At 48.6% G+C, this 57,671-nt stretch carries 47 protein-coding genes, 2 tRNA genes and 1 pseudogene (1 of these 50 only partly in view); 48 read left to right on the top strand and 2 right to left on the bottom strand.

Features of this window, described 5'->3' with window-relative positions:
• The 7 genes in view from DWX26_RS00590 to DWX26_RS00560 are tightly spaced (at most 30 nt apart) and all read left to right on the top strand, a layout consistent with a single transcriptional unit that may run on beyond the window.
• Positions 1-116 carry the 3' portion of an ABC transporter ATP-binding protein gene (locus DWX26_RS00590; protein ID WP_117801715.1) on the top strand. It extends 1,216 nt beyond the left edge of the window, so the window shows 116 of its 1,332 coding nt (coding positions 1,217-1,332); its start codon lies beyond the left edge, outside the window; its stop codon occupies positions 114-116.
• Between the two features lie 28 nt (positions 117-144).
• Complete coding sequence (locus DWX26_RS00585; protein ID WP_055227563.1) at positions 145-1,068, top strand: class I SAM-dependent methyltransferase; 924 nt, start codon at positions 145-147, stop codon at positions 1,066-1,068.
• Between the two features lie 4 nt (positions 1,069-1,072).
• Positions 1,073-2,449, top strand: a complete 1,377-nt coding sequence (locus DWX26_RS00580) for a hypothetical protein (protein ID WP_118600532.1) — start codon at positions 1,073-1,075, stop codon at positions 2,447-2,449.
• 2 nt (positions 2,450-2,451) lie between these two features.
• Complete coding sequence (locus DWX26_RS00575) at positions 2,452-3,423, top strand: glycosyltransferase family 2 protein (protein WP_022462975.1); 972 nt, start codon at positions 2,452-2,454, stop codon at positions 3,421-3,423.
• Positions 3,424-3,441: 18 nt separating this feature from the next.
• Positions 3,442-4,683 (top strand): rhamnosyltransferase WsaF family glycosyltransferase, encoded by a 1,242-nt coding sequence (locus DWX26_RS00570; protein WP_022462974.1) that lies wholly within the window; start codon positions 3,442-3,444, stop codon positions 4,681-4,683.
• Entirely contained in the window at positions 4,664-6,097 is a 1,434-nt protein-coding gene (locus tag DWX26_RS00565) for an ArnT family glycosyltransferase (protein ID WP_118600530.1), read from the top strand. Before DWX26_RS00570 ends, DWX26_RS00565 begins: the two co-directional genes overlap by 20 nt.
• Positions 6,098-6,127: 30 nt before the next feature.
• Positions 6,128-8,332, top strand: coding sequence for a glycosyltransferase (locus DWX26_RS00560; RefSeq protein ID WP_118600528.1), 2,205 nt, complete (start codon positions 6,128-6,130; stop codon positions 8,330-8,332).
• A 194-nt stretch (positions 8,333-8,526) separates the two neighbouring features.
• On the opposite strand, the gene DWX26_RS00555 is transcribed toward DWX26_RS00560, so the two are convergent.
• On the bottom strand, positions 8,527-9,834 hold the full coding sequence (locus DWX26_RS00555; RefSeq protein WP_118600526.1) for a D-alanyl-D-alanine carboxypeptidase family protein: 1,308 nt from the start codon (positions 9,832-9,834) through the stop codon (positions 8,527-8,529).
• 453 nt (positions 9,835-10,287) lie between these two features.
• Between DWX26_RS00555 and DWX26_RS00550 the strand changes: the two genes are divergently transcribed.
• From DWX26_RS00550 to DWX26_RS00435, 24 genes and pseudogenes are all read left to right on the top strand, one after another.
• Positions 10,288-10,725 (top strand): IS630 transposase-related protein, encoded by a 438-nt coding sequence (locus DWX26_RS00550; RefSeq protein WP_179973064.1) that lies wholly within the window; start codon positions 10,288-10,290, stop codon positions 10,723-10,725.
• Positions 10,652-11,218 (top strand): IS630 family transposase, encoded by a 567-nt coding sequence (locus tag DWX26_RS00545; protein ID WP_158580574.1) that lies wholly within the window; start codon positions 10,652-10,654, stop codon positions 11,216-11,218. The genes DWX26_RS00550 and DWX26_RS00545 overlap by 74 nt, the downstream gene beginning before the upstream one ends.
• A gap of 195 nt (positions 11,219-11,413) precedes the next feature.
• Positions 11,414-13,249 carry a glycosyltransferase family 2 protein gene (locus tag DWX26_RS00540; protein WP_118600522.1) on the top strand — a complete coding sequence of 612 codons (1,836 nt, stop codon included), beginning with the start codon at positions 11,414-11,416 and terminating at the stop codon, positions 13,247-13,249.
• Positions 13,237-14,211, top strand: coding sequence for a glycosyltransferase family 2 protein (locus DWX26_RS00535; RefSeq protein ID WP_118600520.1), 975 nt, complete (start codon positions 13,237-13,239; stop codon positions 14,209-14,211). Before DWX26_RS00540 ends, DWX26_RS00535 begins: the two co-directional genes overlap by 13 nt.
• Positions 14,212-14,361: 150 nt before the next feature.
• A complete protein-coding gene (locus DWX26_RS00530) occupies positions 14,362-15,771 on the top strand; it encodes an undecaprenyl-phosphate glucose phosphotransferase (protein ID WP_055219401.1) in 1,410 nt (469 codons plus the stop codon).
• An 18-nt stretch (positions 15,772-15,789) separates the two neighbouring features.
• Positions 15,790-16,986 (top strand): LCP family protein, encoded by a 1,197-nt coding sequence (locus DWX26_RS00525; protein ID WP_118600518.1) that lies wholly within the window; start codon positions 15,790-15,792, stop codon positions 16,984-16,986.
• Positions 16,987-17,007: 21 nt separating this feature from the next.
• Positions 17,008-17,961 carry a glycosyltransferase family 2 protein gene (locus DWX26_RS00520; protein WP_055219399.1) on the top strand — a complete coding sequence of 318 codons (954 nt, stop codon included), beginning with the start codon at positions 17,008-17,010 and terminating at the stop codon, positions 17,959-17,961.
• 173 nt (positions 17,962-18,134) lie between these two features.
• Positions 18,135-19,961 (top strand): glutamine--fructose-6-phosphate transaminase (isomerizing), encoded by a 1,827-nt coding sequence (gene glmS / locus DWX26_RS00515; RefSeq protein WP_022462964.1) that lies wholly within the window; start codon positions 18,135-18,137, stop codon positions 19,959-19,961.
• Between the two features lie 145 nt (positions 19,962-20,106).
• Complete coding sequence (locus DWX26_RS00510; RefSeq protein ID WP_118600516.1) at positions 20,107-21,828, top strand: S1C family serine protease; 1,722 nt, start codon at positions 20,107-20,109, stop codon at positions 21,826-21,828.
• Between the two features lie 225 nt (positions 21,829-22,053).
• The gene (clpX, locus tag DWX26_RS00505; protein ID WP_118600514.1) at positions 22,054-23,490 is read left to right on the top strand and encodes an ATP-dependent Clp protease ATP-binding subunit ClpX; all 1,437 of its coding nucleotides are present in this window, start codon (positions 22,054-22,056) and stop codon (positions 23,488-23,490) included.
• An 80-nt stretch (positions 23,491-23,570) separates the two neighbouring features.
• Positions 23,571-24,074 (top strand): zinc-ribbon domain-containing protein, encoded by a 504-nt coding sequence (locus tag DWX26_RS00500; protein ID WP_055265359.1) that lies wholly within the window; start codon positions 23,571-23,573, stop codon positions 24,072-24,074.
• Positions 24,071-24,529, top strand: coding sequence for a signal peptidase II (locus DWX26_RS00495; RefSeq protein WP_055265361.1), 459 nt, complete (start codon positions 24,071-24,073; stop codon positions 24,527-24,529). Before DWX26_RS00500 ends, DWX26_RS00495 begins: the two co-directional genes overlap by 4 nt.
• 162 nt (positions 24,530-24,691) lie before the next feature.
• Positions 24,692-24,775 (top strand) — tRNA-Leu (locus tag DWX26_RS00490).
• A 260-nt stretch (positions 24,776-25,035) separates the two neighbouring features.
• Positions 25,036-25,119: transfer RNA gene (locus DWX26_RS00485), tRNA-Leu, on the top strand.
• 301 nt (positions 25,120-25,420) lie between these two features.
• Complete coding sequence (locus tag DWX26_RS00480; protein WP_055219571.1) at positions 25,421-26,494, top strand: carbamoyl phosphate synthase small subunit; 1,074 nt, start codon at positions 25,421-25,423, stop codon at positions 26,492-26,494.
• Positions 26,494-29,700, top strand: coding sequence for a carbamoyl-phosphate synthase large subunit (gene carB, locus DWX26_RS00475; RefSeq protein WP_022462958.1), 3,207 nt, complete (start codon positions 26,494-26,496; stop codon positions 29,698-29,700). Before DWX26_RS00480 ends, carB begins: the two co-directional genes overlap by 1 nt.
• Before the next feature lie 202 nt (positions 29,701-29,902).
• On the top strand, positions 29,903-30,814 hold the full coding sequence (locus DWX26_RS00470; RefSeq protein ID WP_118595187.1) for an undecaprenyl-diphosphate phosphatase: 912 nt from the start codon (positions 29,903-29,905) through the stop codon (positions 30,812-30,814).
• 354 nt (positions 30,815-31,168) lie between these two features.
• Positions 31,169-33,799 (top strand): pyruvate, phosphate dikinase, encoded by a 2,631-nt coding sequence (gene ppdK / locus DWX26_RS00465; protein ID WP_055219388.1) that lies wholly within the window; start codon positions 31,169-31,171, stop codon positions 33,797-33,799.
• 145 nt (positions 33,800-33,944) lie between these two features.
• On the top strand, positions 33,945-34,538 hold the full coding sequence (locus DWX26_RS00460; protein WP_055219386.1) for an NUDIX hydrolase: 594 nt from the start codon (positions 33,945-33,947) through the stop codon (positions 34,536-34,538).
• 102 nt (positions 34,539-34,640) lie between these two features.
• Positions 34,641-34,784 (top strand): annotated as a pseudogene (locus DWX26_RS00455) (MATE family efflux transporter); the annotation flags it as partial.
• On the top strand, positions 34,780-34,965 hold the full coding sequence (locus DWX26_RS16670; RefSeq protein WP_117760876.1) for a hypothetical protein: 186 nt from the start codon (positions 34,780-34,782) through the stop codon (positions 34,963-34,965). The pseudogene DWX26_RS00455 and the gene DWX26_RS16670, both read left to right, overlap by 5 nt.
• A 1-nt stretch (position 34,966) precedes the next feature.
• The gene (locus DWX26_RS00445; protein WP_334295232.1) at positions 34,967-36,706 is read left to right on the top strand and encodes an ABC transporter ATP-binding protein; all 1,740 of its coding nucleotides are present in this window, start codon (positions 34,967-34,969) and stop codon (positions 36,704-36,706) included.
• The gene (locus DWX26_RS00440; protein WP_055219380.1) at positions 36,687-38,531 is read left to right on the top strand and encodes an ABC transporter ATP-binding protein; all 1,845 of its coding nucleotides are present in this window, start codon (positions 36,687-36,689) and stop codon (positions 38,529-38,531) included. Before DWX26_RS00445 ends, DWX26_RS00440 begins: the two co-directional genes overlap by 20 nt.
• A 19-nt stretch (positions 38,532-38,550) precedes the next feature.
• The gene (locus tag DWX26_RS00435; RefSeq protein ID WP_118600510.1) at positions 38,551-39,729 is read left to right on the top strand and encodes a phosphopentomutase; all 1,179 of its coding nucleotides are present in this window, start codon (positions 38,551-38,553) and stop codon (positions 39,727-39,729) included.
• Between the two features lie 16 nt (positions 39,730-39,745).
• Here DWX26_RS00435 and DWX26_RS00430 read toward each other — a convergent pair whose 3' ends face one another.
• Complete coding sequence (locus DWX26_RS00430; RefSeq protein ID WP_055219376.1) at positions 39,746-40,363, bottom strand: hypothetical protein; 618 nt, start codon at positions 40,361-40,363, stop codon at positions 39,746-39,748.
• 167 nt (positions 40,364-40,530) lie between these two features.
• Between DWX26_RS00430 and DWX26_RS00425 the strand changes: the two genes are divergently transcribed.
• The 17 genes from DWX26_RS00425 (at position 40,531) to DWX26_RS00350 (ending at position 57,617) form a co-directional block, all read left to right on the top strand.
• Complete coding sequence (locus DWX26_RS00425) at positions 40,531-41,862, top strand: MATE family efflux transporter (RefSeq protein ID WP_118600508.1); 1,332 nt, start codon at positions 40,531-40,533, stop codon at positions 41,860-41,862.
• Positions 41,835-42,137: a hypothetical protein gene (locus DWX26_RS16640; RefSeq protein ID WP_147326094.1), complete on the top strand. Its 303-nt coding sequence runs from the start codon at positions 41,835-41,837 to the stop codon at positions 42,135-42,137. The genes DWX26_RS00425 and DWX26_RS16640 overlap by 28 nt, the downstream gene beginning before the upstream one ends.
• Positions 42,113-43,480 (top strand): MATE family efflux transporter, encoded by a 1,368-nt coding sequence (locus tag DWX26_RS00420; protein WP_055219374.1) that lies wholly within the window; start codon positions 42,113-42,115, stop codon positions 43,478-43,480. Before DWX26_RS16640 ends, DWX26_RS00420 begins: the two co-directional genes overlap by 25 nt.
• Positions 43,481-43,581: 101 nt before the next feature.
• Positions 43,582-45,132, top strand: coding sequence for a Mur ligase family protein (locus DWX26_RS00415; RefSeq protein ID WP_118594950.1), 1,551 nt, complete (start codon positions 43,582-43,584; stop codon positions 45,130-45,132).
• 503 nt (positions 45,133-45,635) lie between these two features.
• Positions 45,636-46,583: an L-lactate dehydrogenase gene (locus DWX26_RS00410; RefSeq protein WP_055219369.1), complete on the top strand. Its 948-nt coding sequence runs from the start codon at positions 45,636-45,638 to the stop codon at positions 46,581-46,583.
• Between the two features lie 206 nt (positions 46,584-46,789).
• Positions 46,790-47,587, top strand: a complete 798-nt coding sequence (locus DWX26_RS00405) for a CoB--CoM heterodisulfide reductase iron-sulfur subunit B family protein (RefSeq protein ID WP_022461168.1) — start codon at positions 46,790-46,792, stop codon at positions 47,585-47,587.
• Entirely contained in the window at positions 47,584-47,967 is a 384-nt protein-coding gene (locus tag DWX26_RS00400) for a 4Fe-4S dicluster domain-containing protein (protein WP_022461169.1), read from the top strand. Before DWX26_RS00405 ends, DWX26_RS00400 begins: the two co-directional genes overlap by 4 nt.
• 33 nt (positions 47,968-48,000) lie before the next feature.
• Complete coding sequence (locus DWX26_RS00395) at positions 48,001-49,989, top strand: CoB--CoM heterodisulfide reductase iron-sulfur subunit A family protein (protein ID WP_022461170.1); 1,989 nt, start codon at positions 48,001-48,003, stop codon at positions 49,987-49,989.
• Positions 49,980-50,432 (top strand): hydrogenase iron-sulfur subunit, encoded by a 453-nt coding sequence (locus DWX26_RS00390; RefSeq protein WP_022461171.1) that lies wholly within the window; start codon positions 49,980-49,982, stop codon positions 50,430-50,432. Before DWX26_RS00395 ends, DWX26_RS00390 begins: the two co-directional genes overlap by 10 nt.
• The gene (locus DWX26_RS00385; RefSeq protein WP_118600506.1) at positions 50,417-51,385 is read left to right on the top strand and encodes a 4Fe-4S dicluster domain-containing protein; all 969 of its coding nucleotides are present in this window, start codon (positions 50,417-50,419) and stop codon (positions 51,383-51,385) included. The genes DWX26_RS00390 and DWX26_RS00385 overlap by 16 nt, the downstream gene beginning before the upstream one ends.
• Positions 51,386-51,388: 3 nt before the next feature.
• A complete protein-coding gene (locus DWX26_RS00380) occupies positions 51,389-52,414 on the top strand; it encodes a 4Fe-4S dicluster domain-containing protein (protein ID WP_055227522.1) in 1,026 nt (341 codons plus the stop codon).
• Positions 52,415-53,269 carry an FAD/NAD(P)-binding protein gene (locus DWX26_RS00375; RefSeq protein WP_022461174.1) on the top strand — a complete coding sequence of 285 codons (855 nt, stop codon included), beginning with the start codon at positions 52,415-52,417 and terminating at the stop codon, positions 53,267-53,269.
• Positions 53,270-53,285: 16 nt separating this feature from the next.
• Positions 53,286-53,960, top strand: a complete 675-nt coding sequence (locus DWX26_RS00370; protein WP_022461175.1) for a 2Fe-2S iron-sulfur cluster binding domain-containing protein — start codon at positions 53,286-53,288, stop codon at positions 53,958-53,960.
• A 14-nt stretch (positions 53,961-53,974) separates the two neighbouring features.
• Positions 53,975-55,585: an FAD-binding protein gene (locus tag DWX26_RS00365; RefSeq protein WP_118600504.1), complete on the top strand. Its 1,611-nt coding sequence runs from the start codon at positions 53,975-53,977 to the stop codon at positions 55,583-55,585.
• Positions 55,586-55,721: 136 nt separating this feature from the next.
• Positions 55,722-56,564, top strand: coding sequence for a fumarate hydratase (locus DWX26_RS00360; RefSeq protein ID WP_022461177.1), 843 nt, complete (start codon positions 55,722-55,724; stop codon positions 56,562-56,564).
• Between the two features lie 2 nt (positions 56,565-56,566).
• Complete coding sequence (locus DWX26_RS00355; RefSeq protein WP_055227520.1) at positions 56,567-57,130, top strand: Fe-S-containing hydro-lyase; 564 nt, start codon at positions 56,567-56,569, stop codon at positions 57,128-57,130.
• 166 nt (positions 57,131-57,296) lie between these two features.
• Positions 57,297-57,617: a hypothetical protein gene (locus tag DWX26_RS00350; protein ID WP_242856418.1), complete on the top strand. Its 321-nt coding sequence runs from the start codon at positions 57,297-57,299 to the stop codon at positions 57,615-57,617.
• Positions 57,618-57,671 lie beyond the last annotated feature (54 nt).

The following is a 57,671-nucleotide window of genomic DNA, read 5'->3' as shown; positions in this document are numbered from 1 at the left end:
ATCTGGAAGAGCTGGTGATCCACCACAGACTGTACGATGCTTGCTTCCTGGAAGTCTTCTCCATGAAAGACACCGTAGGATTTTTTGATATGAACTCTACCGTGACCTACGAGTAGGATGCGGAGGATAAACGACGGGGGTTATATGAAAGAAACAATAGGAAATGTTCTTTTGAACCTGGATTATTATGACGGCGAAGATGCTTACAGCGACGGCAGCATTGAGGACCGGCTGCTGGAGATCGTCAAGACGACGCCGAAAGAGGATTACCAGAAGGTAATCCTCACAGAAAAAAGCTGGCCGATTTTTTATCATCTCTCTCCGGAACGGGAAAATATTCTGGACTGGTATGAGTGGAAAGACGATGCTTCCGTATTTGAAGTCGGAGCCGGCTGCGGAGCCATTTCCGGCGTGCTCTGCAGAAATGCAAAGCGGGTAGTGGCAAACGATCTGTCGAAGCGGCGCAGTACGATCAATGCCTACAAAAATCAGGATGCGTCCAACCTGGAGATTATGGTTGGAAACTTTAATGTTGTTGCAGAAAAAATGGAAGAACGCTTCGATTACGTGACACTGATCGGTGTTCTGGAGTATGCAAAAAGCTATATTGGAAAGGATAATCCGTATCCGGAATATCTGGAAAAGATCAATCGTCTCTTAAAACCGGGCGGAAAAATCCTGATTGCGATTGAGAACCGTCTGGGACTGAAGTATTTTGCCGGCTGCAGGGAAGACCATGTGGGCCGGGAATTTGTCGGAATTGAAGGATATCCGGGGATCGATTTTGTCGAGACATTCAGCAAACCGGAGCTGGAGCAGATGCTGCAGGAAAACGGTTTTTCGAAGTTCAAGTTTTATTATCCCTATCCGGATTACAAATTTCCGGCGGTCATTTATTCGGATGAATATCTGCCGAAGCCGGGTGAATTGAGAAAAAATCAGCGGAATTTTGATGCTGACAGGATCACACTTTTTGACGAAGGCAAAGCATTTGACGGAATCCTGAAGTCCGGTCTGTTTCCGGTTTTTTCCAATTCCTTTCTGATTGAAGTGGAGAAAAAGGAGTAAACGTATGAGGAAAGTTCTGTATACGAAATTTTCGAGAGAACGTCGGAACGAATTTCAGATTATGACCCGGATTACAGAAGAGGATGGGATCCGACGTGTGTGGAAGCTTCCGCTGCAGAAAGAGGGAGAACTCCACATCCGGCATATGTATGAAAACTATAGAAAGCTGGAGCATCTGTACGCCTATGCGGGCGTACAGATCTGCCCATGCGAACTGGATGAAGAAAAATGCGCGCTTGCATTTCCTTTTGTAGAAGGGGAAAGTCTGGAAACGCGCATTTCCCGTCATGGAAAAGAAAAAGATTTTGCATCGCTGAAAAAGGATTATGAACTGCTGTATCAGATCATTGCATCGGCAAAAGGGCAGAAATCCTTTGTGGAAACCGATGCGTTCTGTGAGGTGTTCGGCCATCCGGCATTGAAAGAAGGACTTGCCGCAGCGGAGATTTCCAATATTGACATGATTCCGGGCAACCTTCTTCTGGATGGAGAAAAGGTCTGGGTGGCAGACTACGAGTGGGTATTCCCGTTTGCCGTACCGATTGCATTTATCTATGCGCGGAGCGTCTTTTTACAGGAGGCGGCGAGTGCACTGACGAAGGAAGAGCAGGAAGAACTGTACGCCATTGGCGGTATTTCCATGGAAGAGATTCCGGTATACTACCATATGGAAGAGTGCTTCCAGGAATTCGCGGCCGGAAAGGGTGAGCCAAATGCGCTCGCCACGTTCTATGGAAAACTGCACCGGCACAATTATCCGCTTTCTATCTGGGAAAAAGAAAAAATGATGTACCCGGTTGTGCTCACCGAAACAGCACCGGAGGAGAGAGAACTCTATTATGAGGACTGCTTCGGCTTGGATGAGCAGAAGGTGATGATGCTTGAAAAGGCAGACGCGGACGGAGAGCTTTCCCTTCAGCTGATGCAGGAGGGGGCTGTCATTAAAATCCGTTCTCTCGCGGGCGTATGCAGCGATGGAAAGACGGAACGTATCGCTTTTTCGCACAACGCCGAGCTTGAGATTATCGACGACTATTATTTCCTTGGAACGCCGGTTCTGAAATTCCGGAATGCCGGTTATGAACAGATCCGGATTGATTACCGGATTTACTACAAAGGCGATGGCGTTACGTCCCAGTTTATTCAATATATCCGTCAGAATAAAGATCTGAGGGATGAACTGAACGGGGAGATTTATCGGAAAGGCCAGCTGCAGGCAGAAATCGAAGCAGAAAAAGCGGCACTTGCACACAGGGAAGAAGAACTCCAGGAAACGAGAAAACAGAAGCAGTTTCTGGAGGAAGAGCTGGAGCGGATGCGCCAGCGTAAGGTTGTGCGTATGGCAGATAAAGTGCAGCATGTGATAAAAAGGAGTAAATAACTATGGATGTATCCATTGTCATTCCTACCAAAAATGGTGGGCATCTGTTTGAAAAAGTGCTGGATGCCGTTTTCAAACAGAAGACAGAGTATGAATATGAAGTAATTTGCGTGGATTCCGGGTCAAAGGACGGAACTCTCGATGTGATCCGCAAATATCCATGCCGTTTGTTTCAGATTGAGCCGTCCGAATTTGGACATGGAAAAACGAGAAACTATGGTGCTTCCAAAGGAAACGGAACGTATATCATCTTTATTACGCAGGATGCGCTTCCAGCGACCGATACCTGGCTGCAGAATTTCATTGATGCCATGAAGATGGACCCGGAAATCGTGGGAGGATTCGGGATTCATTATCCGTATCCGGACTGCAATCTGCTTGACAAGCGTGATCTGGACGGCCATTTTAAAGGATTTGGAGAAACTAATACGATTTTCCACCTTGATGATCCGGAACGCTACGAAAGAGAAGAAGGATATCGTCATTATCTGGCGTTTTTCTCCGACAATAACTCCTGTATCCGAAGAGATATTTTTGAAAAATATCCGTATGAGGATGTCAACTTTGCCGAGGATCAGATCTGGGCGAGAAAGATGATTGAACTCGGATTCAAAAAAGTATACTGCCCGTATGCGCCAGTATATCATTCCCACAATTTCAAACTCAGAACGTATTTCAAACGGTATTATGATGAGCAGAAGGGATTATATGAAGTTCATCAGTATATGATTGCACAGAAATGGACGCAGCTTCCGGGCATGCTGTACCGGCAGGTGAGAGGGGACTGTGTGTATATCCGTCAGCAGCCGCTCAGTAAAAAAGAGAAAATCCACTGGGCATTTTATTCCCTGTTTCGCAATTTTGACCGCTTTGTGGGCGGCTATCTCGGCGGAAAATACCATCTGTATTCCAAACGGAAACAACAGTTCCTGGATCGTCACATTTCGCAGCAGTACGATCAGAGACATGCATAGAAGAAAGGAAAAAGAAACGTGAAAAAACCAAATGTAGCATACCGTGCGTTACGGTATCTGAAGAATCATGGATTAAAAGAAACGATTGAGCGCGCAAAACAGGGCAATGAGCCGGCTGTACCGCCGAAGAACAACGTCATCGGATTTTACAGATTTGTCGTAGACAACGATCCGATCCCGTTCAATCAAAAAGAGTATGAGAAACATAAAAACGACAAGAAAAAGATCCTGAATTGGGTTGTACCGGAAATGGGACCTGGTTCCGGCGGTCATACCACCATTTTCCGTTTTATTTCCAACCTGGAGCGCCTCGGTTTCCACAGTAGAGTTTATCTCTACATGTCCCCGAATTTTCAGGATAATGCGTCCATCCGCAAATTCCTAAAAGAGTACTTCCCGCTTCTTGTGCCGGAAGTAGAAGTTTACTGCGATGTATCCCAGATGAAATTTGCACATGCAACCGTAGCAACCTCCTGGACCACCGCTTACTACGTAAGAAAATTCCAGAATACGATTTCGAAGTTTTACTTCGTACAGGATTTCGAGCCGCATTTCTATGCACACGGTTCCGAGTATGAATTTGCTGAGAACACCTATAAGATGGGATTCCGCGGAATCACTGCAGGTGATTGGTTAAGAGACATCATGAGAAATGAGTACGGCATGCAGGCAGACAGCTTCCATTTCTCCTACGATGACAAAGTATATCAGCCGAAAGAAAAACCGGACAACGAAAAGAGAGTCTTTTTCTATGCGCGCCCGGTTACCCCGAGACGTGATTTCGAGCTCGGTATGCTGGCACTCAATGAGCTGTGCCGCAGAATGCCAGAGATCGAGGTTGTTTTCGCGGGATGGGATGTCAGCGGCTATGAGATTCCGTTCAAACACAGAAATTTAGGTATCGTAACACCGCAGGTGCTGGCAGATTCCTATGCGATCTGTGATATGTGCCTTGTTATTTCGAATACCAACCTTTCCCTCGTACCGTTCGAGGTTATGGCCTGCAACTCGGTCGCTGTCTGCTCCAAGGGTGCAAACAGCAGCTGGATGGTAAATGAGGAAAACTCCATTCTGGTTGACTATGATCCGATCCAGATCGCAGACAGAATGGAATATTACTTCAACCACCCGGATGAGCTGGCTACAATCCGCAAAAAGGGAATGGATTTCGTAAAGGGAACCTCCTGGTACAAAGAAGCAGAAAAAGTTTATGCAAGCATGTTAAAGGGAATTGAAGAAGATGAGAAAAAACTGCAGTAAGGATGTGAGCAGAGAACACAGAATAGAAATTCTGTTTGTGTTCGGTGTATTCCTGTTTTACTTTTTATGGTCCTGTACGCAGCGATACAATTTTTCGGCGGATGAATCAATGCGCTATCAGATTGCACAGTTTATCTATGAACACGGAAGTCTTCCGCGCGGAGATGATCCACTGATCCGGAATGAGGACTGGGGAACCTCCTATGCGTTTAATCCCATCCTTTCTTACATGGCATCAGCCGTTCTGATGAAAGGCATGAGTCTTTTTACAACAAATGAATGGATGCTGCTGCTTTCCGCCCGGTTTGTTAATGTACTGCTTGGAGCGTTGATGGCATGGGTTGTGTTGAAGGCAGCAAAATTGTTGTTTCCGAGGCGGTATGCATGGATGTTTACTGCACTGGTTGTCTTTCTGCCGGGAAATGTGATTCTGTATTCTTACGTCAACTGCGATGCGCTCGCCATGTGTTCAACGGCTATTATTTTTTATTCCTGGGTCAAGGCGTATAAGGAAGGATGGAACTGGACAACTTGTGCAGTGTCTGCCATTGGAATGGGCCTTTGTTTCCTGTCGTATTACAATGCGTATGGATTTATCCTGACGACATTTTTCTTCTTTGTGGGAACGATGCTGACCGATCAGGAAAAGGCACCAAAAGAGCGTTGGAAAGAGATGATCCAGAAAGGTCTTTTTATTCTTGTGATCGTCTGTGTCATTGCTTTGTGGTGGTTTATTCGAAATGCAATTCTCTATCACGGGGATTTTCTGGGAAGAGAGACATCGAGTGCGTGTGCGGAACTGTATGCGAGAGCTAAGTACAAGCCATCGAACAGCAAAACATTCCAGAAAAAAGGCGACTCCATGCTATGTATGATCTTCTACAGACCAGTTTATCTGGAGCATGACTGGCTTGTGACAGTGCTGTACAGCTTTGTCGGTGCTTTTGGCTATAATAGGATTTATCTTTCCAAAATGATTATTGTTCCATACCTCTGCTGTCTTGGCGTCGGCCTCATTCTGATGCGGAACTGTTGCCAGAGAGACTTTTTCTTCTGGAATGCCGATGGCACACAGACGGCGATTGCTGGTAAAACAAAGAGAAAATGGAGTAAAACAGGATGGTTTACCTGGGCAAATGTGTTTGCACTGTTGATTCCAAACTATCTGAATGCATATTATTCCTACAGCTCTGATTTTCAGCCGCAGGGACGATACAGCATGCCGATGCTGATTCCGCTGATGTATTTCGTGACGAAGGGTGTGCAGGCGTTCCTGAAACGGGAGAAAAAACTACAGAAGTATGAAAAATTGTTCTGTATTCTGGTCTGTGTGGCGGCAGCGGCATTAGCGGCATTCACTTGGGCGAGAATCATCTATCCGATGTACTTGCAGAACTACTACGGATTGCGGTAAGCGGAACAGAGAAAGAAAGCGGTGAAACGTTTGGAAAAAATTTCAGTGCTGACAGCAAAATTAAAAAAAGCTGTTGCAGAAGAAGGAATCGGCGGTCTGGCTGGGCGTACGAAAGGGTACCTTGCGCGGGCAAAAAAAGAAAAAGAGTTTCAGAGAGAAAAATCCCGGGTCTACCGGGATATTCTCTTTATCAGTGGCTGCAATGAACAGCTGCCGCATCCACACCGGTACCGCGTGGTGCATCAGATGGAGCAGCTGGAGGCAGGCGGATATACGTGTGATACGGTTTATTTTCAGGAGCTGAAGCCCTGGATGGTACGCTGCTACGGCGCGTTCGTGATTTTCCGCTGCCCGATGACGGACACCCTGCGGGAATTTGCCACAATGGCAAAGCAGATGAACAAGCCTCTGTGGTACGATGTGGATGATCTTGTGATCGATACGAAATACACCGATCAGATTCCGTTTCTCGACCGGATGCAGCCGGAAGAACGGCAGGCATACGATCAGAATGTCCGAAACATGGGCGAGCTGCTTTCCCTCTGTGATGCGGCGGTTACGACGACAGCGGCGCTGGCAGAAGAACTGAAGCAGTACGTACCGGAGGTGCTGATCAACCGCAACTGTGCGTCAGATGAGATGCTGCTACTGTCCGAGGCGGTGTTAAAAGAAAAACAGAAAAAGAACGAAGCAGATGGAACGGCGAAAAAAGTACGCCTTGGCTATTTCAGCGGCAGTGCGACGCATCTGGACGACATCGAGATGATCGTTCCGGTGCTGAAACAGCTGCTTGGCAAAAATCCGAACCTGGAACTCCTCATCGTGGGAATTCTGGAACTCCCGGTGGAGCTGAAACTGTTTGCTTCCCAGATCCAGATGGAGGGATTTGTCGATTACCAAAAACTGCCGGAGCGGATTGCGTCGGTGGATATCAACTTGGCTCCGCTTACCGATACGATTTTTAACCGTGCGAAATCGGAAAATAAATGGGTGGAAGCGGCTCTGGTGCAGACCGTGACAGCAGCCAGCAATCTCGGCGCTTTTGCTGAGATGGTACAGGATGGAGAAGACGGCGTACTCTGCCGAGACGAAGCGGAGTGGTTGGAAAAACTGCAGTGGCTGATCGACGACGAACCGGCACGAAAAGCCATTGCCGGACGGGCATATGGCCGGTGCAGCCGCGAGTGTGTCACAATCTTTCATGCCACCGGGATTTGCGAGTGGGTGGAGCGCCACTGGAATCTACGCTGTGCCTTTGTGCTTCCAGCGATGGAGATCAGCGGAGGCATCCGCGTTGCACTTCTTCATGCGGAAATGCTGGTAAAAGCAGGAGCGCAGGTCAGCCTCTTTACTCTGGAAGGGGAGGCGGAGTGGTATCATGAGGGTGATTTCCATTTTCCGGTGCTGTCGGCCGAGCGAGAGAAACTGCAGGGAACGCTGGATCTTGCGGTAGCGACGATGTGGAATACCGCAGAGTTCGTCGAACAGTCCAGTAAGATCCGAAAGAAAAAATATCTGGTGCAGAATTTTGAAGTTGGATTTTATCCGCCGGGAAGCCCGTACCGGATCGCAACTTCGGCGACTTACCGGATGAGGAGCCCGATGGAGTACGTAACCATTTCCAAATGGTGTCAGAACTGGCTGCGGGAGGAATACCATACCGAAGCAGTCTATCTTCCGAACGGCATCGATCCGTCCTTCTATCCGAAACGGGGGCGGGATCTGCAGGGAAAAATTCGGATTCTGATCGAGGGAGACTGCAGCGCGGAGCATAAAAACGTGGACGAGAGCTTCCGTATCGTGGAACGGCTGGATCTGGAAAAATTCGAGATCTGGTACATGTCCTACAATGGAAATCCGAAATCCTGGTACCGCGTGGACCGCTTTTTACACCGGGTTCCGTATGAAAAAACACCGGAAGTCTATGCGGCGTGTGATATTCTGCTGAAAACAAGCCTGCTGGAGAGCTTTTCCTATCCGCCGCTTGAGATGATGGCGTCCGGCGGCTACGTCGTTGCTGTGCCGAACGGTGGCAATCTGGAATACCTAAAAGATGGGGAAAACTGTATTCTCTATCCGCAGGGAAATCTCGCGGAGGCAAAAGCGGCGATTGAGCGTATTCTGACAGATGCGGAACTGAGGAAAAAACTGGATACGGGAGCAGAAGAGACGGTAAAGGAAAGAAACTGGAAAAGAATCGAACCACAGATTTTAGAACAGTATCTTGGAAAATAAATAAGCAACAAAAAGGGCTGTCGCACTAGCAAATATTTCTGGCGGTAGCTCTGCTTTATACCCAAATGGCATCGAAATCGGTTGCGTTTTCGATGCCATTCTTTACTTCTTATAGGAAAGTTCGACTTCCGTCGAACTCTTGAATCAGGATCACCCGTTGGACGGGAGGTCCTGATTGCTTATAAATTAGAAGATCAGTGCCGTTTGTTTCGGTTATTGCGGCGTCTGTTTCTGCGTTTCCGTCTCTTTCTCGCGTTGTTGATCACGACAATGATCAGAATCAGAAAAGCGACACCGTTCAGGCCAAGCAGAATATAGAGCAGTGTGGAGAGAAAAGAAATTTTCTTGGTTTCTTCCGGTGTTGGAATATCTGTGCTGTCGGTTTCTTCTGATGAATCGGAGGAAACCGAAGAACTGTCGGAAACAGTACCTGGAGCGGAAACCTCGGCTGTTCCGATGAAGTGATCATCGAAAAAATACTGGCGGGTGTACGGTTCCTCAACGGAAGCGCCGTCCGGATCGGTGTAGGTTGCAGTTTCAATTTTCGCATTCTTTGGAAGCGTTACCACACCGGAAAGACTTTCCTTTTTTGCGTTCTTCAGGGTATAATGTGTAAAATTATCATAACCGAAATCAAGTACGGTACGGGTATCGTTGATATAATCGAGGTTATCACAGGTTAAAACAACGCAGACCAGCGTCATATTGCCTCGCTTGGCAGCGGTAACGAGTGTGTTGTGTGCCTCATCGGTATAACCGGTCTTTCCGGCGAAAGCACCCTTGTATCCCCACTGACCGTCCTGGAACAGCAATGCGTGGTGGTTCTGAAGATCACGCGGTGTCGAGGTCATATTGGTCGGCTGAATTGTGTAGGTCAGATCGGACTCGATGCGGCAGAAGGTCTCGTTTTTGATGCACTCCTGCATAATGAGTGCCATATCGTGTGCACTGGTGTAGTGGTTCGGATCTGGCAGACCGTTTGCATTGACAAAATGGGTATTCGTGCAACCAAGTGCAGCGGCGCGTTCGTTCATCATGGCGGCGAAACCTTCCTCGCTTCCGGCAATGTCGATGGCAAGCTGTGTGCAGACCTCATTTGCCGAGGCAAGAAGAATCGCGTGAAGAGCATCCTCCACTGTGATCGTTTCGCCAAGCTGAACGTTGATGCGGGCATTTCCCGGAATGGATTCGCTGACAGCATGTTCGCCGAAGGTAACGGTGTCGGTCATCTGCTTGTTTTCAATGATCAGCAGAGCCGTCAGAATCTTGGTGATGCTGGCAGGATAGCGCTGCTCGTCCATGTTTTTATCGTATAAAACAGCCCCAGTATCGGCATCGAGTAAACAGACAGCGCCGGAATTGTTTTCCGGTCCTTCGGGCCAGGTGGTGACTGTTTTTTTATCGGTTGTGGCAAAAATCGTCTGCGGGAGGCAGGACGCGGCAAAAACAAAAGCAAGCAACAGGCATAAAAATGTGCGGGTTGCAGAATTCTTTCTAATCATAACTCACTCCTTCTGATCCAGCGGGTACAGCTGCATAAGACTGTCCGGGCAGCGGATCTCTCTAAAATGTATTAGACACACTTTTATTATTATAACATAAAGCGAGCAGGGAAGAAACACATAAATTCTTAATATTTTCAGTCGGTATTTGCAAATTGCATTAAAATAGGGTATAATGCGGTCAAATTCACGGGAGTTTGCACTAGTCAACATATTTTGGACACGAATTTCAAAAATTTAATCACATAAATCAGAAAGTTAATCTCACCGTACGCCACTCTTGACATCGCGCCAAGAATCGCTGGTCAGGTATTGCTGACAGGAAGAACTCATGAACAGATTTTCTTTAGTCTCCTGTCAGAAGCTTATTATAGCGATTCTTTCTATAGCAAACCTCTTAAATAATGCAGCTCCTTTACAGCGGTGATAAAATATAGTGTAGGAGACGATAGTATGCTACACAATGAAGCTAGAAAACTGGTATTGGAGGCCTGGGATAAAACTCATAATGCCAGGGAAATTGCAAAATATTTTTCAGTAAATGAAAGCACCGTATACCGCCTTATAGAAGAGCGTGCACGCACTGGCAGTTATGAGACCAGAACGCAGCTGAGAGACCGGAAAACAATTCTTACAGAAAAACAGCACCACGATATTCTGGAACTTGTGCAAGAACAACCGGATATCACAATGAAGGAGATTGTCGAAACGCTTCATTTACCTGTAGGCGATGAAGCCGTCAGGCGTTTTCTGATAAAGCAAGGTTATATTTATAAGAAAAAATCTTTGCACGCAAAAGAACAGGAGCGTTCCCGATGTGCAGAGAAAACGCAGTCAATGGATAGAAACTATATCTGGTGCAAATGCAGAACATCAAATATATCTCGATGAAAGCGGTATTAATACAAACCTCACAAGACACTATGCACATGCAGTACATGGAAAACGTGCCATGGATGCTACCTCGATCAACACGCCTGCCGGAACAATTGTTTTGTCATTCATCCGGCTTAACGGCAGTCTGGTATATACTACGTACCAAGGTGGAACAACTGCACAGCGATTTCGTGAATATATGGGAAAACAATTGATACCGAGCCTTGAGAAAGGCGATGTTGTAATCATGGATAACATGCGTTCTCATCATGTCAAAATAGTGACGGAACTTTTAGACAAGGCGGGGATCTCCTATCTATATTTGCCACCATACAGTCCAGATTTGAATCTTATTGAAAAAATGTGGTCAAAAATGAAATCCTTTCTCAGAAAGAGGAAAGTCCGTGTTGCTGCTGAACTACCTGAGGCTGTAAAAGCGGCCTTAGAAACAATAAGCACGAATGATTGCAAAGGGTGGTTCCACGCATCTGGAATTTGCGTTAATTAAGAGAATAGCTATAATCAACAGTCAAAGATGAGATTATAACATAAATCGAACAGGGAAGAAATACATAATTTCTTAATATTTTCAGTCGGGATTTGCAAAATGCAGTAAAATAGAGTATAATGCGAACGAGTTCATACGGAAAAAACAAAAAACCTGAAAAACAAAAACCCCAAGGAGTTAAAAAAAGTGTCAGATATGAAATGGCTCCGTTTTATACGGAAATTGAAACCTTACAACATACAGAAGGGACTGCGTTACCTGAAACATTATGGGCCAAAGGAATTCCTGATCCGTCTTTCGGAGCGGATGGAGCCGGAGGAGGTTCCGTACGGACCGTGGCGGGAGCAGTACTGCGCAAAAGAGGAGGACCTGGCGCGTCAGAAAAATCATAAATTTTCTTATTGTCCGAAGATCAGCGTTGTTGTTCCGGCTTACCGTACGCCGGAAATTTTTCTGCGTCAGATGATCGAATCCCTGGAAAAACAGAGTTATGAAAACTGGGAACTGGTGATCGGAAATGCCAGCCCGGAGGATGAGACGATGGCGCGCATCCTGAAAGAGTATACCGGAAAAGATCCGCGCGTAAAGAACGTTCCGATTCCGGAAAATATCGGCATTGCAGAGAATACAAATGCAGCGCTTGCCGCAGCAGCGGGAAATTTCGTCGGTTTTATGGATCACGACGATCTGCTTGCGCCGGATGCACTCTTTGAAATTGCCATCCGTCTGGAAAAAGATCCGTCCATCGATGCTTTTTATACCGATGAGGACAAGGTACGGACCGATCTGTCCGAGTATTTCCAGCCGCATTTCAAACCGGATTTCAATCTGGATCTGCTGCGGTCAAACAATTATATCTGCCATTTCTTCGTTGTACGGCGGGAGATTGCGGAGAAAACCGGCGGCCTTCGTCCGGAATACAATGGGGCGCAGGATTATGATTATATCTTCCGCTGCACGGAAATGGCGGGAAAAATTGTACACATTCCGAGAGTTTTATATCACTGGAGGGTCCACAGCGCTTCCACCGCAGACAATCCGGCAAGCAAGCTGTACGCGTATGAGGCCGGAAAAAAGGCAATTGAGGGAAACCTTGCGCGCTGCGGCGAAGAGGGAACCATCACACTGCGTTCGGATTATGGCTTCTACGATGTAGATTATAAACTGCGGGGAACGCCTCTGGTTTCGATTCTGATCCCGAACAAGGATCAGGCCGATACGTTACGCACTTGTCTGGAATCCATTAAGAAGAAGTGCATGTATCCATCCTATGAGATTCTGATTATTGAGAACAACAGCACTGAGGAAGCAACGTTTTCCTATTACAAAGAACTCGAAGCACAGGGCATCCGTGTCCTGAAGTATCCAAAACAGGGCTTTAACTATTCTGCGATCAATAATTTCGGCGTCAAAGAGGCAAAGGGAGAGTATCTCCTGTTTCTCAATAACGATATGGAAATCATCACACCCGATTTTATGGAAAAAATGGTGTCCAATCTGCAAAGACCGCAGATCGGGGCGGTCGGCGCGAAGCTGTATTACCCGGACAACACGGTGCAGCATGCGGGTATCATCATCGGTATCGGCGGCATTGCGGGCCACGCCTTTTTAGGACTGGCGCGCGGAAGAAGCGGCTACCTGCATAAGGCATCGCTCCAGATGAATGTGAGTGCGGTGACAGCAGCGTGCATGATGATGAGAAAAGAGGTCTTTGAGGAGGTCGGCGGCTTTGAAGAAGAACTGTCCGTCGCTTTCAATGATGTTGATCTGTGCCTGCGCATTGGAAAAGCAGGTTATAAAATCGTATACAATCCGCACGTGGAGTTGTACCATTATGAATCGAAATCCAGGGGAGCAGAGGATGACGAGAAGAAGGTGCGCCGCTTCCAGTCGGAAATCGAATTTATGCGCAGCCGCTGGATTGGGCTGTTAAAGGCAGGAGATCCCTGCTACAATCCAAATTTAACGCTGGCATCGTGGAACTATGGACTGCGTGCCGACGGCAGGGGAGTAAAACCATGGACAAAGTAGCAGTTGTAATACCAAATTATAATGGATACCGGTATCTGGAGACGTGCTTTGCAGCGCTTGCAAAGCAGACCTTTACGGAATTTACCACATATTTCGTGGACAATGGTTCACAGGATGAGAGCTGTGCGTTTCTGCGGGAACACTACCCGGAGACGAAAATCATCCAGCTCGATGATAACTATGGCTTCAGCCGTGCGGTCAACGAAGGCATCCGCCAGTCGAAGGAGCCGTATGTGATCCTTTTAAACAACGACACCGAAGTGTTCCCGGACTTTGTCGAGCGCCTTTATGAGGGAATCTGTAAAAGAAAGAATGCGTTTGCATGCAGCGCAAAGCTGATTTCCTATCAGGAGCGTGATAAAATCGACGATGCGGGAAATTACTATAATATGCTGGGATGGGCATTCGCAAGAGGAAAAGGAAAACCGGTCAGTGAATTTGAAACGTCCGACCGGATTTTTGCGGCCTGCGCCGGAGCAGCAATCTACCGCCGGGAATTTCTGGAAAAGACCGGACTTTTTGACGAAGAACATTTCGCTTATCTGGAAGATACCGACATCGGCTATCGTGCGCGGCTTTTGGGCTACGAGAACTGGTATGAGCCGTCCGCGAAGGTTTACCACGTCGGAAGCGGAACGAGCGGCTCCCGGTATAACCTCTTTAAAATCCGTTATTCTTCCAGGAACAATATTTATCTGATCTATAAAAATATGCCGGTTTTACAGATTTTACTTAACCTGCCGGCCTTTATCCTCGGTTTTTCGGCAAAACTGGTCTTTTTTGCATCGAAAGGATACGGAAAAGAATATCTGGCAGGAATCAAGAATGGTTTTTTCATCTGCCGGAAGCCGGAAAACAGAGCAAAAAAGATCCGTTTCGAGTGGAAGCGCCTCGGTACGTATTTTGTCATCGAATGGGAGCTTTTTATCAATGTGTTCCGGAGATTTCTGGAGAGGGCATAAGGATTCTTTCAAAAGATTACGAAAAAGTTAAAAAGTTTACGGAAATAAGAAGAATGTTAGAAAAATATGATTGCTCTTTTTTGGAACTTATTGTATAGTTAGGGGTAGGGAATTTTTAAATCCCGAAAAAAACAGATAAGGTGAACGAATTTGATCAACGATAATCAGAAATATTTTGACCGGATGCACGTTCTGATCGATGCCCTGGTGCTCGCACTTTCCTATGTACTGTCCTGGTACTGCTATGTGCGGCTGGGCGTTATGAATAATCATCCGGAGAGGGGAATTCTGCCGCCGGCGACGTATATGATGGCACTGCTCTATATCGTGCCCGGCTATCTGCTGCTTTACTATGCATTCAATCTCTATGCATCCAAGCGTTTTCAGGGAAGACGTCTGGAATTTGCCAATATCTTAAAAGCGAATACGGTTGGATTTCTGGTCTGGCTGGCCAGCCTTTACATGGTGCGCCAGGTTCACTTTTCCCGTGGTATGCTCTGCATCTTCTTTGTGCTGAATGTGACACTGGAAACGATCGTAAGAAATCTGATCCACTATATCTTAAGCAATATGTGGAAACACGGCCGCAACCAGAAGCAGATTCTGATGGTCGGCTACAGCCGTGCGACCGAGGAATACATTGACCGGATCATTGCAAACCCGGAGTGGGGCTATCTCGTCCGCGGAATCCTTGATGACCATGTCAAAGCGGGAACGATGTACCGCGGTATCAAGGTTCTTGGAAGAATCAACAATCTTTCAGTCATTCTGCCGGAAAACAAACTGGATGAAATTGCCATTACCCTTGGCCTGAACGAATACTTCCGCCTGGAGGAGATCGTTGCCATGTGTGAAAAATCCGGCGTACATACCCAGTTTGTGCCGGATTACCACAACATCATTCCGACAAAGCCGTACACAGAAGACCTGCAGGGACTTCCTGTCGTCAATATCCGCTATGTGCCGCTTTCCAACACGTTCAACGCGATGCTGAAACGGATTGTGGATATTTTCGGCGCGCTCGTGGCGATCATTCTGTTCTCACCGGTGATGCTGTTTTCCTGCATCATGATCAAGCTGACCTCACCGGGTCCGCTGATCTACCGTCAGACACGCGTCGGACTGCACAACAAACCGTTTGAAATGTACAAGTTCCGTTCGATGGAAGTTCAGACGGAGGAGAAAGAAAAGAAGGCATGGACCGTGAAGAATGACCCGCGTGTGACGGGATTTGGAAAATTCATGCGCCATACCAGCATTGATGAGCTTCCACAGCTCTTTAACATCTTAAAAGGAGATATGAGCCTGGTCGGACCGAGGCCGGAGCGACCTTTCTTTGTGGAAAAATTCCGGGAGGAGATCCCGCGTTATATGGTAAAACATCAGGTTCGTCCCGGTCTTACGGGATGGGCGCAGGTGAATGGATACCGGGGGGATACTTCTATCCGCAAGCGTATTGACTGTGATCTGTATTATATTGAAAACTGGACGCTGGGACTTGATTTTAAAATTCTGTTCCTGACCTTTTTCAAAGGATTTGTGAATAAAAACGCTTACTAAAAGATAAGGGGAAAAGAGATGTCGAAGAAGAATTACAAAAAGAGCAGAAAATACAAAAAAATGCGCCGCAGAAAAATAATTTTCGGAATTGAAATCACCGTTCTGCTGATTCTTTCCGGAATTCTGTTCGTCTACGCATGGATCAACCGTTCGATGGATAAGATGAATCAGGATACGCTGGACAGCTCCCAGATTCAGATCAACAGTGAAGTAAAGGCAAATACCGATCTCTCACAGATGTCCGGTACACAGGTCATCGCGCTGGTCGGCGTGGATGCCAGAGGTGTGGAAGGCTCCGAGCTGGCAGAAAGCATGAACAGTGACACGATTATTCTCTGTTGTATTGATCATGACAAGCAGGAAATCCGTATGGTGTCGATTATGCGTGACACCTGGATGAATATGGCGAAATATACCGATGAATATTATGAGTTTGACAAAGCCAATTCCGCATACAACCGCGGCGGCCCGGAGAGTATGCTCTCCATGCTGAATACAAACCTTGACTTTGCACTGACCGATTACGTTACCGTAAACTTCAAGGCACTCGCCGATGCGATTGATGTCCTGGGCGGTCTCGACATCGAGATGACAAATGCAGAGTGTGTTCATGCAAACAACTACAACAGAGAGGTATCGGAAGCACAGGGCGTAGAGTATGAAGCTATTCCGTATGATGAGGACCTTGGGGATGATTACAGCGAAGTACGTCATGTCAGCGGTGCGCTTGCTACCTCCTATGCGCGGATCCGTTATGGCGGCGGTGATGATGCAAAACGTACCAGCCGTCAGCGAATTGTTATCAATCTTATGGTACAGAAGCTGAAACAGAATCCGACCAAGATTCCGGAAATTCTGGACAAGGTGATGGGAAATGTCAGCACCAGTCTTACCAAGAATGAAATCCTGGAACTTGGTATGCATGCGGTAACGTATACGATGGGAACCTCCTATGCCTATCCGTTCCAGCTCTGCTATGGTGAAAATGTAGTGAATGCCATTGGTGAGGATGTTGTAATTCCGGTTACGCTGGAGTTCAATGTAAGAGAGCTGCATGAATATCTGTATCCGGGTCTTTCGTATGAACCGTCTGCGGCTGTTACAGAGTACAGCGACTACATTGCAAGAAAGAGCGGTTACGATGAAGATATGATCGGCTATGTGCTGAACCAGGGGCCTGGTGCAGAGGCAGATTCGGTGATCGCAGGCGACTAAATACGAGGGAGAAAACCAGACATGAAATTCTATACCGTTGATGTTATGATACCAACGTATAAACCAGGGCAGGAGTTCGCAGAGCTTCTGCCCCGCCTTTTGGAACAGACTTACCCGATCCGGTCGATCCGGGTTGTAAACACAGGGAAAAAGTTCTGGAACCCGGCGTGGGAGCAGTTATCGGATAAAATTATGGTAGAGCATATCCGGCCAAGCGAATTTGACCACGGCGGAACGAGAAGGGCGATGGCAGAAAGTTCGGATGCGGATCTTTTGCTTTTTATGACCCAGGATGCCATGCCGTACGACAATGCGTGCGTGGAACATCTGGTGGAAAAATTTTCACTGCCGCATGTGAAGGCGGCCTATGCGCGGCAGCTTCCGCGGGATGACTGCCGTACACTGGAACGGTTTACGAGAGGCTTTAACTATCCGGAGGAGAGTGATATCAAGGATGCCGGTGATCTGCCAAAACTTGGTGTTAAGACTTTTTTCTGCTCCAATGTCTGTGCAATGTATGACCGCAGGACATATGAAGAGCTGGGTGGATTTGTAGAAAGCACCTTGTTTAACGAAGATATGATCTATGCCGGGCATCTTGTGCAGGCGGGCTATGCGATTGCCTATGCGGCAGATGCGAAGGTGGTACATTCCCACAATTACGGTTGTCTGGCACAGCTTCACCGCAATTTCGACCTCGGTGTATCCCAGGCACAGCATCCGGAGATCTTTGATGCGTATCCGTCTGAGGGTGAGGGAATCCGTATGGTGAAAAAATCGGCATCCTACGTCTGCAAAATTCATAAGCCGTGGCTGCTCGTCACGTTATTTTTTCAAAGCGGATTCAAATATGTGGGATACTTCCTCGGAAAACGATACAAAAGCCTTCCGGACGGTGTGATCCGCTGGTGTACCTCAAACAAAACGTGGTGGGAATATCACGGAAAGATAAGAAAAAAACGAAATAGAAGATAAGTGAAAGTAAAAAACAAAAATAAAAAGATTTTGTAAGTAAATACGAAATGCTCCATAAGGTTGACAGAGAACGGAGCAGCGTGGTAAAAAAGTAAAGAACAAGAAATTAGAAGGCGGCATAACCTGAAAACAGAACAAGGGTGCCGCCTTTTGCTGTTAGGAGGAAAAAATCTATGTGTGGAATTGTTGGATATATTGGAACCTGCCAGGCTGCCCCGGTGCTGCTGGACGGATTGTCAAAGCTGGAGTACCGCGGATACGATTCGGCCGGAATTGCTGTATACGATGGAAACAAAATTCAGATGCAGAAAGCAATGGGCCGTCTGAAGGTGCTTGAGGAAATGACACAAAATGGAGCGACACTTCCGGGTACCGTAGGAATCGGACATACGAGATGGGCAACGCATGGGGCACCTTCCGATCTGAATGCACATCCGCATTTCAATAAAGACCACTCGATTGTCGTTGTACACAATGGAATTATTGAGAATTATCTGAAATTAAAGAAAAAACTGATGTCCAAAGGATATGAGTTCCTTTCGGAGACAGATACCGAGGTGATTGCCCATATGCTGGATTACTATTATAACGGCGATCCGCTTGCAACGATCACAAAGGTTATGCACCGCATGGAGGGATCGTATGCACTGGGTATCCTGTTCCGCGACTATCCGGATGAGGTGTATGCGGTCCGTAAAGACAGTCCGCTGATCGTTGGTACAAGTAAGAGCGGAAACCTGATTGCATCCGACGTTCCGGCTGTCCTGAAATATACAAGAGATGTCTATTTTCTGGAAAATGAGGAGATCGTGAAACTGACCCGCGATGGCCTTCACTTCTACAATATTGACGAGGAGGAGCTGGAGAAAGAGGCAACCCACATCGACTGGGATATGAATGCGGCAGAAAAAGGCGGCTATGAGCATTTCATGCTGAAAGAGATGCATGAGCAGCCAAAAGCCGTAAAAGATACCCTGACGCCGCGTATTAAGAACGGTGATGTTGTGATCGAAGAACTCGGCATGACTGATGAGGAGATCCGCGCGATCCGCAAAATCTTTATCGTTGCCTGCGGTTCCGCATACCACACCGGTGTAACCTCAAAATACATCTTCGAAAAGCTGGCAAGAATCCCGGTTGAGGTAGATCTGGCAAGCGAATTCCGCTACCGTGATCCGATTCTGCCGGAAAATACGCTCGTGGTCATCGTCAGCCAGTCGGGTGAGACGGCCGATACCCTCGCGGCTCTCCGCCTTGCAAAAGAAAAGGGCGTGCGTACCCTTGGCATCGTAAACGTAGTTGGAAGTTCGATTGCAAGAGAGGCAGACAATGTCATGTACACCTGGGCCGGTCCGGAGATCGCTGTTGCGACAACGAAAGCGTACAGCACACAGCTTATCGCGCAGTACCTTCTGGCGATGAAGTTTGCCAAAGTACGCGGAACCGTTTCGCAGAATGACTTCGATGCGATGATCCAGAGCCTTGAGCGCCTGCCGGAGCAGATTTCCCTGCTGCTGTCCCATAAGGAGAACGTACAGCGTTTTGCCAACCGTTATCTTGCGGCAGAACACGTCTTTTTCATCGGACGCGGCATCGACTATGCAATCTCGATGGAGGGCTCCCTGAAGCTGAAAGAGATTTCCTACATCCACTCCGAGGCGTATGCAGCCGGTGAGCTGAAACACGGAACCATTTCCCTGATTGAGGACGGACGCCTTGTCGTAGCCGTGCTGACCCAGCCGGAGCTCTACAAGAAAACGATCAGCAATATTCAGGAAGTGAAGACACGAGGCGCGTTTGTCATGGCGGTAACGACCGTTGGCAATACAGAAGTGGAAAAAGTAGCCGACTACGTAGTTTACCTGCCGGAGACAAATCCGATTTTTGCAAACTCCCTGGCGATCATTCCGCTGCAGCTCTTTGGCTACTACGTATCGATCGGCAGAGGCCTCGATGTGGATAAACCGAGAAACTTGGCGAAATCGGTTACGGTAGAATAAAAACCGCAGCATAAAATTCCTCTTTTTTCAAAATTATCACAGTTTCAACACAATTCTAACGTACAATAGGCAGTAGAAAATGAAGAAAGAAATAAGAGCACTGTGTATTGGTGCCTGAGATAGAAAAGAGAAAGAGGGATCAGCCATGAGTGAAGAATTCAAAAAAGAAGAAATAAATGGTGAGGCAGCAGAGAAAACCAAAGCTGCAGAGCATACAGAAGAAGTAAAAGCAGAAACGACAGCAGAGCAGAGTGCAGCAGAGACGGAAAAACCGCAGGAAACCGCAGAAGCGCCGAAGGCGGAAGAAAAGAAAACGACAACCTACAGCTGGGTGAATCCGAAAATCAGCGGAAAGACCGGCGAGGAGAATAACAGCGCTTCCTACACCGGAGAACCGGACCCGTCGGAGGCAAAGGCAGAGCGGACATCTTCTGCAAAGACAGAACATTATCAGTACCAGTCACAGACACAGAGTGCTCCGAAGCAGGAAAAACCACAGTTTTCTGCCGTTCCGCAGCCGCAGGATCACAAAAAGAAAGCGAAAAAACCAATGTCAGCCGCAAAAAAATGGGGCATGACACTTGCCATGGCAGCGTGCTTCGGACTCGTGGCAGGCGGTGTTTTCATTGGGACTGCAGCAGTCGGTACGAAAGTGATCGGTACAGCAACAGAGCAGAAGCAGGAAGTTACAATTCCGACGACCACCACAACAACGGCAGCAGACAGCAGTGATACCTCCGATACCGTAAAAGCAACCGGCGAGATGTCCGTGAAAGATGTTGCATCGAGTGCGATGCCGTCTCTGGTAGCAATTTCTACGACAACGGTGGAAGAAGTTGAGACATTCTTCGGAACCACAAGCCAGGAAGTTCCTGCAAGCGGAACCGGAGTTATTGTCGGACAGAACGACGATGAGCTCCTGATTGCGACAAACAACCACGTTGTCAGCGGTGCAACGTCTCTTTCCGTCAGCTTTATCGACGATGAGACGGTAGAAGGCCAGATCAAAGGTACCGATGCGGACAATGACCTTGCTGTTGTTGCAGTAAAACTTTCCGACATCAAGGACGAGACAAAGAGCCAGATCAAAATTGCCGTGATGGGAAATTCCGATGACCTTGAGGTCGGTGATCAGGTTGTGGCAATCGGAAATGCACTGGGAACCGGCCAGTCCCTGACGAGCGGATATATCAGTGCAAAAGACCGTACGATCTCCAGTCAGGATGAGAGTACCGGCGAGACGATTACTTCTGAGGGACTGATCCAGACCGATGCAGCCATCAACCCTGGAAACAGCGGCGGCGCCCTTCTGAACATGAACGGTGAGCTGATCGGCATTAACGAAGCAAAATACAGCTCCACACAGGTCGAGGGCATGGGCTTTGCGATCCCGATTTCGAAAGCGGAGCCGATTCTGCAGAACCTGATGAACCTGACAACAAGATACAAAGTCAGCGATGATAAGGCCGCTTATATCGGAATCAACATGGCGGATGTCAGCGCAGATGTTTCCCAGAACTACGGTATTCCGACCGGTGTCTGCATCATGAGCGTTGTGGACGGCAGCCCGGCAGCCGATGCGGGCTTCAAGAAAGGCGATGTTATCACCACGTTTGATGGAAGAAGCATCTCGAACGCCAAAGGCTTAAAAGAGACACTGACCTATTATGCGGCAGGCGAGACCGTAGATGTCACCGTACAGCGTGCGGACAACGGTGAGTACAAAGAAGTAACACTGACGTTGACCCTTGGCTCTGCAGCAGATATGCCGCAGACGAGCGGAAGCAGCAACGGAACCACAAACGATGGAACCGGAAGCTCCGATCAGAATGACCAGGGTATTCAGAATCCGTTTGGCAACAGATAAAAACTCGAAATAACTATTTCCTAAGAGAAAAAAGACGGACAGCACAGGAATATGAACGCCTGGCTGTCCGCCTTTTTCTGCATTTTTTGATATAATTTTTTGAATTTGTAAAATTCTTAAAAAAGTTGGTAATTTTTAAGAAAGTTTTTACTTGTGACCCTATGGCTTTTGGGCTATAATCAAGCTAGACCAAGCGATCTATTACAGAAAGGAATTTGAAAAATCATGTCAGAAGAGAAAGACAGAGTGGACGGTACCGCGGACGAAACGAAGGCGGAAACAAAAAGCTCTGACCATCATACAGAAGATACCTATGAAAAAGTCTGCTTCATGTGCCGCAGACCGGAGAGCAAAGCCGGAAAGATGATTACCCTTCCGGGAAACATCAATATCTGCCCGGACTGCATGCAGAAGAGCTTTGATGCCATGAACCAGAACCCGGGCCAGATCAATGAGATGATGAATAATATGAACAACATGCCGAATATCGGCATGCTCGATCTCTCCGGGCTTTCCAACCAGATCCCGAACCGGCAGCGGGTAAAGAAAAAAGAAGAAAAGAAGAAAACAAAAGAATTTTCCATCAAGGACATTCCGCCGCCGCACCGGATCAAGGCGATGCTTGACGAATACGTCATCGGCCAGGACCGTGCAAAGAAAGTCATGTCGGTTGCCGTTTACAACCATTACAAACGTGTCTTTGCACCGCAGGACGGAAATATCGAGATCGAAAAATCCAACATGCTGATGATCGGACCGACCGGTTCCGGAAAAACGTATCTGGTGCAGACACTGGCACGCCTCTTAGATGTGCCGCTTGCCATCACGGACGCCACATCCCTTACCGAAGCGGGTTATATCGGTGATGATATTGAAAGCGTGGTATCTAAGCTTTTAGCGGCCGCAGACAACGATGTGGAGCGCGCGGAGCACGGTATCATCTTCATTGACGAGATCGACAAGATTGCGAAAAAGAAAAATACAAACCAGAGAGACGTCAGCGGAGAAGCCGTACAGCAGGGAATGCTGAAGCTCCTCGAGGGCAGCGATATCGAAGTTCCGGTGGGAGCCAACAGCAAAAATGCGATGGTTCCGCTCGAGACCGTCAATACCAGAAACATTCTCTTTATCTGCGGCGGTGCCTTCCCGGATCTGACGGACATCATCAAGGAGCGTCTGAACAAGACAGCTTCCATTGGCTTCCAGGCGGATCTGAAGGACAAGTATGATGGGGATAAGAACCTGCTGTCACAGGTGACCTTAGAAGACCTTCGGACTTTCGGTATGGTGCCGGAGTTCCTTGGCCGTCTGCCGATCGTATTTACGCTGGAGAGTCTCAATGAGGATATGCTGGTCGAGATCTTAAAAGAACCGAAAAATGCGATCCTGAAGCAGTATAAGAGACTGCTCGAACTCGACGAGGTGAAACTGGAATTTGATGATGATGCACTTCGCTCTATTGCAAGAAAAGCGCTGGAAAAAGATACCGGTGCGAGAGCACTCCGTTCGATCATCGAGGATTTCATGCTGGATATCATGTATGAGATTCCAAAGGACAGCAGCATCGGAGAGGTTATCATCACAAAAGACTATATTGAAAAGACCGGCGGGCCGACGATTCTCCTGCGCGGTCAGGAAGTTCCAAAGTTAGAGCAGAAATAAGGTAACTGGAAAACACAGCGGAGCAGACGTGAAACTGGCGTTTTCTTGAAATAAGAGATAAGAAAGAGAGGGTTTTAACTATGGCAGAGGATTTTTTTGGAAATTTAAGTAAAACACTGAAAAAAACAGTGGATACTGTGGGAAAGAAAACAGATGAATTCGTAGAAATTCAGAAGATCCGCACCCGTCAGCATGCGCTTGAGGATCAGATTGAGAAGAATTACCAGGATATCGGACAGATCATCTACAACCGCTATCTGAACGGCGAAGCATTCGACGAGAATCTTGCCGGCATCTGCAAAGATATCACCGATCTGGAAAAAGAGATTGCAGACTGCAGGGAAGACGTGGCAAACAAGAGAGGCCGCATCGTATGCCCGGCCTGCGGCGCAAGTGTTCCGAAAGATGCAGCTTTCTGCATGCGCTGCGGTGCTGCTATGCCGGAGAAGGAAGAAGAGCCGGAGGATGCCGAGTTTGTACACGTAGAACCGGAAGAAAAAGCAGAAGAAACCGAAGCGGCAGCGCCGGAAGAAGAGCCGGAAGAAGAGCCTGAAAAAGAAGCAGAGGTACCGGAAGAGGAATGATCTGGACCCTGCTGCCGGGAGCGGTTTTCCTTGCAGACGGATGCCTGAAAAAGAAGGCAGAAGAGGAGTTAAAGGAAAATGAGCAGATCCCGGTCTGTAAAGGACATATTGTCCTGCGGAAATGTCATAACCGCGGCGTAGCGGGCGGCGGCTTCGCGGACAGCACGAAGAAGGTGGAAATTCTCACCTTCTTTTTGCTGTCCGGACTGTGGGCGCGTCTCGGAGCGCTGGCGGGCAGACGTAAGTGTAAGGCGAAGAAGCTTGGGCTTGCGCTTACGATTGGCGGCGGCATGTCGAACTGGTATGACCGGCATAAGAGAGGTTACGTGACCGACTATGTCAGCTTCCGGTTTGGACCGGAGAAGTTCCGCAGACTTGTGTTCAATGTTTCTGATTTCTGTATTTTCTTCGGAATTGCGCTGCTGACGGCAATTTCCTGCCGGGAGTCCAGGTGATGCAGGATCTCCCGAAAAGCCCTGCGGATGGCGGGCTTTTCGGGGCAAAAAAGAAAATTTGAAATTTTTTGAAAAAATTTGAAAAAAGCTGTTGACAGATTCGGAATCATCTGGTAATATATGTTTTGTTGAACGGCACATGAGAGCCGCAAGACAAGAAATGCAGGAGTGGCGGAATTGGCAGACGCGCAGGCTTCAGGTGCCTGTGGTCGCAAGATCGTGTGGGTTCAAGTCCCATCTCCTGCATTATTTTTTACCCTACCTGGAATGATGCAGAAACTTCCCGGCAGGGTCTTTTTATTTCTGTGCGGAGAAGATGTGCAGACGGGGAAAGAAAAACAGACGAATCTCAGATAGTGTAAAATTGTTTAAAATTATCGCTATTATCCATATTTTTCATAAAATCAAAAAAATTAAAAATTTTTCAAAAAAAGTGTTGACTTTTCTTTAGAAAGCTGTTATTATCTATCTTGTCAAGCGGACAACCGCTAAGACAACTAAGAAATGCAGGAGTGGCGGAATTGGCAGACGCGCAGGCTTCAGGTGCCTGTGGTCGCAAGATCGTGTGGGTTCAAGTCCCATCTCCTGCATTATTTTTTTGCTTTGCGTATCAAGAATTGGTCCGGTGGACCAATTCGGATTGCCCTGATGGGAAGTGTGAAAACTTTCCGTCAGGGTATTTTTATTTTTCCAGAAAAGAAAATAATTCCGACAGGACATTTTATGCCCAATACACACTTCAAAAGTATTCCAGAAAAGAAATTTCCGTAATTCGACAAAAATAGTTGAAATGTTTCCCTGGTTGTGATAGAATCTGAAAGATTAAAGTATGAGATGCATATTTCATACAAACTCAAAACCGAACGAAAAAGAAAGGAAAACGGTGGAATGATGAAAGCTTTTCTAATCTTAGAAGACGGGCATGTCTTTACCGGAACCAGCATTGGTTCACAAAAAGAAGTGATCAGTGAAATCGTATTTAATACATCCATGACTGGATATCTCGAAGTGCTGACTGACCCATCCTATGCGGGACAGGCAGTATGTATGACGTATCCTCTTATTGGAAACTATGGAATTTGTTATGATGATCAGGAGTCCTTAAGACCCTGGCCGGATGGCTATATTGTAAGAGAATTATCCCGTCTCCCCAGCAACTTCCGTTGCCAGGACACCATTCAGAATTTCCTGAAAAAGTTCGATATTCCCGGAATCGCCGGAATCGATACTCGTGCTCTCACCAAAATTCTTCGTGAAAAAGGTACCATGAACGGTATGATCACGACCAACGAAAATTATCACCTCGATGAAATTATTCCAAAATTAAAAGCGTATAATACCGGAAAAGTTGTAGAAAAGGTAACCTGCTCTGAAAAATCAGTTTTAAAAGGAGAAGGCTTTAAAGTTGCACTTCTGGATCTTGGCGCAAAGAACAACATCGCACGTTCCTTAAATGAGCGCGGATGCGAAGTGACCATTTATCCGGCGCTTACTACAGCAGAAGAGATCCTCGCCGCAAATCCGGACGGAATCATGCTGTCCAACGGCCCTGGAGATCCGAAAGAATGCGTATCCATTATCAAAGAGATTAAAAAACTGTACGATTCCAATGTACCGATCTTTGCAATCTGTCTTGGACATCAGCTGATGGCACTGGCTACCGGCGCAGATACCCACAAGATGAAATACGGCCACCGCGGCGGAAACCACCCGGTCAAGGACCTGGCAACCGGAAGAGTTTACATTTCTTCCCAGAACCACGGCTACGTCGTAGATACCGATACCCTGGATCCGAATGTGGCAGTTCCGGCCTTTGTGAACGTCAACGACGGCACCAACGAGGGACTCAAATACGTCGGCAAAAACATCTTTACCGTACAGTTCCATCCGGAGGCATGCCCTGGCCCGCAGGATTCCGGATACCTGTTTGATCGATTCCTTGAGATGATGGGAGGTAACAAATAATGCCAAAGAATCCGAATATTAAAAAAGTTCTGGTTATCGGTTCCGGTCCGATCGTCATCGGACAGGCAGCAGAGTTCGACTACGCAGGAACACAGGCGTGCCGTTCCCTGAAAGAAGAGGGAATGGAAGTTGTTCTTCTGAACTCCAACCCGGCAACCATCATGACCGATAAAGACATCGCAGACCGCGTTTACATCGAGCCGCTGACCGTAGAAGTGGTAGAGCAGCTCATCCAGAAGGAAAAACCGGACAGCGTTCTTCCGACTCTGGGAGGCCAGGCAGGACTGAACCTTGCGATGGAACTCGAAGAAAAAGGCTTCTTAAAAGAAAACAACGTACGCCTGATCGGTACCACAGCACAGACCATCAAAAAAGCAGAGGACCGTCAGGAATTCAAAGATACCATGGAAAAAATCGGCGAGCCGGTAGCGGCATCCCTGGTTGTCCATGATGTACAGGCTGGTATCGATTTCACCAACAAGATCGGTTATCCGGTTGTACTGCGTCCGGCTTACACCCTCGGCGGAAGCGGCGGCGGTATCGCTTACAACGAAGAAGAGCTGATCGAGATCCTCTCGAACGGACTCCGTCTTTCCCGTGTCGGCGAAGTACTCGTTGAAAGATGTATCGCCGGATGGAAAGAGATCGAGTACGAGGTAATGCGGGACAGCGTAGGAAACTGCATCACCGTCTGCAACATGGAGAACATCGACCCGGTCGGCGTTCACACCGGAGACAGTATTGTCGTAGCACCGTCCCAGACCCTGGGAGATAAAGAGTATCAGATGCTGCGTACTTCCGCACTCAACATCATCACCGAGCTCGGCATCACCGGCGGATGCAACGTACAGTATGCGTTGAATCCGGACAGCTTCGAGTACTGTGTTATCGAGGTAAATCCGCGTGTCAGCCGTTCTTCCGCACTGGCTTCCAAAGCGACCGGTTATCCGATTGCAAAGGTTGCTGCAAAGATCGCACTTGGCTACACTCTGGATGAGATCCCGAACGCCATTACCGGAAAAACCTACGCAAGCTTCGAGCCGATGCTGGATTACTGTGTTGTAAAAATCCCGCGTCTGCCGTTCGATAAGTTTATCAGTGCAAAACGTACCCTGACCACACAGATGAAGGCAACCGGTGAGGTTATGAGTATCTGCAACAACTTCGAGGGCGCGCTGATGAAAGCCATCCGTTCCCTGGAACAGCACGTAGATTCCCTGATGTCCTATGACTTCAGCCACCTGTCCAAAGACGAGCTGATCGAAGAGCTTCACATCGTAGACGATATGAGAATCTGGAGAATCGCAGAGGCGATCCGTCAGGGCATCTCCTACGACGAGATCCACGAGATCACCAAAATCGATGTATGGTTCATCGATAAGCTGGCTATCCTCGTTGAGATGGAGCAGGCATTACAGGCCAAAGAGCTGGATGAGGATCTGCTGCGCGAAGCAAAACGCCTTGAGTTCCCGGATTACCTGGTGGCAAAACTGGCAGGAAAGACCGAAGAAGAAGTAAAAGCGTTAAGAAAACAGTATGATATCACCGCAGCTTACAAGATGGTAGATACCTGTGCCGCTGAGTTCGCAGCAACCACACCGTATTACTATTCCGTATACGGCGGCGAAAACGAAGCTGTCGAGACAAACGACAGAAAGAAAGTCCTCGTCCTTGGTTCCGGCCCGATCCGTATCGGACAGGGTATCGAGTTTGACTTCTGCTCCGTACATTGTACCTGGGCATTCAAGAAAGAGGGCTATGAGACCATCATCATCAACAACAACCCGGAGACCGTCAGCACCGACTTCGATATCGCAGATAAACTGTATTTCGAGCCGCTGACACCGGAAGATGTAGAAAATATCGTCAACATCGAGCATCCGGACGGAGCCGTTGTACAGTTCGGCGGCCAGACCGCGATCAAGCTGACCGAAGCACTCCTGAAAATGGGTGTGCCGATCCTTGGAACATCTGCAGAGAACGTAGATGCCGCAGAGGACCGTGAGCTGTTCGATGAGATCCTGGAGCAGTGTGAAATCCCGCGTCCGAAGGGACACACCGTATTCACCGCAGAAGAGGCGAAAAAAGCAGCCAATGAGCTCGGCTATCCGGTACTCGTCCGCCCGTCCTACGTCCTTGGAGGACAGGGTATGCAGATCGCCATCAGCGATGAGGACGTCGATGAATTTATCGGCATCATCAACCGGATCGCACAGGAGCATCCGATCCTGGTTGATAAATATCTGCAGGGCAAGGAGATCGAGGTTGATGCAGTCTGCGACGGCACCGATATCCTGATTCCTGGTATCATGGAGCACATCGAGCGCGCCGGCGTTCACTCCGGAGACAGTATCTCCGTTTATCCGGCACAGAGCATCAGCCAGCATGCAAAAGACACCATCGTAGAGTATACGAAACGTCTGGCAAGATCCCTGCATGTCATCGGTATGATCAACATCCAGTTCATCGTATGCGGTGAGGATGTTTACGTCATCGAGGTCAACCCGCGTTCTTCTCGTACCGTGCCGTACATCAGCAAGGTAACCGGAATCCCGATCGTGCCGCTGGCAACGAAAGTCATCCTCGGCCACACGATCCGCGAGCTTGGCTACGAGCCGGGTCTGCAGAGAGAGGCAGATTACATTGCCATCAAGATGCCGGTATTCTCCTTCGAGAAGATCCGCGGCGCAGATATCGCCCTTGGACCGGAGATGAAATCCACCGGTGAGTGCCTTGGTATTGCAAAGACCTTCAACGAGGCTCTTTACAAAGCATTCCTCGGCGCCGGAATCAACCTGCCGAAATACAAAAACATGATCATCACCGTAAAGGATGAGGATAAAGAGGATATCGTTCCGATCGCACAGAGATTCCAGGCTCTCGGCTACAAGATCTATGCGACGAGAAATACCGCGAAAGCCCTGAACGAGAACGGCGTCAATGCGATCCGCACCAACAAGATCGAGCAGCCGTCCCCGAACCTGATGGACCTGATCCTCGGCCACAAGATCGACCTCGTCATCGATACTCCGTCCCAGGGTGTTGAGCACTCCAAAGACGGATTCGTCATCCGCCGGAACGCGATCGAGACAGGTGTCAACGTACTGACCTCTCTGGATACCGCAACCGCACTCGTAACCAGTCTGGAAAATACAGATGTGAAGAAGCTGACCCTGATCGATATCGCAACGATCGACAAGAGATAAGCATGATAGAAGCATAAAGCAAAGAAAAGCTCTCTGCTGCAGAAACAAAGCGGCAGAGAGCTTTTTTGGCCGAATGTGGGTTTGAATGGATTTTACAAAAAAGAAAACGTGACGCGCTTGTGTTTTTAGCATAAGTATGATAGATTTTTAATAGAATGCCAGAAAAGGGCATCCAATTCAAAAAGAGAAAGGTACATATCGTATGAACATCATTGAGTGGTTAAAGGTTATCCTGCTGGGTATCGTAGAGGGCATTACCGAGTGGCTTCCGATCAGCAGCACCGGCCACATGATTCTGGTAGATGAGTTTATTAAGCTGAATGTGACAGCTGATTTCAAGAATGTTTTTGAAGTTGTTATCCAGCTCGGTGCAATCCTTGCGGTTGTCGTCATCTATTTCTGGGATCTCTGGCCGTTTCATGGCAAAAGCAAAGCGAAAAGCAAGAGCTATTTTGCCAATCCAAGCGACAACAAGGTCTTTGCAGGTATGCAGAACTTTGTAGACAATTACTGTTATCTGGACAAAATTATCATGTGGTTCAAGATCGTCGTATCGTGTCTGCCGGCAGCCGTGATCGGACTGGCATTCAACGACTGGATCGAGGCCCATCTGATGAATTACGTGATCGTAGCACTGATGCTGATCATCTATGGTGTCCTCTTCATCATCATTGAGAATTACAACAAGACGAGAACACTGTCTGCAACAAAAATCAAAGAGATTACCTGGAAAAATGCGCTGTATATCGGTGTTTTCCAGCTCCTTTCCATCGTACCGGGAACTTCCCGTTCGGGAGCAACCATCATCGGCGGTATCCTGCTGGGATGCTCGAGAGAGCTGGCATCGGAGTACACGTTTTTCCTTGCCGTTCCGGTTATGTTCGGCGCGAGCCTTTTAAAACTGGTAAAACACGGCTTTGCCTTTACCGGTGTTGAGGTGGCGATCATGATCGTCGGCATGCTGGTGGCATTTGCGGTATCGATTTTTGCCATCAAATTCCTGATGCAGTACATCAAGAAGCACGATTTCAAAGCCTTCGGCTGGTACCGTATCGTACTCGGTGTGATTGTGCTGCTGTATTTCGTAATCAAAACCGTAATTCTGAAATCATAAAATCGAACAATTCCGAAAATTTACCAGGAAAAATAGAAGAAGAAGTATCGTAAAATGAAAAAAATTGTGCGATACTTCTTTTTTTACGCAAAAATTACAAAAAACCCTGTAAAAAGTAACCAAAAGCTGATATAATAGGACACAAGAGGGACGCAGAACCAGAAATTAAAAAAAATACCGAAAATTTGCCATATTTTTATTGACTAAAGATATTCTTATGGTAAAATAAATGTGTGCGCCCCGAGGATATCTTTATTTTCGGTGCAATCAGTATAGGGTGAACGTATCATCCAGGGCAATCTGGAAATACTTTACTATAACCTATCAAAATTACAAGTAGGAGGAAAAGTAACAATGGCAAAATGGGTTTACATGTTCACTGAAGGTAATGCAGACATGCGTAACCTTCTCGGTGGAAAAGGCGCAAACCTGGCTGAGATGACAAACCTGGGACTTCCTGTACCACAGGGATTCACGGTAACAACCGAGGCTTGTACACAGTACTATGAGGATGGCAGACAGATCAACGACGAGATCATGGGTCAGATCATGGAAGCAATCGATAAAATGGAAGGAATCACAGGAAAGAAATTCGGAGACGCTAAGAATCCGCTGCTCGTTTCTGTACGTTCCGGAGCAAGAGCTTCCATGCCAGGTATGATGGATACCATCCTGAACCTTGGTCTGAACGAAGAGGTTGTTGAAACTCTGTCACAGGCTTCCGGCAACCCACGTTGGGCTTGGGACTGCTACAGAAGATTCATTCAGATGTTCTCTGACGTAGTTATGGAAGTTGGTAAAAAATACTTCGAAGAGCTGATCGACAAGATGAAAGAGGAGAAAGGCGTAAAACAGGACGTAGATCTTGACGCAGATGACCTCAAAAAACTGGCTGAGCAGTTCAAAGCTGAGTACAAAGCTAAAATCGGTGAGGATTTCCCGACCGATCCTAAGGTACAGCTGATGGAGGCTGTAAAAGCCGTATTCCGTTCCTGGGACAACCCGAGAGCAAACGTTTATCGTCGTGACAACGACATCCCGTATTCCTGGGGTACCGCTGTTAACGTACAGATGATGGCATTCGGAAACATGGGAGATGACTGTGGTACAGGTGTTGCCTTCACTCGTGACCCTGCTACAGGAGAGAACGGACTGTTCGGTGAGTTCCTTACCAACGCACAGGGCGAGGACGTAGTTGCCGGTGTTCGTACACCTATGCACATTTCCGAGATGGAAGAAAAATTCCCGGAAGCTTTCAAACAGTTCAAAGATGTTTGCAAAACTCTGGAGACACATTACAGAGATATGCAGGACATGGAGTTCACTGTTGAGCACGGTAAACTGTACATGCTGCAGACACGTAACGGTAAGAGAACAGCAAAAGCTGCTCTGAAAATCGCCTGCGACCTTGTAGATGAGGGAATGAGAACAGAGGAAGAGGCAGTTGCAATGATCGATCCTCGTAACCTTGACTCTCTGCTTCATCCGCAGTTCGATGCAAAAGCACTGAAAGAGGCTACTCCAATGGCAAAAGCACTGGGAGCATCTCCGGGAGCTGCTTGCGGTAAAATCGTCTTCACAGCTGATGACGCTGTTGCATGGGCTGAAAGAGGAGAAAAAGTTGTTCTGGTTCGTCTTGAGACATCCCCAGAAGATATCACAGGTATGAAATCTGCACAGGGTATCCTGACTGTTCGTGGTGGTATGACCTCTCACGCAGCTGTAGTTGCCCGTGGTATGGGAACCTGCTGTGTATCCGGTTGCGGTGATATCGTAATGGACGAGGCAAACAAGAAATTCACACTGGCTGGCAAAGAGTTCCACGAGGGAGACTGCATCTCTCTGGATGGTTCTACAGGATGCATCTATGACGGACTGATCCCGACCGTAGACGCTACCATCGCTGGCGAGTTCGGAAGAATCATGGGCTGGGCAGATAAATACAGAACCATGAAAGTTCGTACAAACGCTGATACTCCGGCAGACGCTAAAAAAGCTCGTGAGCTTGGCGCAGAAGGTATTGGTCTTTGCCGTACAGAGCATATGTTCTTCGAAGGCAACAGAATCGATGCATTCCGTGAGATGATCTGTGCTGAGACCGTAGAAGAGAGAGAAGCAGCACTTGCTAAGATCCTTCCGGAGCAGCAGGGAGACTTCGAGAAGCTGTATGAAGCTCTGGAAGGCAACCCGGTTACCATCCGTTTCCTGGATCCGCCGCTTCATGAGTTCGTTCCGACTGAGGAAGAGGACATCAAGAAACTGGCTGACGCTCAGGGCAAAACTGTTGAGCAGATTAAAGCAATCATCGCTAGTCTGCACGAGTTCAACCCGATGATGGGTCATCGTGGATGCCGTCTTGCTGTAACTTATCCGGAAATCGCTAAGATGCAGACAAGCGCAGTTATCCGCGCAGCTATCAACGTGAAGAAAGCTCATCCGGATTGGAATGTAAAACCGGAAATCATGATCCCGCTTGTTGGCGATATCAAAGAGCTGAAATACGTTAAGAAATTCGTAGTAGAGACCGCTGACGCTGAAATCGCAGCAGCAGGCAGCGACCTTGAATACGAAGTTGGTACCATGATCGAGATCCCGAGAGCAGCTCTGACTGCAGATGAGATCGCAAAAGAGGCAGACTTCTTCTGCTTCGGAACCAACGACCTTACTCAGATGACTTACGGATTCTCCCGTGACGATGCTGGTAAATTCCTGAACGCTTACTATGACGCTAAGATCTTCGAGAACGATCCATTCGCAAAACTCGATCAGGACGGCGTTGGCAAGCTGATGAAGATGGCTATCGATCTTGGAAGACCGGTTAACTCTTCTCTGCACGTAGGTATCTGCGGTGAGCACGGTGGAGATCCGAGCTCCGTAGAGTTCTGCAACAAACTGGGTCTGGACTATGTTTCCTGCTCACCGTTCCGTGTGCCGATCGCCCGTCTGGCAGCAGCTCAGGCAGCTATCGCTCAGAAGAACGCTTAATTTAAGCAGAATCTGTCCGAATCAGGATTTTCATGCAGTAGCATGATTTGTGTTCAAACGTAAGGAGACCCCGGCGGTCTGTAGAAATACAGGCGCCGGGGTCTTTTTTATCAATCGTTTAAAATCAAAGTGGGAGGGAAAACGGATGCAGAATGAAACAGCCAAAGAAAACCTGCTGCGGCAGATCCGGGAATACCGTCCGTACAATGAGCAGGAAGAGCGGGATCGGGCGATTCTGCTGAAATGGATGGAGAGCGGATGCGATATTTTGACGCGGGAAAATGAGACCGCACATCTGACTGCCTCCGCCTGGGTCGTAAGCCCGGATCGGAAGCAGGTGCTGATGGCGTATCACAATATTTACCATTCCTGGGCATGGCTCGGCGGCCACGCGGACGGAGATGCGGATCTTTGCAGCGTGGCGGTAAGAGAAGTGAAGGAGGAATCCGGGATTGAAGAGGTGAAGCTCTTATCGGATCAGCCATTCTCGCTCGAAATCCTGTCGGTGGACGGCCATGTGAAGCGCGGAAAGTACGTGACGGCACATCTCCATCTGAATGTGACATATCTCATGGAAGCAGACCCGGTACAGGAAATCCGCTGCAAGCCGGATGAAAACAGCGCAGTCGGCTGGATTCCGGTGGAGCAGATCGCAGAAAAATCGACAGAGCCATGGTTTGTGGAGCGTGTGTATGGCAAGCTGTGTGAGAAAGTGAAAAGAGATTTCTGTGAAGTGTAATATGCAATCCGCGTATGAACTGCCATTTAGAATAAGCATTAGACAAATGAGATGTTAGATGTCTAAAATAGAGACAGAAAGAAAAATGGCAGGAGGGGTTTTATGTTTACAAATCAGGATTTGAAAAAGCTGATTATTCCGCTTTTCCTAGAGCAGCTTCTGGTGGCTCTGGTCGGAATTGCGGACGTGTTTGTTATCGGATTTGTCGGAGAGGCGGCGGTTTCCGGTGTGTCACTGGTCAATGCGTTCAAAAGGTAGACTTAAGCTTCCAGAAAACGATCCTCTTTTTCTGACGACAGAAAAGTTGTTGGGAAAAGGGGATTTTTGGGGTAAAAGGGATTATTTCGGCGCGTTGAAAATCGTGCCGGGGTATGGTAAAATGGACTCCGAAAAACAGCAAAAGGAGGACGTGACAGAAGATGAATGATATGAAGCGTCTGCTCTCGTATGCAGGTCCCTACAAGCGGGATATGATTTTCGGAGCAGTGCTGGTATTGGTAGAAACGTGTTTTGAACTTTTTATTCCGATTCTGATTTCCAATCTGATTGACATCGGCGTTGCGAACGGCGATATCACTTACATTTACCGCAAGGGAATCCAGATGGGAATCTGCGCGCTCTGTGCGCTTGTGACCGGAATTTTATACGCGCACTTTGCGGCGCGGGCGACGTACGGCTGGGGAGCTGAGATCCGGAAGGCGGAGTATGAGAAAATGCAGCAGTATGCATTTTCCAACCTCGACCACTTTGCGGTATCATCCCTGATCACCCGTATGACGACGGATGTTACCGTCATCCAGAATATGGTAAGCGCCGGCTTCCGCCCGATCACGCGCGGACCGTCGCTTCTGATTATGGGAATCGGCCTTTCATTCTATATGAATCCGCGGCTGGCATTTGTATTCCTTGTATGTACCCCGCTTCTTGGCTTTATTCTCTCCCTGATTGTGCGGAGAGTTGCCCCGATGTACACAAAACTGCAGTCCATGGTGGACCGCCTGAACAACGTTGTCCAGGAGGGGCTGACCGCGATCCGTGCCGTCAAAGCTTTCGTGCGGGATGAGTACGAGGAAGACAAATTCAACGAGGTCAACACCGACCTGACCGCAGCGAGCGAGCAGACGTTCCACTACGCCGTGCTGAATCTGCCGGCATTTCAGGGCGTCATGTATACCGCGATCGTGCTGATTCTGTGGTTCGGCGGAAATATGATTCTGAAAAAACAGCTTGCCGTCGGAAACCTGACCGGATTTCTAAGCTACGTCATGCAGGTCATGAACTCGATGATGATGATTGCAAACGTCTTCCTGCTTCTGACCCGTTCCATGGCGAGCGCACACCGGATTGTCGAGGTGCTCGATGAGAAAATCGTGCTCACCTCGCCGGAAAATGGTGTAACAGAAGTGACAGAGGGCAGCGTGGAGTTTGACAACGTATCGTTTAAATACAAAGAAGAAGCAAAAGAGTACGCACTCTCCGATGTTACGCTGAAGATCAAAGCTGGTCAGACGGTAGGAATCCTCGGAGGAACAGGTTCTTCGAAAACGACGCTGGTGCAGCTCATTCCGCGTCTGTATGATACCAGCCGCGGCACCGTCCGCGTCGGCGGAAAGGATGTGCGCGCGTACGATCTTGCCGCTCTCCGCGATGCAGTCAATATCATTCTGCAGAAAAACGTGCTGTTCTCCGGAACCGTGCGTGAAAACCTGAAATGGGGCAATGTGGATGCATCCGATGAGGAGATCTGGGAAGCATGCCGCGCGGCGTGTGCGGATGAATTTTTGAACCGCATGCCGGACGGCCTCGACACCGTGCTCGAGCAGGGCGCAAGCAACCTCTCCGGAGGCCAGAAGCAGCGTCTCTGCATCGCGCGTGCGCTGATCGGAAAGGCAAAAATCCTGATCTTCGATGATTCGACAAGTGCGGTCGACACGGCAACGGAGAAAAAGATCCGCGAGGCACTGGCGGCGCGGAAGAATGTCACAAAAATTATCATTGCGCAGAGAGTAACATCCGTCATGAATACGGATCAGATCATCATTCTTGATGACGGAAAAGTACACCGGATCGGCACGCACGCTGAACTGCTGGCGGATGACCCGATTTATCAGGAAATTTACGCCTCACAGATGAAAGGAGGAGACGAAAATGGCAGCGAGAGCTTATAGCGGAAAGAAACCAAAGAACCTGAAACACACGCTGCGCGTCTTCCTGTCTTATCTGGGACGGCACAAAAAAATGCTCGCAGTCGTAGCGGTACTGGTAACAATCAGCGCGGGAGCCAACCTCTTTGGAACGTATATGATCCGCCCGGTTGTCAACGGACTGGCGGACGGAGATGTGCACACACTGCTGCGCGGCGTGCTGATTACGGCACTCATTTTCGGGTGCGGCGCACTCGCAGCATACGGCTACACGCAGACCATGGTAAAAGCAGCACAGCAGGTTGTATTTGATATCCGCCGCGATCTGTTCGAACACGTCCAGACACTGCCGCTGCAGTTCTTCGACAGCAGACGCCACGGCGATATCATGAGTCTTTTCACGAACGATATCGACACGATGGCAGATGCCCTGAACAACAGTTTTGCGATGGTTATCCAGAGCTTCATCCAGATTGTGGGAACACTGACCTTGCTGTATATCCTAAACTGGCGGCTCTCGCTGATTGTAACGGTGTGCTACGGTATCATGTTCTGGTATATCAAGTTCAGCGGAAAGCGCAGCAAGGGTTATTATACGAAGCAGCAGAACAGCCTCGGAGAACTGAACGGCTATATTGAGGAGCTGATCACCGGACAGAAAGTCGTCAAGGTGTTCCACCACGAAGAAGAGAGCTTTACGGAATTCTGCAAAAAGAATGAGGAGCTCCGGAAAGCGGGAACCGGCGCGCAGGGGTATGCGGCGACGATGGTTCCTGTCGTTGTCAGCATTTCGTATGTCAATTATGCGATTGTGGCAGTGCTCGGCGGCCTTCTCGCCCTGCACGGAAAAGCCGATATCGGAAGCCTGGCAAGCTACCTTGTCTTTGTCCGCCAGGCGGCGCTTCCGATCAACCAGTTCACCCAGCAGAGCAACTTCCTTCTCTCAGCGCTCGCCGGTGCGGAGCGTGTCTTCGACGTGATGAGCCTGGAGCCGGAAATCGATGAGGGAAAAGTGGAACTGGTCAACGTAAAAGAAGAGAACGGCGCACTTGCCGTCTGCGAAGAGACAACAGGCCGCTGGGCATGGAAGCGCCCGGACGGAACGATGACGGAATTAAAGGGCGATGTGCGTTTTGAAAACGTGGATTTCGGCTACACGGCAGACCGTCTGATCTTAAAGAACATCAGCCTGTATGCCAAACCAGGCCAGAAAATTGCTTTTGTCGGTTCCACAGGAGCCGGAAAAACGACGATCACGAACCTGATCAACCGTTTCTACGACGTCCAGGGCGGCGCGGTTGTCTACGACGGCATTGACGTAAAAGATATCGAAAAAGACGCTCTGCGCCACTCCCTCGGTATCGTTCTGCAGGATACCCATCTGTTCACGGGAACCGTAGCAGAAAACATCCGTTTTGGAAAACTCGATGCCACGCAGGAAGAAATTGAACATGCGGCCAAAATTGCGAATGCGGATTCCTTCATCCGCCGTCTGCCGAACGGCTACGACACGATGCTGACCTCCGACGGAGCCAACCTCTCCCAGGGCCAGCGCCAGCTTCTCGCGATTGCCCGTGCCGCCGTTGCCGATCCGCCGGTGCTGATTCTTGACGAGGCAACATCTTCCGTTGACACCAGAACCGAGGCGCTGATCGAAAAAGGAATGGACCAGCTCATGGAGGGCAGAACCGTATTTGTCATCGCCCACCGCTTAAGCACCGTGCGAAACGCCAATGCGATCATGGTGCTGGAGCAGGGAAATATCGTAGAGCGCGGCGACCACGACGCACTTCTGGCACAGAAAGGAAAATATTATCAGCTCTATCATGGAATGTTTGAGCTGAGTTAAAAAGAAAGGAGTAAAGAGTATGAGAAAATATAACCGTATTTTTCTGATCGTCCTGGATTCTCTCGGAATCGGGGCGATGGCGGATTCGGAGAAGTTTGGGGATGTCGGTGTCAATACCTTCGGCCACATCTGGGAGAGTCAGGGAGGCCTTGAAATCCCGAACCTGCGCCGCCTCGGCATGGGAAATCTCTGCGGTGTGACAGAGGATGAGGCAAAGAGTTACGCCAGAAGACTGAACGAGGCGAGCAACGGAAAAGACACCATGACCGGCCACTGGGAGATGATGGGAATTTACACGACAAAGCCGTTCGTTACGTTCACCGACCACGGATTTCCGAAAGAACTGATCGACGAGCTGGAAAAACGAACCGGCAGAAAGATCATCGGCAATAAGGCGGCGAGCGGAACGGAGATCCTCGATGAGCTGGCAGAGCGCGAGATCGAAAACGGAGAACTGATTGTCTATACCTCGGCGGATTCCGTACTGCAGATCTGCGGCAACGAGGAGACGATGGGACTGGAGACGCTGTATCATTACTGCGAGATTGCCCGTGAGCTGACCATGAAAGACGAGTGGAAAGTCGGCCGTGTCATTGCAAGACCGTACGTCGGAAAGAAAAAAGGAGAGTTCGTCCGCACCGCAAACCGTCACGACTACGCTGTCAAACCGACGGGAAAAACCGTGCTCAACGCGATGCAGGAGGCAGGATATGATGTCATCAGTATCGGAAAAATCAACGATATTTTCTGCGGCGAGGGCATCACGGAGAGTCTGAAATCCAAGAGCAGCGTCCACGGCATGGAGCAGACGATTGAGACGGCAGGAAAAGAGTTTACCGGACTGTGCTTTGTCAACCTCGTCGATTTCGATGCACTCTGGGGCCACAGAAGAAACCCGGAAGGCTACGGAAAAGAGATTGAAAAATTCGATGTGAACCTTGGAAAGCTGCTGGAGCAGTTAAAAGACGACGATCTGCTCCTGATCACGGCAGACCACGGCAACGACCCGACTTATACCGGAACGGACCACACCAGAGAACAGGTGCCGCTCCTTGCGTACTCACCGTCTATGAAGGAGAGCGGCCTTCAGGAGACGAAGGACACCTTCGCTGTGATCGGCGCATCCGTTGCAGAGAACTTCGGCGTAAAAATGCCGGAGGGAACGATCGGAACATCGATCCTGGAATCGTGGAAATAAGGAAGCGATGGCGTTTTCAGCTGAGGCGGTAAGAACCTTTCGAAAGTTTCACAAGCTGTCCTTCTTCGAGCAGCTTCTTTAAAACCCGCTGGAGCTGGCGGCGGCTGCAGTGGAGCTGCATGGCCATCTTTTCCACGCCGGAAAACGTCTGATCCGGACAGCGCTCTGAGAGATAAGAGAGGAAGGATTCCTCGAGCGTGGAAAAATTCGACTGGGAGCTGGAATAAAGCATCAGCTTTTCGGTGACAGAGTTTAAAAGATATCGTAAAAAGCGGTTGTCGTTCAGCAGAAGCTCTTTCGTGGAAGCGAGCGGCAGAACAATACAAAGCGCGGTGGTGCGTGCCTCGATCTGGTGCGTATCATCGCGTTTTCCGCAGAATTCCATATCGCCGATGCAGGTAAAGCCGTCGAGATAGCCGATCGGGTAGCTCGTGCCGTCGGCGCGGTTGGCGCTGATCTCGATGGAACCGTCCACGAGGAACGAGAGGTATTCCTCCGGATTCAGCGTGTCGAGCCGTTCGCCCTTTTCAAACTGATACAGAGAAAATGCGAGATCCGGGGTATCGAAAAGAGATGGGATCTCATGTTTCTGAAGATAAAAGTCCAGCAGAGCCGGATCAAAAATTCGTTTCATAGGAAAATCCTTTCACAGAAAAATTTTTGGAAAACTTTTTCTTTATTGTGACATATGACACAAGAAAAAGCAAGAAAGTCTGCTAAGATAAACCAGAATGAAAAATGTTACAGTTTGCTGGGTACCAGTGAACTGTAACCGAAAAAGAGGAAAGGGGAGTTTTCAAAATGGAAAACGAATTATTTGAGAAAACAAAAGTGTCCAAAGCATATATGACGCTCGCACTTCCGGTCGTGCTCGGCATGGTCGTGTCGCTGATCTATAATATGGTAGATACTTTTTTCATCGCGCGGACCGGAAACACGGCACTGATTGCCGGCGTATCGCTCGGCACACCGATTTTCACGCTGATGATTGCACTCGGTGACATCTTCGGCGTCGGCGGCAGTTCCGTCATTTCGCGCCTCTTCGGTAAAAAAGAGTACGAGGACGGAAGACGGATCAGCGTATTCTGCTTTTACGCAGCGATTGCTGTCGGCATTGCGGTCGGCATCATCCTGCTTGCCGCCAAACAGCCGATCCTTGGCCTGCTTGGCTGTGATGAGACGACGTGGCAGTATGCGGGGGACTATTACCAGTGGATTGCACTCGGCGCACCGTTTATCATCCTGCAGCTGACGCCGAACAATCTTCTTCGGACCGAGGGCTTCGCAAAAGCCTCGATGATCGGAACAATGCTGGGAGCCGTCGTCAACATCATTCTTGACCCGATCTTTATTTACACGCTCGGCATGGGAGCAGCCGGAGCAGCGATTGCAACGGTGATCGGCAACATCTGCGGTGATATTTTCTATGTTATCTTTATGATAAAGAAATGCCGCTATCTCTCCGTCGATTTCCGAAAACTGAAAATGACCGGAGCAGAGGTGCTCGCCGTTCTTGCCATCGGCATTCCGGCATCCGTCACAAACTTCATGCAGAGCATCGGCGTGACGCTGACGAACCGATTTTTGCAGCCGTATGGAACGGACAAAGTTGCAGCGATGGGAATTGCTTTGAAAATTATTATGATTTCTGTTCTTGTGATGGTCGGTTTCGCTTTTGGCGGACAGCCGCTGGTCGGATACAATTATGGAGCGAAAAATAAAAAACGTCTCAGTGAGACGATCCGCTTTGCCTTCCTCCTGGAAGTGCTGACCGGTGCCGGAATGGCGGTTGTGCTCGGTGCGGCGGCTCCGCTTCTCGTGGGACTGTTCTTAAAAGAGGCGGATGTCATTGCAGTGGCCCAGCAGATCCTCCGCGTCCAGCTCATTGGTATGCCGTTTGTTGGTATCGTACTCGCATCGACCTGTATTTTCCAGGCGATCGGAAACGGGGCAGGAGCAATGATTCTTTCAGCAGGACGTCAGGGCGTGATTTTTGCCATTGTAATTTTCTGCGCTTCAAAACTTGCCGGTTTTTCCGGTGTTATTGCCTCCCAGCCGGTTTCTGATTTTCTGACCGCATTGGTGGCTGTGATGATTCTGCTTCAGTGGAAAAAGAAAGAATTTGCAAAATAAGAAAGAACAGCAAAGCGGCTGCGGCACAGCGTTCCGGAACGGGAACCTGCCGCAGCCGCTTTTGGCGTGCGCAAAAAAACAGAATTCCTGCACAGGCGGCCGCCATGTCAAAAACACGTAAAAGTGATGAAAAAACGTCTCTTAATTCGGCAGTATTACGGGATTGCATTCTGAGAAAACAAGATATAAAATGGCATGAGATTCGACAAAAAGGGGAAGCAAAAACATACGACAATAGGGAGGACATCACATGGCAACAAAGAAAAGTGCAGTAAAAGATCTGACAAACGGCAGCCCGGTAAAACTGATTCTGGGGTTTGCACTGCCGCTGCTGCTCGGCATGCTGTTCCAGCAGTTTTACAGCATGGTCGATACGATTATTGTAGGAAAATTCTTAGGCGCGAAAGCGCTCGCGGCTGTTGGCAGTACAGGTTCGATCAACTTCATGATCGTGGGATTCTGTATGGGAGTCTGCAGCGGATTTGCAATTCCGGTTGCGCAGATGTTCGGGGCAGGAGACCGGAAAGCGCTGTGCCGGTATGTAGGAAATGGAGCCGTCCTGGCCGGTATTCTTTCCGTGGTGATGACCGTTCTTGTCTGCATCTGGTGCCGCGACATTCTGATTCTGATGAAAACCCCGTCCGATATTCTGGACGGTGCATACGCTTACATCTTTGTTATTTTCCTCGGAATTCCGCTTATGGTGCTCTATAACCAGACATCAGCAATCATGCGGAGCCTCGGCGACAGCCGCTCCCCACTGATTTTCCTCGGTATCTCTTCAATACTGAATATCGTGCTAGATCTTGCGCTGGTCCGCCCGATGGGAGTAGCGGGAACCGCGTGGGCGACGATTATCGCGCAGGGAGTCTCTGGATTCCTGTGTCTCTTTTATATGAAGAAAAAATTCACCATCCTTGCTTTTACGAGAGAGGACTGGAAGCTGCACAAGCATTATGTGCTTAATCTGTGCAATATGGGAATCCCGATGGGATTGCAGTATTCAATCACCGCGATCGGAAGTGTTATTTTGCAGACCGCTGTCAACGGCCTTGGTTCCACTGCGGTTGCATCTGTTACGGCTGCCGGTAAAATTTCCATGTTCTGCTGCTGCCCGTTCGACGCGCTCGGCTCCACTATGGCGACGTATGCCGGACAGAACGTCGGTGCGAAGAAGATGGATCGTGTCAACACCGGTATTTTGACAAGTTCCATTATTGGAAGCGTGTATTCCGTGGTCATTTTAGGAGTTATGTTTCTGTGGTCCCGCCAGATTTCGCTTCTCTTTGTAGATGCATCCGAGACGGTCATCCTCGACCAGGCGCGTCAGATGCTGCTGATCAACATGGTATTTTACATTCCGCTGACCCTTGTCAATGTCGTACGCTTTACCGTGCAGGGCATGGGCTTCAGCAAATTTGCAATCCTTGCCGGCGTCTGCGAGATGATCGGCCGTTCGGTGGTAGCCTTTTTCCTGGTTCCGTATTTTGGTTACACCGCAGTCTGCTTCGCAAGCCCGGTGGCATGGATTCTCGCCGATCTGTTTCTCGTTCCGGCGTACCTGTACTGCGCAAAAACGCTTCGTTCTCTTTTTGAGAAAAATGCGCAGATGATGTAAGCCGTGCCGCAAGATGGACAAGCTGTTTCAATTCTGGTATAATGGAGCCTGGATTTTAGGAAAGCTGAAAAAGAATCCCATAGAAGAGAGGAAGATATCCTATGAAACAGTCGGTATTAGAATATAAGAAACTTCTGGAGCAGAAAGGCCTTCTGGTGGAATTTGCAGAGCCGGAAGGAAAAGAAGGAGAGGACAGACCCGTTACCCTCGTAACGTATTTTTCGGGCGGAGCGGATCAGGGAACGCTGTTTCTCTGCAAAGGAGCTGCATTCAAAGAGGCATACTTAAAAGACGCCGTAAACCGCGGTGCTGTTGCCTATGTAAGTGAAAAAGAATACGAAGCGGGAAAAGAAATTCCGGCGCTCATCGTCAACGATGCCAGAAAAGCACAGTTTGTGCTGGGTGAGGCGTTTTACGATTATCCGGCAAAGTCGCTGCATGTCACGGCGCTGACCGGAACAAAAGGAAAGACAACGACAGCCTACTACCTGCAGTCGATGCTCGATGCCTGCCTGAAAAAACAGGGCGGAAACGGATGTGCACTATTAAGTTCGATTGAATATTACGACGGAAAGACGAGAGAAGCATCAACGCTCACCACGCCGGAATCCCTGGAGCTGTGCCGCCATATGCGCAATGCCGTAGATGCAGGCCTTTCCCATATGGTGATGGAAGTATCCTCCCAGGCGCTCAAATACGAGAGAGTCGGAAACACGCATTTTGATACCGCCATTTTCCTGAACATCTCCAAGGACCACATCAGCCCGACGGAGCACAAGGATTTTGATGATTATTTCCAGTCGAAATTAAAGATCTTCGACCGCTGCACCTGCGCCTGCGTGAACCTGGACAGCGACCATATCGGGGAAATCCTGAAAGCTGCGGCAAAATGTGAGCGCGTCGTTACGTTTGGATCAAAAGAAAATGCTGTAATCCGCGTGAGTGATATCAAGCCGGGCAGAGGAAAATTCTATTTCCATGTGGCAGGACCGGATTTCTCGGAAGATTTTACCCTGCCGGTGCACGGAGCCTTCAATGTGGAGAATGCCGTAGCTGCCATTGCGGCTGCCTGGTCGATGGGAATCCCGGTTTCGCTGATCAAGGAAAGCCTCCTTGGCGTCACCGTTCCGGGAAGGATGGAGACGTATGAGAGCAGCGCGGGCGAGGTCACGGCGATCGTGGATTTCGCGCACAATGGCCTGAGTTTTGAAAAAATGTTTGATACCGTAGCACTCGAATACCCGGGGAGCCGCGTAAGCGTTGTGTTCGGAACCCCGGGCGGAAAAGCATTCAACCGCAGAAAAGATATGGGTGAGATTTCCGGAAAACGGGCGGACCGGATTTTCCTCGTACCGGATGATCCGGGAAACGAAGATCCGCAGGCGATCTGTGAGGAGATCGGCGGGTACATAGCAAAGGAAGGTGCATCCTTCCAGATCCGCATGGACCGCGGAGCAGCAATCCGGGAGGCGATTCTTGGCGCCGTACCGGGAGAGGTTGTTCTGATCCTTGGAAAAGGCGCGGACGTGACGATGCACGTCGGAAACAGAAATGTGCCGTACCGGTCAGATGCCGTCTATGCAAAAGAGGCGCTTGCCGAATATGGAAATGCATTTGCCGAAGCGGCAACGGCTCGTGAAACAGAAGAATAGAAGCAAAAACAGAAAAAACAGAGCAAAAAAGACACGGAACAGAAAAATCCGTGTCTTTTTTGCGTCTGGCGGCAGCAGAAATGAAAATCAGACAGGAAATTTGGCGGATACATCCTACAAAATGTAGAAAAGAAGGACAGAAACTAGCCCGTATGACGAAAAGTTGTTAAAAATATAACGAACGAAAGTTAGACGTGTGAAACTAAACACAGAAAGCAAAAACCCGGGAACCATGCGGAAAAAGACGAATTCTGCGGGATGAAGGACAAAGCTGTAAGTTTTTGGAAAGAATTCTTGTGAAAAAGAACAAAAAATGGTATAATTGTATTGAAATATATCCAGAACACCCCTTCTGGAAGCGTACGGGCTCAGTGAGAAAAAAGATTTCACGAAAATGCTCGAAAAAAACACTTGTTAAATTCTTGTCATAGTGCTATGATAAGGAAAGTGAAAAATTTATCAATCACAAAAACCAACTAGGGGTATTTTAGAAAGGAGTATTTATGAGCAGCAAGATTACCATCATTGGAGCTGGAAGCGTTGGATCTACGATCGCCTATACACTGTCGAACGAAGACATCGCGTCTGAGATTGTTCTCATCGATATTAACAAGAAAAAAGTAGAGGGAGAGGTTATGGATATCGCGCAGGGTACCTGCTTCCGCGATCCGGTCTCCATCATCGCAGGTGAGTATGAGGATGCCAAGGACTCTGATATCGTAATTATTACTTCCGGTATTGCAAGAAAGCCTGGCCAGACCCGTATTGAGCTGACCCAGACCAATGTAAACATCTTAAAATCCATCACACCGGAAATCGTAAAAGCGGCTCCGAATGCCATCTACATCATTGTAAGCAACCCGGTTGATATCATGACCTACGTGTTTACAAAGATCTCCGGACTTCCGGAAAACCAGATCCTTGGTTCTGGTACCATGCTGGATTCCGCGAGACTTCGCTGCGGACTGTCTGAACACCTCAACATTGCCCAGAAAAACATCCACGCTTACGTATTCGGTGAGCACGGCGATACTTCCTTCATTCCGTGGAGCGGCGCTTACGTTTCCGGTGTCAGTCTGGACGAGTACTACGAGACCGTAGAAAAAATGGGCAGGAACGTAACCAAGATCGACAAAGATGCTATGCTGGAGTACGTAAGAACTTCCGGCGGACAGGTTATTGCAAACAAAGGAGCTACTTTCTATGCAGTATCTGTTGCAGTATGCAAACTGGTAGCAACCATTCTTTCTTCTTCCGATTCTGTAGCAACCGTATCTTCCATGATGCACGGTGAGTACGGCATCGAGGATGTATGCTTAAGCACACTGACCCTCGTTGGACCGAAAGGCGTACAGGGCAAGATTCCGATGCGTATGACAAAAGAGGAAGTAGAAAAACTCAAAGCAAGTGCCGACGCATTAAAAGCAGTTATCGCACAGATCGAGCACTAAGAGCGGGCAATAAGCTCAAAACATAAAATTTATGGCAGTGGCAGAAAGTGCGAAAGAGCGGTATCTCCCACTGCCTTAACGTGCGCCTGAAGAAATTTTCCGCCGGGTGTACATAAAAAGAGTACCGGAAACTTTTCCGGTGCCGGACAGAAGATACCGCAGGAAAAATGGAAACCAACAGGAGCAAGTAAGAAAGGAGCAATTCCATGACCTACAGTTATTTTCCGGGCTGTACGCTGAAGAACAAAGCAAAAGATCTGGATCACTATGCCAGAGAGTGCGCAAAAGTTCTGGGATTTGAACTGGAAGAAATTGAAAACTGGCAGTGCTGCGGAGCTGTGTATCCACAGGCATCCGATGAAATCGCCACAAAACTTTCTTCGGTTCGCGCCTTAGCAGACGCCAAAGAAAAAGGACAGGATCTGATCACAGTCTGTTCCGCCTGTCATCACGTGATCAAACGCGTAAACGATGACATGGCGAATGTAGAAGACATTCAGACAAAAGTAAACAACTACATGGCTCTTTCCGAGCCATATCTTGGCGAAACGAAAGTACTTCATTATCTGGAAGTGCTGCGTGACGTCGTTGGATTTGACAAGATCAAAGAGAAAGTGGTAAATCCATTAAAAGGAAGAAAAATCGGCGCATATTACGGCTGTATGCTGCTTCGTCCGAGCACCACAATGCAGTTCGATGATCCGGAGAACCCGACAATCATTGAAGATTTTATCAAAGCCCTTGGCGCAACACCGGTCGTATATCCGATGAGAAATGAGTGCTGCGGTGGCTACATATCCCTGAAAGAAAAGAAAATGGCATCCAACATGGTAGACCAGATCATGGCGTCCGCATCCTACAAAGGAGCAGAAGAACTGATCACCGCATGTCCGCTTTGCATGTACAACCTGCGCAATAACGGAACAAAAGAAGGTCTTCCGGTTACCTACTTTACCGAGCTTCTTGCAGAAGCACTCGGCATCAAAGAGGAGGTGCAGGCATGAAAATTGTAACATCCGATGAAATCCGTGCCATCGCCGGCGTGGATACCAGAAAATGTATGAGATGCGGTAAATGCTCTGCATCCTGCCCTGCTTACAATGAGATGGACATCCGTCCGCATCAGTTCGTATCCTATGTACAGAACGGCGATGTGGAAGCACTGATGAACTCCAAGTCCATCTGGAAATGCCTCTCCTGCTTCGCATGCGTAGAGCGCTGTCCAAGAGACGTAAAACCTGCCAAACTGATCGAGGCAGTCCGTCTTTCTGTCATCCGCCAGAAAGGTGAGAATTATCTCTCCCCGGATGAAATTCCGGCACTTCTGGACGATGAGACTCCGCAGCAGCTGCTGATGAGTGCATTCCGTAAATATAGAAAGTAAAAAACAACCCATCCACAGAAAGGTGAGAGAAAAGTGCAAAGAATAGGAGTATTTGTCTGCCACTGCGGTACAAATATTGCGGCTACCGTTGATGTTAAAAAAGTTGTTGATGTCATCAGCAAAGAGCCGGGTGTTGTACATGCAGAGGATTATCAGTATATGTGTTCCGAAACAGGTCAGCAGAAAGTGATCGATGCCATTCAGAACGAGCATCTGACCGGCGTTGTTATCTGTTCCTGCTCTCCTCGTATGCATGAAGGAACGTTCCGCAAAGCAGCAGAAAAAGCGGGTCTGAACCCGTATCAGCTGGAGATTGCAAACATTCGTGAGCAGTGTTCCTGGATTCATAAAGATATGGAAGAGGCTACCGAGAAGGCCGTGATCCTGGCCCGTGCAGCCGTTGCAAAAGTTATGCTGGACACCCCGCTTACCCCGGGCGAGAGCCGCGTTGTAAAACGTGCGCTGGTGATCGGAGGCGGTATCGCAGGTATTCAGACAGCACTGGATATCGCAGATGCAGGCTATGAAGTAGATATCGTAGAGAAGACCCCGAGTATCGGCGGAAGAATGTCCCAGCTCGATAAAACATTCCCAACCCTTGACTGTTCTTCCTGTATCCTGACTCCTCGTATGGGAGAGGTAAACGCCCATGAGAAGATCAATATCTATACCTACAGTGAAGTAGAGAGCGTTGGCGGATTTGTCGGTGATTTCAAAGTAGATATCCGCAAAAAAGCAAGATACGTAGATATGGACAAATGTACCGGATGTGGTCTCTGCCAGGAGAAATGTCCATCTAAGAAAAACTTAAGTGAGTTCAACCGCGGACTGTCCACACGTACTGCAATTTACACACCGTTCGCACAGGCAGTTCCGAATGTACCGGTCATTGATACTGCAAACTGTATCCATTTCAAAACCGGAAAATGCGGTATCTGTTCCAAAGTCTGCGCAGCAGGTGCAGTAAATTACGATCAGAAAGATGAAGTAATTACAAGAGAGTACGGTGCTATCGTTGTTGCAACCGGTTTTGATACCATCAATCTGGATAAGTTTGATGAATATTATTACAACCAGAGCAAAGACGTTATTACCTCTCTTGAAATGGAACGTCTGATGAACGCTGCCGGCCCGACAGGCGGTAAAGTAGTACGTCTTTCCAATGGCGAGCATCCGAAGGATATCGTATTTATCCAGTGCGTTGGCTCCCGTGACGTAACCTGCAGAGGAAAGAGCTATTGCTCCAAGATCTGCTGTATGTACACCGCAAAACAGGCCATGCTGGTGCGTGACCATTATCCGGATGTCAATGTACATGTCTTCTACATTGATGTTCGTACCCCGGGTAAGAACTTCGATGAGTTCTATCGCCGTGCAGTAGAAGAGTTTAGCGTAGATTATATCAAGGGTCAGGTAGGAAAAGTATCTGAGGCTCCGAACGGACGTCTTCTGGTACAGGGATCCGACCTTCTGGACAACCGTCAGATCAAGATGGAAGCAGACCTTGTTGTCCTTGCAACGGCAATCGAGCCGAGTAAAGATGCAAGAAAACTGGCTACCATGCTGACTGCAAGTATGGATACCAACGACTTCTTTACCGAGGCACACGCAAAACTGCGTCCGGTAGAGTCTCCGACCGCAGGAGTTTTCCTCTCCGGTGTATGCCAGGGACCGAAAGATATTCCGGAAACCGTTGCACAGGCCGGAGCAGCTGCTGTCAAAGTAGTCGGACTGCTTGCAAAAGACAAACTGACCACCAACCCGTGTACAGCAGAATCCAATCCGCTGTTCTGTAACGGATGTGCATCCTGTGAAAAAGTCTGCCCATACGGCGCGATTTCTTACGAAGATCGTCAGGTCAACGACCACGGAATCCGCGAAACCAGACATGTGGCAGTCGTTAACGGCGCACTTTGCCATGGATGTGGTGCATGTACCGTTGCATGTCCGTCCGGTGCTATGGACCTGAAAGGATTCTCCAATAGACAAATTCTCGCGGAGGTAGATGCAATATGCCGATAGATAACAACGAAAACAAAGAATTTAAGCCAGTCATCGTGGCATTCTGCTGCAACTGGTGCTCCTACGCAGGAGCAGACCTGGCAGGTTCCAGCCGTCTTTCCTATCCGGCAGACGTAAAGATCATCCGTGTTCCATGTTCCTGCCGTGTTAATCCGCTTTTTATCTTAAGAGCTTTCCAGAAGGGTGCTGACGGAGTCATCCTCTGCGGATGCCATCCGGGAGACTGCCATTACAGCACAGGAAACTATTATGCAAGAAGACGTATGACCCTGCTGTTCTCCATGCTCGACTATCTTGGAGTTGAAAACGGACGTACCCGTGTGGAATGGGTATCCGCCGCAGAAGGTGTGAAATTCTCCCAGACCATGAACGAGTTCATTGAGCAGGTGAGAAGTCTTGGTAAAAATGTCAGATTGGAGGATTTACGATGCAAGAAAAATTAGTATCACGCGCAAAAGAGCTTCTGTCTGACGGTACCGTAGTCCGCGTTCTTGGCTGGAGAAAAGGCGATACAGATTTCAGCGCAGAGCCTGCATTTTTTGAAAGTGCCGAGAGTCTTGACGAATTTACCTATGACGGATTCTGTGGTGCCAACTTAAGCAAATACATGATTAAAGCATCAAAAGAAGAAGGAAAAACACTCGTTTTCTTAAAATCGTGCGATACCTACAGCTTTAATCAGTTAATCAAAGAGCATCGTGTGGACCGCGAGAAAACCTATATCGTTGGTGTAGGATGTGACGGAAAACTCGATATCGAGAAAATCCGTGAAGCAGGCTGCAAGGGTATTACCGCTGTAACAGAGGACGGCGATACCATCAAAGTTGCAACGGTTTATGGTGTCAAAGAGCTGAAAAGAGAGGATGTCATCCTCGAGAGATGTAAGGCCTGCAAGGGTGGAAAACATGTAGCATACGACGAGCTCGCAGAAGGCTGTGACGAGGAAAAACCGGCAAAAGAAGGCCGTTTCGAACTGGTTGAAAAGCTTGAGGCAATGGCTCCGGAAGAACGGTTCGCATTCTGGCAGAATGAGCTTTCCCGCTGTATCCGCTGTAATGCATGCCGCAACGTATGTCCGGCCTGCAGCTGTATCAAATGCGTATTTGACAATGATCGTTACGATACTGCACAGAAAGCAAACACTACGACATTTGAGGAGCAGATGTTCCACATCATCCGTGCATTCCACGTTGCCGGACGCTGCACGGACTGCGGCGAGTGTTCCCGCGTATGTCCGCAGCATATTCCGCTGCACCTTCTGAATCGTAAATTCATCAAAGATATCGATGAGTTCTACGGAGAGTATCAGGCAGGAGAAGACACTGACAGCCGTGCACCGCTCACCAACTTCACACAGGAAGATGTAGAGCCAAGTATCGTCAAGGAAAGGGGTTAAGGGATGTATCAGATTAGCAGAGAAAAAATGCCGGAGCTCCTTGCCGCTGTTGCAAAGGAGATGGATCTTTTCCTTCCGGTACAAAACAATGGAATTACCAATTTCGGTTTCTGGACCGAGGACGCGAAAGTGGATCTCGATACCTTAAAAACCGTAAAATCCCCAAAAGACGCCTTTTTCCCGCAGAGTGAAGTTCTTTACTCCTGCTATCAGAAGGCAAACAAGACCAGCATCGAGCCGGCAGCATTAAAAGATGCGCCGTTCGCTATTTTCGGCGTTCGTCCATGCGATGTCCGCGCTTTCGATGTTCTGGACCGCGTATTCTTAAGCGAGCCGGCTGACGTTTACTATGCAGCAAGAAGAGAGCACGGCATTGTGGTTTCTCTTGCATGTCATGAGCCGGAAGACAGCTGCTTCTGCAAGACCTTCGGTATCGATGCGGCAGAACCGCAGGCTGATGTTGCGATGTGGCAGGTAGCTGACGGTTATGCATGGGAAGCAAAAACCGAAAAGGGTGAGAAGCTGACAGAGCTTGTGAAAGAATACCTTACCGAGCAGGATCTTGCAAAAGAGGTTGAGGCTGAAAAAGAAGCCATCCGTACCCTGATCGACAAGATGCCAAACAGCAATCTCTCCCTCGAGGGATGGGGCGTAGGCAAGACAAAAGAGCGTTTCGATGATCCGAAATGGAAAGAGCTTTCCGATGCCTGCTTAGGCTGCGGAACCTGTACGTTCTCCTGTCCGACCTGCCAGTGCTATGATATCAAGGATTTCAATACAGGAAACGGTGTACAGCGTTACCGTTGCTGGGATTCCTGTATGTACTCTGACTTTACGATGATGGCAGCAGGAAACAACCGTACCACACAGATGCAGCGTTTCCGTCAGCGTTTCATGCACAAGCTGGTTTACTTCCCGGACAACAACGATGGAATGTATTCCTGCGTCGGATGCGGACGCTGCGTAGAGAAATGCCCGCAGTCGCTGAATATCGTAAAAGTCATCAAACGCATGGGAGGTACCAAGTAAATGTGCAATTGTAGTTGTGGAAGCGAAGAAAAGAAAAACGCTTTGCTGCCGCAGGTCGGTATCATCACAGATATCCGCCGCGAAACACCGGACGTAAAGACATTCCGTATCGTTCGTCCGGACGGCACCAAGCTGTTTGAACATATGCCGGGCCAGTGCGCAATGCTCTGCGTGCCGGGCGTTGGAGAGGCGCTGTTTTCCATTACATCCTCCCCGACAAACAAAGAGTACCAGGAGTTCTCCATCAAGGAGTGCGGTACTTTAACAAACTATCTTCATAATATGTCCGTAGGAGATGAAATCCTGGTTCGTGGACCGTACGGAAATCATTTCCCGGTAGAAACTGTATTAAAAGGACAGGACCTGCTGTTCATCGCCGGTGGTATCGGACTTGCTCCGCTGCGTTCCGTGATCAATTACGTACTGGACAATCGTGACAACTACGGTACCGTAGATATCGTTTACGGTTCCCGTTCCAAAGACGATCTGGTACAGTTAAAAGAGATCCAGGAAGTATGGGCGAAAGCAAAAGATGTCAACGTGCATCTGACGATTGACCGTGAGCAGGAAGGCTGGGACGGTCATGTAGGATTCGTTCCGAATTATGTGAAAGAACTGAACATGTCCGTTGACAAAACAGCTCTGATCTGCGGACCGCCGATCATGATCAAATTTGTTCTTCAGGGACTTCAGGAACTGGGCTATGAGAAAACACAGGTTTACACTACTTTGGAGCTTCGTATGAAATGCGGTATCGGAAAATGCGGCCGCTGCAACATCGGAGATAAATACGTCTGCAAGGACGGCCCTGTTTTCCGCTGCGACGAGATTGACGAATTACCGAACGAATATTAAACGGAGGTTGAAGAAAATGCAGGAAATGGTAAATATTTACGTTTACGGCAAGAAGTATTCCGTACCTGGCGATCTGACCATCATGACCGCTATGGAGTATGCCGGATATCAGTTAAAACGCGGATGCGGATGCCGTCACGGATTCTGCGGTGCATGTGCGACCATCTACAGAATCAAAGGAAAGAATGAGCTGAAAACCTGTCTGGCATGTCAGACACAGGTAGAAGACGGTATGTATATCGCAAGCCTTCCGTTCTATCCGATCGACAAGAGAACCTACGATATCGAAGAGATCAGCGCAGAGCAGAGAGTCATGATGGATCTGTATCCGGAAATCTACAGCTGCGTTGGATGTAATGCATGTACCAAAGGATGTCCTCAGGATCTGAACGTTATGCAGTATATCGCATACGCACAGAGAGGCGACTTCAAAAAATGTGCAGAAGAGTCCTTCGACTGCATCGGCTGCGGAATCTGTGCATCCCGCTGTCCGGCCGGAATCTCCCATCCGATGGTAGGAGAGCTGGCAAGACGTCTGAACGGAAAGTACATTGCTCCGAAAGCAGAGCATTTGAAAAACCGTGTAGAAGAGATTCACGAAGGTAAATTCGATGATCTGATTGAACAGGTGATGGGTAAACCAATCGATGAAATCCAGGAACTCTACAATAACCGTGAGATCGAGAAATAAGGAGGGAAATTCGAATGTACACACTGGCTAATATGCAGGAATCCATCAAAAAGGTGGAAGCTACCAGAGCCCAGAGAATGGCAAATGAGCCAAGAAGAATGACAGCGGATGAGAAAGATGCCCTTCTTGCAGCATATCATCCGGACTATAAAGAGGAAGGCTTCATCACCCTGAAAGTCGGCCCGAACAAAGGCGAGAAAGTTCCGACAGAGCTCGGCTATCTGCTGGAGTCCAACAGCCGTATCTTAGGTGTTGACATCGACCTTGACAAAGTAGATTACGACGTAGATGTACTCGTTATCGGTGCCGGCGGAGCAGGTTCTTCTGCAGCGATCGAGGCACATGAGGCAGGCGCTAACGTTATGATCACAACAAAACTCCGTATCGGTGATGCAAACACCATGATGGCTGAGGGTGGTATCCAGGCAGCAGACAAAGAGAATGACTCCCCGGCACAGCATTATCTTGATGCATTCGGCGGCGGACACTTTGCTGCAAGACCGGAACTGCTCCGCAAGCTCGTAATGGAAGCTCCGGATGCAATCTCCTGGCTGGAAAACCTCGGCGTTATGTTCGATAAAGATGAGAACGGCCGTATGGTAACAACACACGGCGGTGGAACATCCAGAAAACGTATGCATGCGTGCCGTGACTACTCCGGAGCAGAGATTATGAGAACTCTGCGTGATGAAGTCATCAACCGTGGTATTCCGGTCGTTGAGTTCTCATCTGCAGTAGAGCTGATCAAAGACGATAAGGGACAGGTTGCCGGTGCTGTTCTCCAGAACATGGAGACCGGAGAGTACCAGGTAGCAAAAGCAAAAACTGTCATCATCGCAACCGGTGGTGCAGGACGCCTTCACTACAACAACTTCCCAACCTCCAATCACTACGGTGCAACCGCTGACGGTCTGATCCTCGGATACCGTGCAGGTGCTCCGCTTCTGTATCAGGATACCATTCAGTACCATCCGACCGGAGCTGCTTACCCGGCTCAGATCTTCGGTGCTCTGGTAACCGAGAAAGTACGTTCTCTTGGTGCAATGCTTGTAAACGTAGACGGCGAAGCTTTCATGCATCCGCTGGAAACCCGTGACGTATCCGCAGCAAGCATTATTCGTGAATGCTCCGACGACCGCAACGAGGGCGTTGAGACTCCGCAGGGCAAGGCTGTATGGCTGGATACCCCGATGATCGATCTGCTTCACGGAGAAGGAACCATCGAGAAGAGAATTCCGGCTATGTTCCGTATGTTCATGCAGTATGGTATCGATATGAGAAAAGAGCCGATTCTGGTTTACCCGACCCTGCATTATCAGAACGGCGGTCTGGAAATCAACGGCGAAGGCTTCACCAATACGGTAAACAACCTGCTTGTAGCAGGCGAGGCTGTCGGAGGAATCCACGGAAGAAACCGTCTGATGGGCAACTCTCTGCTTGACGTTATTGTATTTGGCCGCGATGCAGGAAAAGCTGCTGCAGCAAAAGCAAAAGACGTAACGCTTGGCAAGATGAATCTGGATCACGTTGAGAAATACGCTGAGACCTTAAAAGAGGCAGGTATTGATACCGGTATGGTATCTCCGCAGCTTCTGCCGAATTATGCAGGTAAAAGACACCTGTAAAATGCAGTAACCGCGAAAAAGCGTGTCGGAAGGGGGCGGCGTTTAAAAGCCGCTTCCGGGACACGCTTTCCGTGCTGAAATCCAAAAGGTTTTTCGGTACGATAAATCATAGAAGTAAAGAAAGGTGGAGAACCCCATGCGTGAAATTCAGGCTAGTACCATTACGGATGTGGTAGAGAAACTTTGTATCGAAGCAAACTACCATCTTCCGGAAGACGTAAAATGTGCCATCACAGGCTGCCGTGCCTGCGAGGATGGCGAGATTGCAAAAGGTGTTCTGGACAAAATCGTAGAAAACTATGAGATCGCAGACGCACAGAACGTGCCGATCTGCCAGGATACCGGAATGGCATGTGTTTTCCTGGAAATCGGACAGGATGTGCACATCGCAGGAGGAGATCTTGCAGAGGCAGTCAACGAAGGTGTCAGAAGAGGATATGACAAAGGATACTTAAGAAAATCCGTTGTCAAAGATCCGGTCAGAAGAGGAAACACCGGCGACAATACACCGGCTATGCTCTACACCGAGATCGTTCCTGGCGAGCAGATCAAAGTTACCGTAGGCCCGAAAGGCTTCGGAAGCGAAAATATGAGTATGATCCGTATGTTCAAACCGTCCGCAGGTCTTCAGGGAATCAAGGATTTCATCCTGGAAGTTGTTGAGACAGCAGGTCCGAACCCATGCCCGCCTATGGTAGTCGGCGTTGGTATCGGCGGAACCTTCGATAAATGTGCACTGCTTGCGAAAAAAGCACTGATGCGCCCGATCGATTCCGAGAACCCGGATCCGTTTTACGCAGATCTGGAAAAAGAAATGCTGGAGAAAGTCAACAAACTCGGCATCGGACCGCAGGGCTTTGGCGGAAAGACCACAGCCATCGGCCTCAACATTGAGACAATGCCGACTCATATCGCGGGAATGCCGTGTGCAGTCAACATCAACTGCCATGTTACCCGTCATAAAACGGAGGTGATCTGATCATGGAAAAACATATTCAGCTGCCTTTAACAGAAGAACTGGCAAAAACACTGCATGCCGGAGATACTGTATATCTTTCCGGAACCATCTATACCTCCCGTGACGCAGGCCACAAGAGAATGTGTGAAGCGCTCGCAAGAGGAGAAAAAATCCCGTTTGATCCGACAGACGCTACGATTTACTACGTAGGACCGACCCCTGCAAAACCAGGCCAGGTCATCGGATCTGCAGGTCCTACCACCAGCGGCCGTATGGATGCGTATGCTCCAACCATGATGTCCGTAGGCGCAAGAGGAATGATCGGTAAAGGCGCACGTCTTCCGGAAGTGGTAGAAGCCATGAAGAAATATCATGGCGTATACTTCGGAGCCATCGGCGGAGCCGGCGCACTGCTTGCAAAATGCATCAAAAAAGCAGAGCTGATCGCATACGAAGATCTCGGCGCAGAGGCACTTCGCCGTCTGGAAGTAGAAGATATGCCACTGTTTGTTATTATTGACAGCTACGGAAACAATCTGTATGAGATGGGAAGAAAAGAATACTTAGAAGCGCATAAAGAAGACTAAATGTTACGTTTCGCCGGGTATCTGTGAATGATGATAACGACGAAATACAAGAGAGACCATAGAGCTGTCTGAAAAAATCAGACAGCTCTTAAGCTGGAAAGACATCAGGGCATTAACACTTGCAAGCGACTTTCGGCAGAAAAAGAAATGAAAGAGGAAGAAAAACATGACTGTAGAAATGATAAGCCACTTACTGGAAGCACTGATGATCCTGTGCTTTGGCCTGTCCTGGCCGCTGTCCATTTATAAATCCTGGACTTCAAGAACAGCAAAAGGAAAGAGCCTTTACTTTGAGGTGTTCATCTGGATCGGATATATTTTCGGTATTGCCAACAAATTTATCAGCTATATGAACAATCCGGACAAAGACTGGATCTTTTTCCTTGCATGGGCTTTCTATTTCCTGAACATTGCAGAGATCACCGTAGATATGGTGCTGTACTTCCGCAATGTGAAACTGGATAAGAAAAGAGAAACAGAGAAATAAAAAACAGCGGAATACAGTTAAACTTACAGAATCCCCGGCGGTGCGGCATTTGAT

The sequence above is a fragment of the Blautia sp. AF19-1 genome (assembly GCF_003479155.1).
Lineage (GTDB): Bacteria > Bacillota > Clostridia > Lachnospirales > Lachnospiraceae > Fusicatenibacter > Fusicatenibacter saccharivorans.
Note: the sequence above shows the minus strand (reverse complement) of the source record. Positions and strands in the feature narration are given on the sequence as shown.

Excerpts from the sequence above, each read along its gene's own strand:
- DWX26_RS00585 (WP_055227563.1), top strand. The coding sequence starts at position 145 with ATGAAAGAAACAATAGGAAATGTTCTTTTGAACCTGGATTATTATGAC.
- DWX26_RS00580 (WP_118600532.1), top strand. The coding sequence starts at position 1,073 with ATGAGGAAAGTTCTGTATACGAAATTTTCGAGAGAACGTCGGAACGAA.
- DWX26_RS00575 (WP_022462975.1), top strand. The coding sequence starts at position 2,452 with ATGGATGTATCCATTGTCATTCCTACCAAAAATGGTGGGCATCTGTTT.
- DWX26_RS00565 (WP_118600530.1), top strand. The coding sequence starts at position 4,664 with ATGAGAAAAAACTGCAGTAAGGATGTGAGCAGAGAACACAGAATAGAA.
- DWX26_RS00555 (WP_118600526.1), bottom strand. The coding sequence starts at position 9,834 with ATGATTAGAAAGAATTCTGCAACCCGCACATTTTTATGCCTGTTGCTT.
- DWX26_RS00550 (WP_179973064.1), top strand. The coding sequence starts at position 10,288 with ATGCTACACAATGAAGCTAGAAAACTGGTATTGGAGGCCTGGGATAAA.
- DWX26_RS00540 (WP_118600522.1), top strand. The coding sequence starts at position 11,414 with ATGAAATGGCTCCGTTTTATACGGAAATTGAAACCTTACAACATACAG.
- DWX26_RS00535 (WP_118600520.1), top strand. The coding sequence starts at position 13,237 with ATGGACAAAGTAGCAGTTGTAATACCAAATTATAATGGATACCGGTAT.
- DWX26_RS00525 (WP_118600518.1), top strand. The coding sequence starts at position 15,790 with ATGTCGAAGAAGAATTACAAAAAGAGCAGAAAATACAAAAAAATGCGC.
- DWX26_RS00520 (WP_055219399.1), top strand. The coding sequence starts at position 17,008 with ATGAAATTCTATACCGTTGATGTTATGATACCAACGTATAAACCAGGG.
- glmS (WP_022462964.1), top strand. The coding sequence starts at position 18,135 with ATGTGTGGAATTGTTGGATATATTGGAACCTGCCAGGCTGCCCCGGTG.
- DWX26_RS00510 (WP_118600516.1), top strand. The coding sequence starts at position 20,107 with ATGAGTGAAGAATTCAAAAAAGAAGAAATAAATGGTGAGGCAGCAGAG.
- clpX (WP_118600514.1), top strand. The coding sequence starts at position 22,054 with ATGTCAGAAGAGAAAGACAGAGTGGACGGTACCGCGGACGAAACGAAG.
- DWX26_RS00500 (WP_055265359.1), top strand. The coding sequence starts at position 23,571 with ATGGCAGAGGATTTTTTTGGAAATTTAAGTAAAACACTGAAAAAAACA.
- DWX26_RS00495 (WP_055265361.1), top strand. The coding sequence starts at position 24,071 with ATGATCTGGACCCTGCTGCCGGGAGCGGTTTTCCTTGCAGACGGATGC.
- DWX26_RS00480 (WP_055219571.1), top strand. The coding sequence starts at position 25,421 with ATGAAAGCTTTTCTAATCTTAGAAGACGGGCATGTCTTTACCGGAACC.
- carB (WP_022462958.1), top strand. The coding sequence starts at position 26,494 with ATGCCAAAGAATCCGAATATTAAAAAAGTTCTGGTTATCGGTTCCGGT.
- DWX26_RS00470 (WP_118595187.1), top strand. The coding sequence starts at position 29,903 with ATGAACATCATTGAGTGGTTAAAGGTTATCCTGCTGGGTATCGTAGAG.
- ppdK (WP_055219388.1), top strand. The coding sequence starts at position 31,169 with ATGGCAAAATGGGTTTACATGTTCACTGAAGGTAATGCAGACATGCGT.
- DWX26_RS00460 (WP_055219386.1), top strand. The coding sequence starts at position 33,945 with ATGCAGAATGAAACAGCCAAAGAAAACCTGCTGCGGCAGATCCGGGAA.
- DWX26_RS16670 (WP_117760876.1), top strand. The coding sequence starts at position 34,780 with ATGCGTTCAAAAGGTAGACTTAAGCTTCCAGAAAACGATCCTCTTTTT.
- DWX26_RS00445 (WP_334295232.1), top strand. The coding sequence starts at position 34,967 with ATGAAGCGTCTGCTCTCGTATGCAGGTCCCTACAAGCGGGATATGATT.
- DWX26_RS00440 (WP_055219380.1), top strand. The coding sequence starts at position 36,687 with ATGGCAGCGAGAGCTTATAGCGGAAAGAAACCAAAGAACCTGAAACAC.
- DWX26_RS00435 (WP_118600510.1), top strand. The coding sequence starts at position 38,551 with ATGAGAAAATATAACCGTATTTTTCTGATCGTCCTGGATTCTCTCGGA.
- DWX26_RS00430 (WP_055219376.1), bottom strand. The coding sequence starts at position 40,363 with ATGAAACGAATTTTTGATCCGGCTCTGCTGGACTTTTATCTTCAGAAA.
- DWX26_RS00425 (WP_118600508.1), top strand. The coding sequence starts at position 40,531 with ATGGAAAACGAATTATTTGAGAAAACAAAAGTGTCCAAAGCATATATG.
- DWX26_RS00420 (WP_055219374.1), top strand. The coding sequence starts at position 42,113 with ATGGCAACAAAGAAAAGTGCAGTAAAAGATCTGACAAACGGCAGCCCG.
- DWX26_RS00415 (WP_118594950.1), top strand. The coding sequence starts at position 43,582 with ATGAAACAGTCGGTATTAGAATATAAGAAACTTCTGGAGCAGAAAGGC.
- DWX26_RS00410 (WP_055219369.1), top strand. The coding sequence starts at position 45,636 with ATGAGCAGCAAGATTACCATCATTGGAGCTGGAAGCGTTGGATCTACG.
- DWX26_RS00405 (WP_022461168.1), top strand. The coding sequence starts at position 46,790 with ATGACCTACAGTTATTTTCCGGGCTGTACGCTGAAGAACAAAGCAAAA.
- DWX26_RS00400 (WP_022461169.1), top strand. The coding sequence starts at position 47,584 with ATGAAAATTGTAACATCCGATGAAATCCGTGCCATCGCCGGCGTGGAT.
- DWX26_RS00390 (WP_022461171.1), top strand. The coding sequence starts at position 49,980 with ATGCCGATAGATAACAACGAAAACAAAGAATTTAAGCCAGTCATCGTG.
- DWX26_RS00385 (WP_118600506.1), top strand. The coding sequence starts at position 50,417 with ATGCAAGAAAAATTAGTATCACGCGCAAAAGAGCTTCTGTCTGACGGT.
- DWX26_RS00380 (WP_055227522.1), top strand. The coding sequence starts at position 51,389 with ATGTATCAGATTAGCAGAGAAAAAATGCCGGAGCTCCTTGCCGCTGTT.
- DWX26_RS00375 (WP_022461174.1), top strand. The coding sequence starts at position 52,415 with ATGTGCAATTGTAGTTGTGGAAGCGAAGAAAAGAAAAACGCTTTGCTG.
- DWX26_RS00370 (WP_022461175.1), top strand. The coding sequence starts at position 53,286 with ATGCAGGAAATGGTAAATATTTACGTTTACGGCAAGAAGTATTCCGTA.
- DWX26_RS00365 (WP_118600504.1), top strand. The coding sequence starts at position 53,975 with ATGTACACACTGGCTAATATGCAGGAATCCATCAAAAAGGTGGAAGCT.
- DWX26_RS00360 (WP_022461177.1), top strand. The coding sequence starts at position 55,722 with ATGCGTGAAATTCAGGCTAGTACCATTACGGATGTGGTAGAGAAACTT.
- DWX26_RS00355 (WP_055227520.1), top strand. The coding sequence starts at position 56,567 with ATGGAAAAACATATTCAGCTGCCTTTAACAGAAGAACTGGCAAAAACA.
- DWX26_RS00350 (WP_242856418.1), top strand. The coding sequence starts at position 57,297 with ATGACTGTAGAAATGATAAGCCACTTACTGGAAGCACTGATGATCCTG.